The sequence below is a fragment of the Paenilisteria newyorkensis genome (assembly GCF_000766145.1).
Lineage (GTDB): Bacteria > Bacillota > Bacilli > Lactobacillales > Listeriaceae > Listeria_A > Listeria_A newyorkensis.
Genome location: NZ_JNFB01000024.1, coordinates 1 through 57,671, shown reverse-complemented (window position 1 = coordinate 57,671; position 57,671 = coordinate 1). Strand labels below are relative to the sequence as shown.

The window sequence follows — 57,671 nt, the reverse complement described above, 5'->3', positions numbered from 1 at the left end:
TTGTCGATGCTGGTGTGTTGTCTTTCTCTTTATTCTCCGTCACTTTCATTTCTGCTGTTTTTTCTGCTTGTTTTGTTGACTTGCTTTCTTCTTTTGTTTGGTTTTCTTTGTTAACTGATTTCTCTTGATTAGCTGGTGTTTCTTTTGCAGGTGGTACGGTTGTTTCTTTCGTTGGGTTTTCTGGTGTTTTTGGTGTTTCTTCTGATGGATTTTCTGGTGTTTCTTGAACTGGTACTGCTGGCGTTGGTGGTGTTACCGTTGGAATTTCTGACTGAATCATATCGCCTTCGTTCGCAAAAGCTAGTTCTGCTTGGTTTGGAATACCACCGTCTTGGATAAATGGAGCTAATTGCTCGTCTGTTACGTCTTGTTTGATGGTTGTTGTCACAGTCATTGTATACGTGTGGCCTGCCAAGTATGCAAAGCTATCGTCTTTTTTGTTCATCGTGAAGGTAATGAGGTTGTTGTCTTCTGTGATTGTTCCGTTTTCTGTTACATCGTTGCCATTTTCGTCGGTGATTTGGATGTTTTCGATGGCTAGTACGTCGTTGATTTGGTCTGTGATAATCGCTTGGTTCCAGCTTGCTGTTTGGTTACCGAATGCGGTGTGGACGTTCCAGTTGAAAGCGTCGTTGCGGTTGGTCAGGTCTAGGTGCTCTTTGCCTTCGATGTCTTTGCTGATTTCTGGGTTCACTGGTGGTGGTGTTACCGTTGGGATTTCCGATTGGATATTGTCGCCTTCGTTACCGAACGCTAGGTCTGCTTGGTTTGGAATCCCGCCGTCTTGGATGAATGGCGCTAATTGCTCATCTGTTACGCCTTCTTTGATGGTTGTTGTCACAGTCATCGTGTAGGTGTGGCCTGCCAAGTACGCAAAGCTATCGTCTTTTTTGTTCATCGTGAAGGTAATCAGGTTGTTTTCTTCTGTGATGGTGCCGTTTTCTGTTACATCGTTGCCATTTTCGTCGGTGATTTGGATGTTTTCGATGGCTAGTAAGTTGTTGATTTGGTCTGTGATAATCGCTTGGTTCCAGCTTGCTGTTTGGTTACCAAATGCGGTGTGGATGTTCCAGTCAAAGGCGTCATTGCGGTTTGCTAGCTCTAGGTGCTCTTTGCCTTCGATATCTTTGCTGATTTCTGGATTCACTGGTGGTGGCGTTACTTTTGGAATTTCTGATACGATTTTTCCGCTATTGTTGAAAGTTAATTCTGCTTGGTTTGGAATCCCGCCGTCTTGGATGAATGGCGCTAGTTGCTCGTCTGTTACGCCGTCTTTGATTTTTGTTTGGATGTTCATCGTGTACGTTTGACCCGATAGGAAGGCGTAGCTGTTGTTTTTCTTGTTGATGGTGAACGTGATTAAGTTGTTTTCTTCTGTGAGTGTGCCGTTTCCTGTCACATCGTTGCCTTGTGCGTCTGTGATTTGAATGTTTTCAATCTCTAATAAGTCGTTGATTTGATCGGTTAATACCGCTTTTGTCCATGTCGCTGTGTTGTTGCCAAACTTCGTGTCTACATTCCAGACGAATGAATCGTCGCGGTTTGTTAGTTCTAGTGATTGGCTAGCTGTCGTTGGTGCGCCTTCTAGTTGAGCCATGATGTTCCAGTCAAACGCTTGGTGCACTGCTACATTTTTGTGGATTTCTGGTACGTCGATTTTCGTATTTTTGTGCGTCAGTGTGATCATTTGGCCTGCGTTGGCTGCTGTGATTTCGAAGGCGATGGGTGTTTTATCTAGGATATAACCGCTTGGGGCTGTTACTTCAACCAGACTATATTTCCCAAGGGCAAGATCGTTGATTGTCAGCGTACCGTTGGCTACTGTCGTTACCGTCTTAATGGGTGTCCCAGCGGCGTTAAGCAAGTGATACGTAGCGCCGGCTAATGTCTTGTTGGTAGCTGCTGCATCGACTTTGCGTAGTTGTATGCTACCTGTTGGATCTGGCTCTGGAATTGGGTCTGGATCTGGTGTTTCTGTTTCTGTTTCTGGCTCTTCTGGTATTTCTACTGGTGGTGTCTCCGTTTCTGGTTCTTCTGGCGTCTCCGTTGGTGGTATTTCTGTTGCTGGTTCTGGTTGGTTATCTACTGTAATCACCATCGTCGTGGCATGGTTGTCCGCTGTAATTTGGAACGTACGTGCTGTGGCGTCTAAGATATAACCATTTGGTGCTTTTGTTTCTACCAATCGATACGTTCCTAGGGCTAAATTATCTAATCGTGCCTTACCCGAACTATCTGTTACAAGTGTACGCTCCGTATCCACTGTGCTTTCTAATCGGAACTCCGCACCCGCTAGTAGCTTGCTGTGATTGGTCGCATCGCGTTTGATGATTTCTATACTACCTTTTAGATCTGGTGTCTCTGTTGGTGGTGTTTCACCTGTTCCTGATCCGTCACCGCCAAAGTATTTGACTTCTGATTTCTTGCTTTCACTTACGTCAGTTCCTGTTAATTTCGCCTCGTTTCTATAAGCTTGACCTGTCACTGGGTTCGCCATTTTTGTTTGGTACGTCACCGATACCCTGTCGTTGATGTTCCCTAAAGCTAACTGGAAACCTTGCGAATTGCTATTTATTAACATATTCTCTATGACAGCGTCCGCTAATTTGTTAGAGGCAATCGGATTTCCTTGATTATCTGTATTTCCTTTATAGACCGCTAAAGAGTCACGTATAAACGTATGACCAGCACCAATTGTGTCTGTATACACAGCGTTTGGAATCGTTAACTTATCGTAATTGATGAGTACTGTCCAGTTGATTAGCGTTGGATCGTTCGCATCTACCTCGCCCCATTTGGCTAATACGTTGGCTGGTAATTCTGTTGGTGGCGGTCCTACTACACCATTATCTGAAATGTTGAGTCCTATTTGCACATTACCATTCTTTGTTGGAAAATTAATCGTGCTTTGTTCACCTGAAGTATTCGCAGATCTATCTACTTGCACCCAGACACGCATATCACCATGTACGTTCGTTCTTGATTCTGCATAGTCCGTGAAGGTTACTGTGATTTCATTCGTTGTCGGGTTTACTTTCGCTCTTCCTACGACATTTCCTTGTGCATCTTTTAGATCAAAGTCAAGACCAGCTTCTAGTTTTAACTCAGCAGGCATCTTCACAATCATCGTGTCGCCTGCTTTGACCGTACCATCTGGAATGGCCCAGTTGTAGTTGACCTGAATTTTTTCGCCTAAGCTAGCTGTCGTTTTATCTAAAGTTACATTGGTGATAAGGCTTGGGCCGTGATTCGTGCTAGCAGAACTAAAGTTAAACGGGATAACTGTGATAGCGATAACTGCGACCATTAACATGATTAATATCTTTTTCATTTTTTTCATAAATGGATGTCTCTCCTCTATTTTTTATTTTTCCATGGCTTGGATTAGGGACCTAAATTCCATCGATATATCTGGCGTTTCAAAGGAGCTATAATGGCTATACTGTAGTACTTTGGAGGCTTCGTATGTGGTCTTGTTTGCTTCTGTACACCTAATATACCATGATGTTATCCGCCAATTGGGCTATTCCAAAAAAAGAAAATAAGAATGGAATCATCTATTTTAGTTTTGATTATTCTGTTTATTATACAAAATATCTGATATTAGATTTATTTATAAAGAGAGATCATGTCGGTCTCTTTCTTCTATATAAACAATTCTTACCTTGATTGAGTTTCTTCCATAAAGATAAGGAATTACTGCAAAAAAGGTACGAGCTATTGGTGCTTAGCTCGTACCTTTATTCTCTACTCAAACAAATGTAAACTGTTTTTTAGTTTTCAGTAGTATCGTCCTCAGACTCTTCACTCACTACTGTTTCGTTTTCGGATACTTCTTCGTCCACAAACTCTTCCTCTTCTTCTTTCGGCACTTTCGCAACGGTTGCTACAAATTCATCATCATCTAGACGAATCAGTTTCACGCCCATCGCGCTACGGCCAGTTTGAGAAATATCGCCGACTGAGAACCTGATCAGAACGCCACCAATAGTCATCAGCATTAAGTCTTCTTCACCAGTGACGGTTTTCAGAGCGACAAGATTTCCGTTTTTCTCTGTGATATTGATGGTTTTAACGCCCATACCGCCACGATTACGAAGCGGATACTGAGCAGCTAGCGTTTGCTTCCCATAACCGTTCTCCGTCACGACAAGCACTTTCTCGTCGTCTTCTAGGATTTCCATGCCGACAACCTCATCATCTTCACGAAGGCGAATACCACGCACACCAGCCGCTGTACGACCCATGACACGAATATCAGTCTCCTCAAAGTAAATCGATTGGCCAAATTTCGTTCCAATAATGATTTTCTTACTGCCATCCGTCATTTGCACAGAAATCAACTCATCATTTTCACGAAGTTCCACGGCTCGCAAACCACTTTGACGAATCTTCGCGAATTGTGTCAACGTACTACGCTTCACGACGCCAAGTTTCGTTGTAAAGAATAGATACTGATCATCCGTAAAGTCGCGCAGATTAATCACGGCATTTACTTTTTCCTGGCTCTCGATGCCAAGCAAGTTGATAATCGGAATCCCTTTCGCAGTACGGCTATACTCAGGAATTTCATACCCTTTTGCACGGTAAACTTTCCCAGTATTCGTAAAGAATAGCAGCGTATCATGCGTACTCGTAGCTACAAGATGCTCTACGAAATCATCTTCATGCGTGCCCATTCCTTGCACACCACGGCCACCACGGCGCTGACTACGATAAGTCGAAAGCGGCAGACGCTTGATATAGCCTTTATTCGTAAGCGTAATCGCAACTTCCTCTTCTGGAATTAGATCCTCATCTTCCAAGCTTACCAAATCACCCGCCAAAATTTCCGTACGGCGTTTGTCCGCATATTTCTCTTTAATCTCTGTCAATTCTTCACGAATAATTTCTAAAATACGCTCATCATCGCCTAAAATTGCTTTCAAGTCCGTAATCAGAGCCATCAAACTGTTAAATTCATCCTCGATTTTGTCGCGTTCCAAACCTGTTAAACGTTGCAAACGCATATCCAAAATCGCTTGCGCTTGTTTATCAGAAAGGTTAAATTGTGTCATCAAGCCTTCTTTGGCAACATCCGCTGTTTTCGAAGCTCGAATTAATTTTATAACTGCATCGATATTATCAAGCGCGATCCGTAAACCTTCTAGAATATGCGCGCGAGCCTCCGCTTTACGCAGTTCGAATTCCGTACGGCGACGAATAACGATTTTTTGATGCTCTAAATAATGATATAAAATCTCTTTCAAATTCAGCACTTTCGGATGATTCGCAACAAGTGCCAACATATTAATCCCAAAAGTGGTTTGGAGAGCTGTCATTTTATACAAGTTATTAATAATAACGCTGGCACTCACATCACGACGAACCTCGATTACCATACGCATACCTGTACGGTCAGACTCATCATTGGCAGATGTAATACCATCAATTTTTTTCTCACGAGCAAGTTCAGCAATACGCTCAAGTAGACGCGCCTTATTAACTTGATACGGCAGCTCCGTAATAACGATTGTCTCTTTACCATTACTCTTCGTTTCAATCTCTACACGAGCACGAAGCGTGATAGAACCACGACCCGTTTCATAAGCACGACGAATTCCAGAACGACCCATAATCATCCCAGCAGTAGGGAAATCAGGACCAGGAATATATTCCATCAACTCACGAATCTCGATATCAGGATTGTTACTCAGCGCAAGCACACCGTCAATAACCTCACCAAGATGATGCGTTGGAATATTTGTCGCCATCCCAACCGCAATCCCAGACGAACCATTGACAAGCAAGTTAGGAAAACGAGCTGGCAAAATATTAGGCTCACGTTCCGAACCATCATAGTTATCAACATAATCAATCGTATCTTTATTAATATCACGCAAAAGCTCCATCGAAATTTTGGACATTCTAGCTTCCGTATAACGCATCGCAGCCGCCATATCCCCATCGACCGAACCAAAGTTACCGTGCCCATCAACAAGCATATTCCGATAACTAAAATCCTGCGCCATCCGAACCATCGTGAAATAAACCGCCGTATCACCATGCGGATGATACTTACCGATAACTTCACCGACAATACGCGCCGATTTCTTATAAGCCTTATCAGACGTCATACCAAGATCATTCATCGCATACAAAATCCGACGATGCACAGGTTTCAAGCCATCTCTAACATCTGGAAGAGCCCGAGCCACAATAACACTCATCGCATAATCTAGAAAAGAAGTACGCATCTCTTTATTCAAATTGATTTCCGTCACTCTTGACTCTGGTGTTTCTGACATTTTTCAAGAAACCTCCTTCAAATTACAACACATATGATATGTATTCCCCATCATTATTTCCCGGGAAATATTATTATTCTTTTATCTCTTAATCTCAAAGTTTCCCGACTTGAAACGGGAAACCTCAGCGCACCAGCAAATGCTTAATTCCTAGGCAAAAGCGAGTACCGAAACGGAGCGTACTTACGTACGTGAGTATCGGAACACAGCTTTTAACGACGGAAGTGAGCCTTTGCTGGTGCGCTGAGCGAAAGTTAGACGTCGAGATTTTTGACGTACTGCGCATTCTCTTCAATAAACTTACGACGCGGTTCCACATTATCACCCATAAGCATCTCAAACGTTTCATCCGCCGCAATCGCATCATCAATATTCACTTGAAGCAATGTACGGTGTTCAGGATTCATTGTCGTATCCCACAGTTGTTCAGGATTCATCTCACCCAAACCTTTGTAACGCTGAATACCATATTTCGTGTCCGCTTCCAATGTCGCCAAATAATCTTCCAATTGGCTGTCACTGTAAACGTACTCCTGCGTTTTCCCGTGCTTAATCTGATAAAGCGGTGGTTGCGCGATATAAATATACCCAGCATCTACCAAAGGACGCATGTAACGATAAAACAACGTCAACAACAACGTCCGAATATGCGCACCATCGACATCGGCATCGGTCATAATAATCAATTTATGATAACGTGATTTCGCAACGTCAAAATCGCCACCAAAACCAGTTCCCATCGCTGTAAAGATCGTCCGAATTTCCTCATTCGCCAAAATTTTATCTAAACGTGCTTTTTCAACGTTTAAAATTTTACCACGAATTGGAAGTATCGCTTGGAATAACCGATCACGGCCTTGCTTAGCAGAACCACCGGCAGAGTCACCCTCTACGATATAAAGTTCGCTGATAGCAGGGTTTCGCGAAGAACAATCGGCCAATTTACCTGGTAGACTAGAAATTTCAAGACCACTGGATTTACGTGCCACTTCACGTGCTCGCTTCGCTGCAAGACGCGCACGGCTCGCCACAACACCCTTGTCGACGATTTTTCTAGCGACCGTAGGGTTTTCCATTAAGAACTTATCTAAAGCCGTAGAGAACAGCTTATCTGTGATTGTACGTGCTTCAGAGTTGCCCAGCTTCGTTTTCGTTTGTCCTTCAAACTGCGGATCCGGATGCTTAATCGAAATAATCGCTGTCAGACCTTCACGAACGTCCTCACCAGACAAGTTATCATCACTGTCTTTAAATAATTTATTACGTCGCGCATAGTCATTAATAACACGCGTCAAAGCTGTTTTAAAGCCTGATTCATGCGTTCCACCTTCATACGTATGGATATTATTCGCGAATGAAATCAGATTGCTCGAAAAACCAGTATTATATTGCATCGAAACTTCCACCATAATGCCATCACGTTCGCCCTCAATGTAGATAGGCTCCTCATGAATGACCTCTTTAGAACGGTTTAAATGCTCCACATAAGACTTGATTCCGCCTTCATAATGATAATCTTGGCGCTGCTCTTGCCCTTCACGCTTATCTTCAATCGAAATTTGCAAACCACGGTTTAAGAAAGCAAGCTCTCGCGTACGCGTTCTAAGCGTGTCATACTCAAAATCCGTCGTTTCTTTAAAAATCTCTGAATCCGGCGTAAAATGAACAATCGTTCCGCGATAATCAGACGCACCGCGTTCTTCCAAGTCCATCACTACATCCCCACGTTCAAAACGTTGGTAATACTGTGTGCCGTCACGGTGAACTTGTACTTCTAGGCTCGTTGACAAGGCATTAACAACAGACGCACCAACACCATGCAAACCACCAGAAACCTTGTATCCGCCACCGCCAAACTTACCACCAGCATGCAGTACTGTGAAAATAACCTCAACTGTTGGGCGACCAATTTTTTCGTTAATCCCAGTTGGAATTCCACGACCATTATCGCGTACAGTGATGCTGTTATCCTTCTCAATCGAGATTTCGATTTCCGTACAGAATCCAGCCAGAGCCTCATCGATACTATTATCCACAATCTCCCATACCAGATGATGCAAACCACGTTGACTAGTAGAACCAATATACATACCCGGTCTTTTACGAACAGCCTCTAGGCCTTCTAAGACCTGAATCTGATCATCGCTATACTCATCCGCATTTCCTTGCACATTCGTCATATTTTCCTCAGACATCTAATATCCACCGCGCTTTCTTATCCGTTTACAAAACGATATTTTGCTATTATTTCTTCGTTACTGTACCTTTTTCCACCCAAAAAGTTGTTGCGTCGTTCAGCGTTGCATGGTCGATGCCGTCGATACTGGTCGTCGTCACAAACGTCTGCACCTTACCTTGAATCGCAGCCAACAAATGGGATTGCCTGAAATCATCCAACTCACTAAGCACATCATCCAGCAATAAAACCGGATATTCGCCCGTCTCCTCAAAAATCAAATCGATTTCCGCAAGTTTCACAGAAAGCGCTGTAGTCCGCTGCTGGCCTTGTGAGCCGAACACTTGTACATTTTGATCATTGACATAAAAGAAGAGATCATCTCGATGTGGGCCAATGAGCGTAACACCTCGATCGATTTCTCTTTGAGCGATTGATTCCATTTTCTTATATAAATTCGCTTGCCATTCCGCCGCATCTGAGCCCTCAAGCTCTACAGACGGTTTATATTCTAATTTCAAATGCTCCAACTCGCGCGAAATCTCAAAATGGATTGGAACCGCGAATTGCTCCAACCTTTCGATAAAATCCGCCCGGCGCTTCGTTAATTTCACCGCAACCTCGATAAATTGTTCGGTTAAAATTTGCCACATCGTTGGATCGTGTTTACGCTTGATTTGCGCTTGTTTTAAAAAATGATTGCGTTGTTGCAAAATACGCTGATACTGACTCAAATCATGCAAGTAAACCGGCTGTATTTGGCCAATTTCCATGTTGATAAAACGCCTTCTCACGCCCGGCGCACCTTTTACGAGTGATAGATCTTCTGGGGCAAACATGACGACATTCAAATTCCCGACATATTGGCTTAGCTTCTTCTGTTCTAAATGGTTGACCTTAGCTTTCTTGCCTTTTTGTGTCAGCGTTAGCTCGAGTGGAACCGATTGCCCATGTTTTTCGACGCGACCTTCAATTTTTGCAGATTCGGCGTCCCAGCTGATGAAATCCTTATCATTCGTCGTCCGGTGTGATTTCGCAACTGCGAGTAATAAAATTGCTTCTAAAAGATTCGTCTTACCTTGCGCGTTCTCGCCTAAAAAAACGTTGACCTTGTTATCAAATGTCAGTTCCTGTTCTTTATAGTTTCGAAACTGGCGCAATACTAGATTCTCTAAATGCATATAATCCCTTATCCTTCTTTGATCAGCCTTGTTGGATCTGGACTTTACCCTCACCAGGAACTAAGACTACATCACCGTTTCGTAACTTACGACCGCGACGATTATCTTCTTCTCCGTTAATATACACCATGTTTTCACTTAAAAAAGCTTTCGCCATGCCGCCGCTCGAGATAACATCCATCATTTGAAGCAGTTGCCCAAGTGTAATATATTCGGTATTAATTTTAATACTTTCCGCCATTTTTTTCACGTCCAATCTTAATAAGTCCTATTCCTCTATTTTACTAGAAAATCAGCCAGAATACAACGAAATTATTTATATATGCGTTTTTTAGCCAATTTTAATAAAACTAATAGGGGGATATTATTTTGGTTTATAAATAAATATGGGGCTTCTCAGCGGGTTTTTGTTCTTAAAGCACAAAACTTCGCGATTTTCTTTTTTCCATCCAGCGTCTTTAAATCCGATCGATACAAACAGATCTTTCGCAATCGTATTTTCTGGGGAAACGGCAACTTTCACTTCAATGCTCTCCGGATTTTTCACAAATACAAAATCTACGAGTTGCTCCAAAGCACGGCGTCCTAGACCTTGATGCTGATAATCTTTATCGATCGCAAAGCCCGAAATCCAGTGATTATCCTTCGATTCATCCTCGTACGTATACAAAATAAAGCCGACTAATTCCTTCTCCGAGTATATGCCATAGGGGTTATAAACCAGCTTCGAATCCTCTGGCTCACCAGCAATGCGCATTAACGAATCCGCGACAGAGTCAACAAATGGTTTCTGCTCACGAAAAACGCTTATTTCTGAGGCCTTTTCCCACATGTCCAGAGGTAGTTTTCTAATAATCATCTATCTTACTCCTTTATTTTCACTTTCTATTTCTTACTTCCCATTCTACTATAGTTCCTTCTTGATAACAGCTTTTCGCATCCACTTACCCGATTTATAGCGCCATAATCCGAGCATCGTCGCACTGACCCAAGCCGCCGGTGTTGCCCACCACAAGCCCATATAGCCTAAAAATTGTGCCAAAATAAAACCGATAGCAAGCCGCGCGACCAACTCAAAAATTCCCATCCAAAGCGGAATAATCGCGTCCCCAGTCCCACGCAATGTTTCGCGCACAACGAATAAAATCCCAACGACGACGTAAAACAGCGATACAATTTTCAGATAACCAGTTCCAATCGATAGGGCTTCAGTAGCCGAACTATCCAGAAACAGTGTCAAAAACTGATGCGCGAAAAGCTGTACTAATACAGTTAAGGCTAAACTGACGACAGTCACTACTTTTATCCCAGACCAAAAGCCTTGTTTGACGCGATCAATTTTTCCAGCTCCCATATTTTGGCCAGCGAACATCGAAGAAGCCGAGCCAAACGCAATCCCAGGTTGGTATGTCAGCGAATCAATCCGACTCGCAGCCGTGTAAGCAGCAACAACCGTCGCGCCGAAACTATTGATCAAGCCTTGAATCGCCATATTCCCAATCGAAATAAACGAACCTTGTAACGCAGAAGGAAACGCAATTCGAAAAATTTCTTTAAAAATCGCGCTATCAAAATGGATATCCTTCTTTTTCAAACGCATGTATGGAATTTTGCGATAGCTGTAAATAATGCATAAAATCGCCGAAACCAGCTGACTAAAAACCGTCGCCCAAGCCGCACCAGCAACACCCATCCCAAATTCAACGACGAAGAGAAAGCTTAACGCAATATTGAGCAACGATGAAATAATAAGAAAATACAGCGGCGTAATCGAGTTTCCGAATGCTCTCAAAATCGCCGAAACCCCGTTATAAAGCCCCATTGGCAATATTCCGATAAATAAAGTCGTCACAAAAAGGACGGAATCATCTAATATTTCTGTGGGTGTTCCTAAAAGTAGCAACAACGGTTTCGCGAGTAAGATGCCGACGATTGTTAGCACGACGGACACCGAAACAATCATAATACTCGCCGTCGCAAGCACCCGTTTCAATCGCTGAAAATCCTGAAAACCGAAATATTGCGCCACAACAACAGAAACACCGCTCATCAATCCAATCACAAGCGATAGAAAAAAGAAATTGAGCGCATTCGTCGCCCCAACAGCTGCAAGCGCATTCACACCAACAAATTTTCCGACAATCATCGCGTCTACCATGACGTAAAACTGCTGAAACAAGTTCCCAATCAACATAGGCATCGCGAAATAAAAAATAGTTTTCGTCGGATTCCCAGTAGTCATATCCTTAATCATACTCTGGCGCCTCCTTATATGTAGTCAAGCACAACACAAAACCCGCCCAATTTTCACTGAGCAGGCAACATAATCTTTAGTACGTACGAACCGGCGTAATCAATTGTAAAATTTCATTTGGATTTTCCGCATCTTTAGGTCGCAATACGAACGGACGCATCGTTCCAGAGAAAGAAATCTGAATATCCGCGCCATCAAACGCACGCAGCGCATCCATCATGTATTTCCCGTTAAATGAAATCTTCAATTCCTCACCAGTAAAGCTTTGACTGAAAACTTTTTCAGAAACATTTCCGACTTCAGGCGAGTTAGACGAAACTTCCACCTGACCGTTTTCCAAAGTCATTAATTTAATCACGTTATTACGATTTTCACGAGCAAGTAGGGACGCACGATCAATCGCTTGTAAAAAGGATTTTGCGTTAATAATTAAATCCGATTTTGTTTCCGTCGGGATAAGGCGAGAAGTATCAGGATAACTGCCTTCCAAAAGACGCGAATAGAAAAGTAAATCCTTCAGTTTGAATAAAATTTGATTATTAGCAAGCACCATTTCAATCGAATCTGTACCTTCATCCAAAATTTTATTCAATTCCGCTAAACTTTTCCCAGGAATGACAATATTATATTCCTCATCGATTTCAGTGGCCAGCGGGATTTCGCGTAATGCTAACCGGTGACTATCCGTTGCAACAGCAGTCAAGACGTTATTTTTGATCATCCAGTTTACACCAGTTAAAACAGGGCGCACCTCAATAGCCGAAACCGCAAAAACGGTTTGTCTAATAATATTTTTAAGGACAGAAATCGGGATTTGAATGCTTTTCCCAGCCGTAACTTCCGGTAATTTTGGATATTCTGCTGGATCAAGGCCAATCAAGTTAAACGACGCTTGTCCAGAACGAATGTTAGTTTGATAATTCGTAGTCACTTCAAGCTCCACGCTATCATCAGGTAAACGACGAACAATATCACTAAAATAATTCGCCTGCAAAACAATACCGCCGAAACTCTCGACTTCCACTAGAATTTCGTCGTTTTCAATTAGAGGTATAAAAGCTTCAATCGAAATATCAGAATCACTACCAGTTAATGTGACACCTTCATCATTCACCGTGATTTTAATACCCGTTAAAATCGGAATAGTAGTCCTTGAAGAAATAGCACGCGTCACTTCATTTACCGCCTGAACAAGACGATTGCGCTGAATTACAAATTTCATGAGAATTCCCCCATTTTTAGTTTCTTTTTCTAAGTATAACATTATATCAAAATATGTTTAATTAATTAATAAAAAATCGTAGTAATAGTAATAGGGCCTGTGGATTTGTGGATAAGTATATGTGAGCCTATCTCTCGCAAAGTTTTCCACATGTTGATAACTTGTTGGTAAGTATGTTCTAGTTATCCACATTATGCACAGATTTAAAAAATGGAGGATATCATGCCTCGGCTCTTTGAAAGCTTCCTTTTGCTAACTTAGAGCCCTATATATAGTCCTTTAAAATAAACTCTGTGGTTTTCGCAAGTTTTTCTCAATCTCAGCCAAATCATTTTTCAGGTTTTGGTCGATTTTTAAGAGTTGCGAGATTTTTTCGTGCGCATGAATCACGGTAGTATGATCTCGACCGCCAAACTCTTCTCCAATTTTCGGTAGGGAAGCATCGGTCAGCTCACGAGAAAGATACATCGCGATTTGTCTAGGATACGCAATACTTTTCGTCCGTTTTTTCGCTTTAAAATCTTCTAAACGAACGTGATAATATTCGCCAACAGCTTCTTGAATATCAGGAATTCGGATCACATGGGATTTCGAATTTGGAATGATATCTTTCAAGGCTTCCGCAGCAAGATTCGCATTAATATCCTTATTTACGAGAGATGAGTAGGCGACAACACGAATAAGCGCGCCCTCCAGTTCCCGAATATTGGAATCGATTTGGTTCGCAATGTAAAGCATGACTTCATTCGGAATATCCAGTCCGTCAGCCTTTGCTTTTTTGCGTAAAATCGCGATCCGAGTTTCTAAATCAGGTGGCGTAATATCCGTAATCAGACCCCATTCAAAGCGCGAACGCAAGCGATCCTCAAGTGTTGGAATCTCTTTTGGCGGGCGATCACTAGAAATAATAATCTGTTTTTGCTCATCGTAAAGCGTATTAAACGTATGGAAAAATTCCTCCTGCGTTCCTTCTTTACCAGCTAAAAACTGAATATCATCAATAAGAAGCACATCGACATTACGATATTTATTACGAAATTCTTCGGCTTTATTTTCTCGAATAGAGTTAATGAACTCATTTGTGAATTTCTCACTAGAAAGGTACATGACTTTCGCGTTTGTTTTATGCTCTAAAACATAATGACCAATCGCGTGCATTAAATGCGTTTTTCCAAGTCCAACACCACCATAAATAAAGAGCGGATTGTAGGCTTTGGCCGGCGCTTCGGCTACGGCAAGTGAGGCTGCGTGGGCAAAACGGTTGCCAGATCCAATAACAAACGTATCAAAAACATAACGCGGATTTAGCATGTGTTTGGAGTTGGCTTCGTCCAAGTCCTCGTCTAAATTACGCGGTTTTGGTGGAATATAGTTATCAAATACCTCATCTTGTTCACCATCGATAAACCGAACATCAAAATTTTCTCCCGTAATTTCTTGTAGGATATTAGCGATGAACTGTGAATAACTTTTCTCAAGCCAGTCACGAACAAAATTGTTTGGAGCCGTCACAATAAACGTACTTCCTTCAAGTGAATGCGCCGTGGTAGATTTCATCCAAGTATCATAACTTGGCTTACTCATATTTTGCTTGACGATACGCAAGGTTTCTTTCCATATGTCTTCCATTGTTTGCACTATGTTCCCCCCTTTTCATTAAACGTAAAAGTTATCCACAGATGGATGGAGCCGTGGATAAAGTTATACAGGGGTTGTTTAGAAGTTATCCACAAAGTAAAAGTTGACTGTGGATAAATAATGTTATCCCCAAATAATTTTCTATTCGACAATTGATATAATATCAGAAAAACATCACAATCGCAAGGGATTTCAAATTCTATCCACAAAGTTATGAAGATGTTGAGAAAAGATGTCCACAGGATATGAGCTTGTGCATAACTTGTGAACGAGGACGGGATAAAAAAATATCAGAAAAACAGTTATCCACAAGCAATTGTGGTTAACTATCGCAAATTGTGGATAACTTTTCAGTATATTCAAGAGTTATCCACAGAAAAAGTGGGTTTTAGAGTATTTAGCTACACTTTTAATGATTATCCACAAGAAAATAAGAAGCAGAAAATCTTTGAAAAAAGTTTCGAAAATAGCTATATATCAGTTTGGAAATATGGTATTATGGAAGATAGAGTTTTTATATTCTACTTTGTTCCGAGGTATTATTGACAAATCCGATATATTTCTGTACAATGTCTAAGACTGTCTATACGAGTAAATTTGTAATAGACCCTTACTAGGAGGTGTAATTAATGAAAAGAACATACCAACCAAGCAAGCGTAAAAGAAAAAAAGTACATGGTTTCCGTCAACGTATGAGTTCTAAAAACGGACGTAGAGTTTTAGCTAGTCGTCGTCGTAAAGGAAGAAAAGTTTTATCTGCGTAGACCACTGAAAAAGACTCAGTGGTTTTTTTTAATTTCAGGCAGAGTGAACCGTTAATCTATCAGTCACTTCCTAGTGTAGGGAGATCTGATAGGTTAACAGGGGTGCATGTGTGAAAGAGAATCTGATTAGAAGATGGAGAATTTATGAAAAAAGCATACCGAATAAAAAAAGATGATGAGTTTCAACGCGTATTTAAAAAAGGGAAGTCGTTTGCGAATCGCCAATTTGTCGTTTACATATTTAAAAGGGAAGATCTGGCGCATTTTCGAATTGGGCTTTCTGTGAGTAAAAAAATTGGAAACGCTGTCGTACGAAATCGTATTAAACGATGTATTCGGCAAACCTTTCATGAGCTGAATGAGCAAATTGATTCAGGTTATGACTATATTATCATCGCCAGGAAACCGGCGGCCAATATGGATTTTCATGAAATCAAGAAAAGTTTGATGCATGTTTTGAAATTATCAAGAGTTTTGAAGCAGCCTCAGAAAAAGTAGTTTCATGAGAAGAATACAGGCGGAGAGTGGAGGTAGCACTATTTGAAGAAGAAAATGAGTTTGAAGAAGAAAATGCTTTTTGCGGGATTAATGATGGGACTGCTAGCGGTTTTGGCAGGGTGTGGTATTTCGACTGACCCAATCACATCGGAATCATCAGGATTTTGGAGTCATTATATTGTTTATCCATTATCACAAGTAATTATCTGGTTTGCGGAACTATTCGGTGGCAACTATGCAATGGGGATTATCATGACAACCGTTGTGATTCGATTGCTGATTATGCCATTGATGATCAAGCAGCTGAAGAGCCAAAAAGCAATGACAGCGATGCAACCACAAATCAAAGAACTACAAGAAAAATACAAATCAAAAGACAACGAGACAAAACAAAAACTACAACAAGAAACGATGCGTTTATACCAAGAAAACAATGCAAATCCAATGATGGGTTGTTTGCCGTTATTGATTCAAATGCCGATTTTACTTGGATTCTACCAAGCGATTAGTCGGACAGCGGAGATTAAGACGCAAGATTTCTTGTGGATGACACTCGGCGATAAAGATCCGTATTTCATTTTGCCAATTTTAGCGGCATTGACGACGTTTATTTCTTCTAAATTGTCGATGATGGGCCAAACGCAGCAAAATAAATCGATGAACATGATTATTTACTTCATGCCGTTGATGATCCTTTTTGCGGGTATCAGTTTGCCGTCAGCACTTGCACTTTACTGGGTTGTCGGAAACATATTCACGATTTTCCAAACGATGTTAATTAATAATCCATTCAAGGCCAAACGCGAGGCTGCGGCTTTGGAAGAGGCTAAGAAGGAAGAAGAAAGACTTAAAAAGAAAGCAGCGACAATGTCTGCATCGAAAAAAGGAGGTAAGAAAAGAAAGTGAGAGATATAACTGCGCAAGGCCAAACCGTTGAAGAAGCAATTCAAAACGCGTTGAAGGACTTAGGCACAACGCGGGAAAAAGTAGACGTGGAAATCATGGACGCTGGTAAAAAAGGTATTTTCGGGATTGGTTCAAGGCTCGCGATGGTCAAGGTCATCGAGAAGCACAACCAAATCGAAACCGCCGTCCAGTACGTGATGGATGTGGCTACAAAAATGGGGGCTGAGGTCTCCGTTGATGTCTCTGAAAAAGGTAAGGAAGTCAGCATTCAAGTGTCAGGCAACAACCTAGGCTTGCTGATTGGAAAACATGGTCAAACGTTAAACGCATTGCAATATTTGACGCAACTGATCGCTAACAAAGATACGACGCAATTCAAAAATGTTGTCGTAAACATTGGCGATTACCGCGAACGTCGTGATGAAACACTGACTTTATTGGCTAAGAAAATGGCGGATAAAACAGTGAAGACGCGCCGAGTTGTTCATTTGGAGCCAATGCCTTCGTTTGAACGGAAGACAATTCATGCGATTTTAAGCGAAGATAAGCGTGTGGAAACACATTCGGAAGGTCGCGAACCGTATCGTTATATTGTTATTAAGCCCGTAAAAGGCTGAAAAAGAAGCTTCGCCGAGAAAAAATCGGTGAAGCTTCTTTTTTTCAGTGTTTCACGTGAAACATTTATAAGCGTGGATCAATGTCGCGTTCTTTTTCGACTTCGAATAACAGGTTTGCTGCGGTTTCATTGAACGGTTGATTTGTCGGTGAGATTTCTGCCCACTTTGTTGTGAGTAGTTTGGAACCGAGAGACCATTCGTTAATAGAAGTTCGCAGCTTCTTGTTGATGCTTTTTTGTTTGATAAGTTTGTTGAATTTGTGAGGAAATTGGAAGTCGTAACCGTAAATGATTGATAGATAGTCCATATTTCGAACCTTCATGTAGGGCGCGATGTGTGGGCTTAATTTTTCAGGTTTGATTACGATTCCTTCCATTTTGTTTGTTGTGGTGATAGTTGAAAAATAGTGCTCAGCGGTGGTGAGGAAGTCGGGATGTGTGAGATCTAGCAACTCGAATGTATCGTCATTTAAAAAGCTATACATTTCCGAGGTCGGCCACGCTGGGATTTGCTCTGTGCCGTCTTGATAGATTATTTTTAGTAGGGAAAAGGCTTTGTAATCAAGATCGGATGCGGCTGCGTAGATGTCTAGTTGCTGTTTATACGTGCTTAGAGCTTCTTGATGTTGCGCTAAATTGGTGTGTGTTTGCTTGATTTGATGCAATGGTTTGTAGTTTTGATAGAGTCGCGAGCTGTATTTTTCGTTTAATTGCTTTTTCGTGAGCTGGGTTTGATCGGTTTCAAAATCAGTTGTGTCATATTCGGTGATGAGTTGCGTGAGACTTTCGTCAAAAGCATGCGCTTGCAAAAAGGCTAACTCGGTTTCCAGCGCGGTTTGGATGGGTTGGAATTGTTTTTCGATGAGTTCTTTGCCGAGCGCTTGCCATGGGAGTAGTTCGCCGTCTAGGATGAGCATTTGAATTTTGTTTTGTTCCATGTAATCTGCAAATCGGTGGTGCAAGGATTGATAAATTGGTGACAAGTCAATATGAGTTATTTTGAAGCCATTTCGACTTACTGCGAAACTGTGTTTTGTATTTTTATGCAAGTAGATGTTGCAGCGTGAACCCATATATTTTGGTTGTAGGACAACGTGAGAAATGCCTTTTTCGGCAAAATAGTGTAGTCCTTTTTCTAGGGATTCTAGATTGTTTGTTGCTAGGTCTTTTGGTGCAGGGGACATGGTTCCAGAGATGAAGTTGATTTTGTTTTCGCCGATATAGTGTAATCTTCTGAGGGACTCCGTATCGAGTTCGGAAATTTGAACGGTTTGTTCGCGTTTGAAAAGGGTAGGAAGTTCGCCAGCGAGTTGTTGATTTTCAGACCGAACGGATTTGAACATTGGTTTTCGATATTTTAAGGTTACGGCTGTCAACTCGTTGCCGTGGGCGCATCCGGTATCTAGGTGTAGCTTATTTTTAATGCGAAATGCTTGTTTTGCAGCTACGTGTCCGAAAATATGGTATGGATAATTATTCACGGCTTCGTTTTCTAGGAATGCTAGCTGTTCTTGGACAGGTCTTGTGCGATCTAGATGGAAATTTCGTTGATGACGCATGGAGTTTCCATCGAGTTTACCGATATATTTATTTTGGCACGGTGAATGGGTGACGTAAAAGGATGCTGTTTCTTCGCCAATGTAGCGGTAAAATGGTTGTGCTAGATGGAAAAGTTGTTCGAATTTCGAGAAGAGTTCTGGGTCCGCGACAAGGTCTGGAATCGAGTCGAAGTAATTATCGACAATTTCTTGATTTGCGCCTTTAATTTCGCCCAAAATATATTTATGAACAAAGTTTTCATGATTTCCGAGTACAAATAGGAAGTATTGCTGATTTTCGTATAGAAATTCGGTGATTTCGCGCGTATTTTTCCCTTTATCAATCCAATCGCCGACAAGTATGATTTTATGAGGGCTGTGAGTGATTTTATTGTTCTCAATTTTGCAACCCAGTTTGTGTAGAAGTGATTTTAGTTCATTCGCACATTCGTGGACATCGCCAATCAGTGTGTAGGTCTCGTTTGTTGGTAGGATTGTGTCGAGAAATGGTGTTTTATTCAGGATGTTGACTTTATAGTCCGTGAAATTCTTAGCTCGAATCCTGTGAATGTGATGGTATTGCTCACGCGCTATATTCGGCAGAATTTCCTTTTTCAGACGCGTAATATGCTTGGAAATCAGTTTTTTGGAGCGCTCGCTGGTGTAGTAATCATCGCGATCACGATAGTCAAAAAGGATAACTTCGACATTGTAATTGTTGTTTTTAGCTGTTTCACGAACTTTTTCGCGGAAATCAGCGGTTAGTCCGGTTGTGTCTAAAACTACAAATTCGGCATTGATTGGGAATTTTGTAACCATATCTAGTTTTTTGAACAAGAGTTCGAACGTTTGGTCACTCGCTTCCAACATAATTTGGGCGTATTTATCGTAATCGTGACCGAGAATTTCTTGGCGAATTGCGTCGGATGATAAATATTGAACGTTCGCTTGGAAATTTTTATCGGCCTGGGAAAATTGAAGTTGAGGTATCAAAATTTCTTGTGCAAAAGTAGATTTTCCGCATTCTGTTGGGCCGACAAGCAGGAAAATGGTGTGTAGTTGTGTATTTAGTTCCATATTATACCTCCTTCTTTCGTAAAATGGCGCCTTGTGTTGTGTGAATACCATTTACAGCGTCGCCAATCGCGTGGAATTCAAGCGTCATCGTTTTTTCGTCAATGATTTCCGACAACCAATCTTGGAATTCCGCGGTACTCATTTCCCAATCATGATCGTCATGTCGGAAGCCTTCCAAACCGTAAAACGTATTGAATTCGCTGTTTGGTGTCGTGATAATGAATGTATCAAAATCGATATGCTGCGTCACTTTTCGGATGAGCTTTTTCGCCATGTTAGTAGGCATGTGCTCGATAACTTCAGTTAAAAGCACGTCGACTTTTTCAGCAGGAGTGTTGTCTAGGAACGTTTCCAGCGAGGAGTAGGTGATAATATTGTCGAGCTCCTTCTTCTCGGCTTTTTTGTTCGTAATGAGTAGCATCTCGGGATCGATATCAATCGCATAATAATCGAGCTTCGTTTTCTCAGCGAATGGGATAGCGTAAAAACCTTCGCCACAACCGATATCTACAATTACTTTATCAAAAGAGAGCTGATGCGCGATGAAATTCCGTCTTTGAAGGGCAGTGCCACCGAAATCAAACTGGATATCATAGCGATCGGTTGCTTCTAATTCTGATTTGAACTGATTAAATGATCTGCGTGTTGTTAAGAAATTATGCACAAAAAGATTACGAATGTAGAATGGCGGATCGGTGATTTGGACACTTTTAATGTATTTTGTCAGCAAATCGTCGGTTATATCTAAGTGTTCTTGACTGAAACCGGCGAAAAATAGGCAAAATAGGTTCGAAATATGAATCAAATCGTACAGGCTAGACTTAGTGGAAATCGTCACGGCCCAGTTTTTATCGGAAAGATGTTCAACCTCAAAAGTATAGTTTGGCATGTACTTTTGAAAGAATTCGACGTAGTGGATCCGGCGAATGTAGAACATGTTGATATGAAATTGGTGCGTGAAGCCAGGTAAATCACGTGAGTCGGGTTCCTTTAATGAGAAGAACTCGCCAAGCGCATTTAATGGGAAAATATTCGAATTATAGCGAGATAGGTTCAGATATTCAAAATTTTCATCGCGATATTTTTTATAGGATATCTCATTATCAGCATCTTTAAAATAAACGTTGTAGGTATCTGTCGCAGAGTACCAGCCGTGCGCGATGCCTTTTCGCATTTGCCGGAGCATCATGCCTGACTCGGGATTCTTCTTAATAAGGAAAGAAAAATCGGGATTGGTTGATTTTACTTGAATAATTGCCATGTTATTGCTCCTTTACTGTCGGGATGAGATGTTTCACGTGAAACATCTGTGCGCCTTTGAAATATATTATACAACATAACGTTAAGGTAAGCGCTTCTATTTGTCAATACCGTGAATTTTGTATCTGACGTGTAAAATATTACATAAATAAAGGTTTACAATTTCTTTATTTAGAGGTATATATAATAAGTATGCAATTTTCAAAAGGAGGAGAATACATGAGTAAGAAATTATTTGCGGAATTTATCGGGACTTTTGTTTTGGTATTATTCGGTACAGGTACTGCTGTTTTAGGCGGCGGAATTGAAGGAATTGGGACGCTTGGCATTGCGATGGCATTTGGTTTGTCAATCGTTGCGATGGCGTACAGCATTGGAACTATTTCTGGATGTCACGTGAATCCGGCTGTTTCCGTTGCGATGTTTTTAAACAAGAGAATTTCAGGTGGCGAGTTAGTAGGATACGTTGTGGCGCAAGTGGCTGGGGCGATTGTTGGTTCCGTTACATTGCTTTCATTCTTAAATCTTTCTGATATGTCTACTAAAAACTTAGGTCAAAATGGATTTGGAAATATCGGTGCAGGCGGCGCATTCTTGGTAGAAGCAATTTTAACTTTCGTATTTGTATTAGTTATTATCGTCGTTACTGGTAAAAAAGGAAATCCTGCTTTTGCTGGTTTAGTTATCGGTTTGACTTTAGTTTTAATTCACTTACTAGGCATTCCGTTGACAGGAACTTCTGTTAACCCGGCTCGTAGTATCGGTCCAGCTCTATTTGCTGGCGGTGAAGCTTTATCTCAATTGTGGGTGTTCATTGTAGCGCCTATCGTTGGTGGTTTAGTGGCTGCGATTGTTGGTAAATTTGCTATGGATAGTGAAAAATAAGTTGTAGTTTGAGGTATGATGGCGGTGATTTACTGTTGTCATATCTTTTTTTGTGATATAGTTGTTGTGACAATTATTTTGTGAGGTGAATTGGGTATGCGAGATTTTTATGATGGTATTACTTTTCGGATGAATGTGGTAGCGAAGAAGGCTAGTCTTGGCTTGCAGCATGGGTTGAAGCGGTATGATGTGACGCCAGAGCAGTGGTCGGTTTTGAATGTGGTGAACCATAGGGCGCCGATTTCACAACGGCATGTGGCGGAATTAGTGGAGAAGGATGCGCCGACTGTAAATCGAATCATGGATGTGCTAGTTCGGAAAAATCTGATTGTTAAAATAGTTGATGAAAAGGATCGGCGGGTTACTTTACTGTCTTTATCTATGGAGGGAAAGCAGAAAGTGCAGATGATTCGCAATGTTGTGGAAATGACCTGTGTGCAATTTTATAAGGGCATACCAGATGCGGAACTTGGTGTTTTTTTTGATATTTTAATGCGTATTGAAAATAATTTAGAGTGAGAAGGGATTTTTTGAAGGCGAAGTTGTGGACGAAGGATTATGTGATATTGTTGATTTCGAGTTTGTTTTTATATATTGGATTCCAGATTTTTATGCCGACTTTACCGGCGCAAATTATTAAATTAGGTGGTACGGAAACCCAGGCGAGTTTGGCGGTGGGCTTATTTTCGTTGGTAGCTTTGTTTATGCGGGTCATTGCGGGTGGGCTAAATGATCGTTTTGGTGCGAAAATCATGATTTTGGTCGGCTTTTTTGTATTGATTGCGGTTACGGTGAATTTTTATTGGTCAACGGTCGTGTCGGCATTGCTTGTGTTGCGGTTATTTCACGGTGTTGGTTGGGGGATTACGACGGCGCTTGGTATGTCGCTGGCACCGATTATTGCGATTATTTTGATGAACCAGTTTTCGTTTCATTTTCTGATTGGATTCTCGATTGTGTTGATGGTCTTAGTTTTTCTATTGGTGACGCGGCTGAAAATGCCAAAACAGGAGATCGTTGTGAAGCATAAGATGCAGTTGTTTGACAAGGGGGCGTTGTTGCCGGCGTTGCTGTGCATGTTGATGGCGTTTCCGCTCGGTGGGATTCAGACGTTTATGATGATTTATGGATTGGAATTACACGTGCGGATGGTCTGGATTTTCTTTGTTGGGCAGGCGATTATGGTGCTGGTGAGTCGTGTTTTTGCGGGACGATTGTATGATTTGAAGGGACATCGAGTGGTGATTCTGCCGGGAATCGTGTTGATGGGTCTTGGATTATGGTGGTTGTCACTGGCAACGGGAGCTTGGAGTTTGTTTGGATCTTCGCTATTTTTCGGGCTCGGCTACGGGATGGTGCAGCCTTCCTTGCAAGCTTTGGCGGTGGATCGCGCGGCACCTGATAAAAAGGGAATCGCGAATGGGACGTTTTTGTCAGGGATGGATGTCGGAATGGCGCTTGGTAGCTTCGGATTGAGCTTCATTGCGGCGCATTATAACTACGCGATGATGTATCGTTGGTCGATTGTTACGCTGGTTATTTTTCTGGTGGTTTACTTGATTGTTTTTCGGACGAAACGATTATTACCCGGGAAATAATGTGGCGATTGGTTTTTCGGAAAAAGTTTTTAAAAGGATGTGGGAAAGTGAGTCTCTCGGTTTTTAGCCGAATGAGGGCGCTTTCTTGATGTTTTTTAATAAAAACCCGCAGAATAAGTTAAATTTGTCTGAAAATATTCGTATTTTCTGATATAATATATCCAAGTGTTAGGAGTAAGTATTCTTTCTTGGGTTTGATTAGACTGTAAATGGGAATGAGATACATATGTGAACTCCAAAATAGGCTTTTCGCGATACTTGTAATGCTTGTCACAGTTTTTGTATTAAGACCAGATGTGAGAAATCGAAGTTGTAGGTTGGAAATACGATTGGAACAGGAGAGATGTTGTGTGGAAAGAGCGTATAATTTTTCAGCAGGACCTGCGATTTTGCCCGTACCGGTTTTAGAAAAGGTGCAGAAGGAGCTATTATCGTACAAAGGTTCAGGAATGTCAGTAATGGAATTAAGTCACCGTTCAGATTTATTTGAGGAGATCCTTGGGGACGCAGAATCGCTATTGCGTGAATTAATGCACATTCCCGAAAATTACAAAATTTTATTCTTACAAGGTGGGGCGAGTCTGCAATTCACGATGGTACCGATGAATTTGATGGCTGGCAAGAAGGCCTATTTTGTGAATACTGGCTCGTGGTCTGAAAAAGCGATGGAGGAAGCGGGTAAAATTGGCGATATTGAAGTGTTGGCGTCGTCAAAAGATAAGAATTTCAGTTATATTCCAGAGATACCGCGCGTGCCGTCCGATGCGGCTTATTTGCATATTACGACGAATAATACCATTGAAGGTACGGCGATTTTCACACCTCCTGAAACTGGTGATGTGCCGCTTGTTGCGGATATGTCTTCCAATATTTTGTCGAGTGTGTACGATGTGAGCAAATTTGGCCTGATTTATGCGGGGGCTCAGAAAAACATTGGTCCTGCGGGTCTCACGATCGTTATTGTTCGAGAGGATTTGATTGGAAACGTGGCTGGTTTGCCGGCAATGCTGGATTACGAGGTGCAAGCGAAGAATGGTTCGATGTATAATACGCCAGCGACTTTTGCAATTTATGTGTCGAAGCTGGTTTTTGAATGGATTAAGGAGCAAGGTGGCGTAGCGGGAATCGAGGCGTTTAATAGGAAGAAAGCTGGACTTTTATATGATTATTTGGACGCGTCTTCGATGTTTTCGTCTCCTGTAAACAAGGCGGATCGTTCGCTTACGAATGTGCCGTTTGTGACGGGTTCACCGGAGTTGGATGTGTTATTTATTAAAGAGGCGGAGGAACTTCATTTTGAGAATTTGAAGGGACATCGTTCGGTTGGTGGTATGCGTGCAAGTATCTACAATGCTTTTCCTTATGAGGGTGTCGAAGCGCTGACTGCTCTGATGGAAAAATTTGTAGCGACTCATAAAGGGGGAGAAATACATGTTTAATATTCAGACTTTCAATGCGATTGCTAAAGAAGGATTACGTAAGTTCGATGTGGAAAAATATTTAATTGACGGGAATCAGGCGCCGGATGGTATTTTACTGCGAAGTTATGATCTGCATGATTTCGAGTTTCCTGACAGTGTGAAAGCTGTTGCCAGAGCGGGTGCGGGAGTGAATAATATTCCTGTGGAGGCTTGCGCGGATAAGGGAATCGTGGTTTTTAATACGCCTGGTGCGAATGCAAACGCGGTGAAAGAGCTGGTATTAGCGAGTTTATTTATGGGTGCACGGCCGATTTTGGAAGGTTCGGAATGGGTGAAGACGCTTGATGGAAATGATATTGAGAAAAAAGTCGAGGCTGGGAAGAAGAAATTCGCGGGCACGGAGCTTGCTGGAAAACGGCTTGGCATCATTGGTTTAGGCGCGATTGGTGCGCTTGTGGCAAATGATGCGTCGGCGCTTGGCATGGAAGTTGTCGGCTATGATCCGTATGTTTCGGTGGACACGGCGTGGCGGATTTCGAAAGAAGTGGAACGCGCGATGACGCTGGAGGAAGTTTTGGCGACGTGTGATTATTTGACGGTGCATGTGCCGCTAAAGGATAATACGGCGGGAATGTTCAATCGGGAAACGTTGCAATTGCTGAAACCGGACGCTGTTTTGCTTAATTTTTCACGTGGGGAATTGGTGGAGGAGAAGGCGATGGTGGAGGCGCTGAATGCTGGTCAGTTACGCATGTACATCACAGATTTTGCGACGGAAGCGTTTGTGAAGCATCCGCAAGTGGAAGTCCTGCCGCATTTGGGGGCTTCGACGGAAGAGGCAGAAACCAACTGTGCTAAAATGGCGGCGAAGGAATTGGCTTACTTTTTAGAGACGGGTAGTATTAAAAATTCGGTGAACTATCCGAATGTGGACATGCCTTATAATGGACATCCGCGTTTGGGGGTATTTCACCATAATGTGCCGAACATGGTCGGACAGGTGACGACGGAACTGGCGAACGGGTCGATTAATATTTTGGATATGACGAACCGTAGTAAGGGCGATTATGCGTATACGCTGATTGATATGGAAAAAGGTGCACAGGGTAATTTATCGCTCGTTGTGGATCGTTTGAACGCGATTCCTGGTGTGATTCGAGTGCGCGCGATTGAGCCTGCTGGTGTTACGGCTTACTGAGATAAAAATGAATAGCTGCGATGGATTTTCTGTCGTGGCTATTTTTATAAAATAAGGAGGGATTTTTTGTGGTAAAGATTAGGGCTTTTAAAGGGATTAGACCGAGTGCGAAAGAGGCGATTTATGTGGCTTCGTTGCCGTATGATGTGTTGAGTACGGAGGAGGCGCGGAAATTGGGCGTTTCGAACCCGATGTCGTTTCTACATATTGATAAGGCGGAGATTGATTTGGCCGCTGATTTGTCGCCGTATGATGACTCGGTGTACGCAAAGGCTGCGTCAAATTTGGCGGAGTTTCAGGAGAAGGGCTGGCTTGTGAAGGACGGGAAGCCGGAGTTGTATTTGTATCAGTTAGTGATGAACGGGCGGCCGCAAACGGGGCTTGTGACGTGTACGGCGATTGATGATTATGTGAGTGGCGCGATTAAGAAGCATGAGTTGACGCGTGAGGAGAAGGAGCTGGATCGGATTCGCCACGTAGATGTGACGGATGCGAATACGAGTCCGATTTTCTTGACGTATCGTTCGGATGATGAAGTGAATAATGTGGTGGATGCTTGGATTGGTAGCCATGACCCTGTGTATGATTTTGAGAGCTTTCATGGCGTGCAGCACCGGATTTGGACGGTGGATGATGCGGATGTGGTAGGCGTGCTTACGAAGGCGTTTGAGGCGATTCCGGCGCTTTATATTGCGGACGGTCATCATCGCACGGAATCGGCGGTCAAAGTTGGTCTGAAGCGTCGGGAGGAGTTTCCGGATGCTGGTGCGGACGCTGAGTTTAACTTCTTTTTAGCGGTGTTATTCCCGCAAGATCAGCTAGAGATTCTGGATTATAATCGGGTGGTCGATGTGCCAATCGCGACGGATTTGTTAGATCAAGTGGCTTTAAAATTTGATGTAGAGAAGGTCGGAAAAGAGGCGTATAAACCTGCGACACCGAACACGTTTGGGATGTATTTGGATGGTTCGTGGTACGGTTTGAAAGTGAAACCTGAGTTTGCTGGTGAAGGCGTTATTGCGAGCCTTGATGTGTCTATTTTGGCGGATCAGGTACTTACGCCGTTGTTCGGTATTGAAGATATCAGACGCGATGACCGGATTAATTTTGTTGGTGGGATTCGTGGGCTAGGTGAGTTGGAGCAGCTTGTGGATGCTGGGAAATATACGATTGCGTTCTCGATGTACCCGCCGACGATGGATAATTTGCTTGATGTGGCGGATGCTGGTGAGATTATGCCGCCGAAATCGACTTGGTTTGAGCCTAAATTGTTGAGTGGATTATTTGTACATGATTTGGAAAGTAAGTAGATAGATAGCTAAAAATCACCGTTTCTGGATTAGGGAGCGGTGATTTTTAATGATGTTTCACGTGAAACATTGATTGTTTAATGTAAGATAAGCAACAAACATGAATTATTCCCGCTTTAACATATTTTTTACAAGAAAAGCTCATAATAAGTTGTTCCATCAAACCAACTATGATATACTATTCCTGAAAACGGTTACTTCATTTTGAATTCGGGAGGAATTTTGATGGAAAACAGTATGGCGAGGGAAGAAGTGCGTGTTGAAAATGGGTTTTATAAATTGTCGTGGCTGCAAAGAATTGGCTTTGGTTCTGGAGATATGGCGCAAAACCTGATTTACAACACGGTTTCGACTTATCTGTTATTTTTCTACACCAATGTGTTTGGGCTGAATCCGGGATCTGCAGCGACAATGTTTCTGGTTGTTCGGATTATTGATGCGGTTTGGGATCCTATTGTTGGAACGATTGTCGATAAGCATACGACGCGCTTTGGGAAATATCGTGGTTACTTGATTCTTGTCGGTTTGCCACTGTCTATTTTTGCGATACTCGTGTTTTGGAATGGTTTTTCAGGTAGTTTATTGTATGCTTACATTACGTATGTTGGTTTGTCGATGCTTTATACGTGGATTAATGTTCCTTATGGTGCGCTCAATGCTTCGCTGACTCGTGATAATGACGAAATCACAAAATTAACGTCTACTCGGATGTTCTTAGCCAATTTTGGTGGTTTAGCGGTTGCTTATGGCGTACCTGTTTTAGTCAAACTTTTTTCAACGGATGGTTCGTGGGACACAAAAGCATCGGCAAGTGGTTGGCTCATTACCATGACGATTTATGCGGCTGTAGGTTTTGCTATTTTAATTTTCTGTTTTACGCAAACGAAAGAACGGGTTGTCATGGAAGTGGATAAGCAAGATGAGGTGAAAGTTTCTGATTTATTAACGGAGTTCAAACGGAATAAGCCGCTTCGTGTCTTGGCGTTTTTCTTTATTACTGCTTTTGCGATGATGTCGATTGGGAATGCTGGCGGGGCTTATTATATGCAGTATGTTGTCAAAGCTTCTGATTCCGTTCAGTGGTTCAATGCGCTAGGCTCCATTCCGGCGTTCATTTTCCTACCACTTGTTCCTGCTATCAAAAAAGCGATCGGTAAAAAGCAATTATTCATGGTCTTTTTAGGCATTGCGGTTATTGGGATGCTGGCGTTATACTTTATTCCGAATCCTCAAGATCATGTGACGTTGGTGTTGATCGCGCAGTTTATTAAATCTACTGGTGTCATCGTTGCTACGGGTTATATGTGGGCGCTTGTTCCAGAGGTTATTTCATATGGAGAGCTTCAATCGGGACGCCGTATTTCAGGTATTGTAAACGCTTTAACAGGATTTTTCTTCAAATTTGGGATGGCGCTTGGAGGCGTGGTTCCAGGTTTTGTGTTAAGCATTACTGGTTACAGTGCGGGAAGTGAGGCACAGTCGGCGTTCGTACAGGAAGGTATTTTATGGCTCGTTGCCGTACTCCCAGCGATTTTGCTTGTTGTGGCGATGATTATTATTTCGAAATATGATATCACAGATGAGCGCTATCTAGAAATTAGCCGTGAAATTGAAAGTCGTAAAAATAGCTAAAAATGAGGAGGTAAAAGGATATGCAAATTGAAAATCCAGTTTTGAAAGGTTTTAATGCGGATCCTTCGATTATTCGGGTAGAGGATACGTATTATATCGCAAATTCAACATTCGAGTGGTTTCCGGGAGTGCAGATTCACGAGTCAAAAGATTTAGTCCACTGGCAACTCATAGGGCATCCACTAACGACGACAACATTGTTAGATATGAAGGGAAATAAGGATTCGGGCGGCATTTGGGCTCCAGATTTATCGTACGCCGACGGGAAATTTTGGCTCGTATATACGGATGTTAAGACAACGGAAGGCGCTTTTAAGGACGCGACGAATTATTTGACGACGGCGGAGAACATTCGCGGGCCTTGGACGGATCCTATTAAACTGAATGGTGTTGGGTTTGATGCGTCACTTTTTCACGATGATGATGGCAAAAAATACTTAGTCCAGATGGAGTGGGATCATAGGGAGTATCGCCATCCTTTTAATGGTATCAAGCTGACCGAATATTCGCCGGAATTGGGGCGTTTATTACCGGAAACGGGGCGGATTATTTACCACGGAACCGATGTGAAATTAGTCGAAGGACCGCATATTTATAAGTTGTTCGGTCAATATTATCTTTTCTGTGCGGAGGGCGGGACTGTATACACGCATCAGGAAGTCGTTGCGCGATCTAAGGAGCTGTTTGGCCCATATGAAACGCAGCCTGGCGATGTTTTTCTGACGGCATTTGATTCTCCGGGGAACTATTTGCAAAAAAATGGACATGGTGCGCTGGTTGAGACGCCGTCGGGAGAATGGTATTTTGCGCATTTGACGGGGCGCCCTTGGCATCATGAAACAGAGTCGAGCCATGATCCGAGAGGTTGGTGTACGCTAGGTCGGGAAACCGCGATTCAAAAAGTGGCGTGGGACGAGGATAAGTGGCCGCATATTGTTGGTGGTAAACAGGGAAGCCGTTTTGTCGAGGCACCAAAAGACGTTACGCCACACGTGTATCCGCTAACCTACGATGAAAAAGATGATTTTGATGAGCCGCAGTTGAATCTTAATTTCAACACGTTGCGCGTTCCTTTTGATGATAGAATGGGCTCGCTTTCAGTGAATCCGGGGCATTTGAGGCTTATCGGGAAAGGTTCTCTAACGAATGAGCATGAATTATCGCTAGTTGCGAGGCGCTGGCAGGCATTTCATTTCGAGGCAGAGACGGCGCTGAAATACGAGCCAACGACGTTTCAGCAAATGGCCGGGCTGGTAAATTACTATAATTCGCAGCACTGGTCGATGATTCACGTTACTTGGAATGAAGTGAACGGTCGGGTGATTGAGCTAAGTCAGAATAATCGGGGCCAATTGACAAGCTTTTTAAAAGAAGAGGCGATTAGCGTTCCGGAAAATGTGGACTATGTGCATTTCAAAGTTCGCGTGGAAAAAACGTATTATGTGTATGCTTATTCGTTTGATGGGAACAGCTGGCGTGATATTGACATACGATTAGATGCCAAAATTTTATCTGATGACTATGTTGTACAGTCGTATGGCGGTTTCTTCACAGGTGCTTTCGTGGGAATGGCGAATGTGGATTATTCTGGTTATGATTTGCCTGCAGATTTTGACTATTTTTCTTATAAGGAGAAATAAAAGGAACGGATCATTGCGCCTAGAAACGTGCAGTGGTCCGTTTTAACTTTTAAGATGTTGTGGTAATGTGATATACTTTTTAAAAACGGGAAGCAAGAAGGGACGTATATAGATGACGAAGAAAACTGATCAGGATGTTATGAGAGAGAACAATAAGAAATTGGTGTTAAAAACTCTATTTAATGCTGGTCAGACGTCGAGGAGTTCGATTGCTGGCGCGATTCATTTGCAGAAATCCACGGTATCTTCTATTATTCGGGAGCTGCATGAAGAAGGGCTGATCGAGGAGCTTGGTATTGGTGAGGCCTCAAATGCAGGTGGGCGTCGGCCGAATTTGATTCAATTTAATTATCGGTATGGCTATGTTTTGGCTTTCGATATGGGCGCCAGGCATTTGAGGTATTCGGTGAACTATTTGAACGGCGAGGTGATTAAAAAGGATTCGCTGCGCCTTGTTGGGAATAGTGTCAAAGATGTTTTTCAGATGATGCGCGAGGTTATTTCTGGCTTGCAGGCTTTCGATACGATGAAAGGGCTGCTGGGGATTGCGGTGTCGACACATGCGCCGGTTCACGAGAATGAGATTCGGTATAGTCCGTTTTTGGAGCTGGATTCTTTTGCGTTACTGCCTGCGTTGCAAGAAATTGTCGATGTGCCGATTCGATTTGAAAATGAGGCTAATTTAACCGCGATTTCGATTCGAGATTTCTGGTATTATGCTGGCGAGGAACCACTTCAAAATTTATTGGCGCTGAATATTCATAATGGAATTGGCGTGGGCACGATTATTAATGAGCAACTTTATTATGGCGTGCAAGGTTTGGCCGGTGAAATTGGGCGTTCTGTGATTTATAAGGATAAGCAAGTGTACCGATTAGAGGAATTATACTCGGAAAAAGCGATTATGGAGAGAATCGCGAAGCACGAAAAGAAGGCGGAGTTAACGGTGGATGAGTTTGCTGCGTTGATAGAGAGTAAGGATGCGTTTGTTTTGGAGGTCGTTGATGAGTGGATTACGGCAATCGCGCAAATGGCTTATAATCTCGTGCAGTATAGCGCGCCGGAAGCGGTATTCCTTTCTTCGCGGTCCTTATCGCAATTCCCAGATTTGTTACAGCGGATTTTCGAGGAATACAAGGCGCTCGATCCATTAGGCGAAACGCGAATTGAATTTACGCAACACGATATTTATGATTCCTCGTTACTTGGAGGTGTGGCGCTGATTTCGCGGCAGGTTTTAGGACTGGAATCGCAGGATCTTGTTTTTAAGAAGTGAGGAAACCGAAGAGGAGAAATGCTGGATGAGTAGAAAAAAGAAGCGGGCATCCTATGTAAACGGCGTATTAACAATGTCCATCGTCATTTTCTTAGTGCTAAAATTTATTTTCAAGGATACGTGGTTAGAATCGCTCAGCATCTCTTTAGGCGTTTTTTTGATACTATTTATCGTGTCGAAGTATAGATATCGAGGAAATGAGAATGGTACGGAATGAATACTGAAAAACGGCGAATCTAGAGAGCGCGATTACTTGTTCAGGCATATCGAATAGACTACAATATAAATGTATGACGGCACTACAAAATTAGGAGGGAATGATACTATGAAACACATAAAAAAAAAATTCACGCTGGAGTGCGGGCCGAAAGAGGCTTGGCAACTAGTCGTTGATCGCAGTAAGTACGAAAAATGGACAGCAGCGTTCCACGAAGGATCGACCTACACTGGTGAAATGGGACTTAATGAAACCGTTAACTTTGTTGATCCAGATGGAAATGGCCTGGTTTCAAAAGTAGTCGTTTTTGAACCAGAAAAAGAAATCAAATTCGCCTTTTTAGGTGAAATCAATGACGGGAAATACGTCGAAGTCGCTGCATTTGCAGATATGCTGGAACACTATATTTTCGAACCAGTTGGCGACCAGACTCGGATGCTTGTCGATGTTGCGATGGATGATCAGTATTATGATATGATGAATGAGATGTGGGACCGAGCAGGGATTGAGCTTGTGAGGTTGAGTAAGTAGGAGAGTTTATATAGTTTATGCGATGGTGTTGAAACTTACGGGTTTTGGCACTATTTTTTATTTTTAATGAAAATTAAACAGCAAAAAGAAGAAGAGAATAAAATGCTCTGGAGATTGAATCTTGGATAGACTACTGTTAAAATTTATTTTTTTCTTGTAAATTATTACCTTGGTAGGTATATTTAGAATATAGATTAATTGGGAAGGATGGGTGTAAAATGATTGAATGGAATACAATAATATCTGTATGCGCTACGGTTTTATCTTTGGGAAGTATAGGATGGACGATTTATTGGAGTAAAAAAACTAGGAAGGAAGACGAGGACTGGAAGGTGAAATCAGAAAGGTATAAAAAAGAAATGGACTTATATACTAAAAAATTGAATATAAAAAACCAAGAATATATAGAAAAAATGAATGAAAAAAATGAGTTGTTAGAACATGTTACATCATTTTCAAAACTATCATATGCAATTTTAATGCAGTCGATTAATTGTCTGCATATACTAAGCGTACATATAAAATCAGTAAATAAGAAAAAGATTGATATTCCTTCCGAAGAATTAGTGATTCTAATAACTACGGTGTATAAATTAAAAGAAGAAGTCCATGTTTTAAAAACATATACAGGGTATTTGAGTTCATTTTTAGCAGATAAATCACAAGGTGTTATTGTGGGGGAAAGCTATAATAATTTATATTTCTTAGTGGAGCTATTAGAAGATGTGTTACTCAAACTAAAAAAAGAAAAGTTGATTGAGGTTGGGGAATTGAGAAATATCATAAACAAGGCATTAGAATCTAGTGATGAACTGCGCAAAGCACTAGATAGACTTGAATATAATTTTCTTCAAAAGGTATCTAAGTACAATAAGGATATGAATTTATTGGAATCAGAAAGTGTAAGAGGAACAAGTCTTTTTGAGTGGTATTTCCCGCAGTATTCGTTTGAAGTAGAGGGATTTGATTTTGAAAAAGAGTTGCTAAAAAGCTTATTTGGTATATAAGGACTATAAAATTTATTGTTACTCAAAGTCACGAAAAGCTTAAAGCGACCTACGACAAAGGATATACAGATACTATGAAGGGCATATTATAATGAAAAGATAAAATATGGACAAAAAAATAAAATCACTTTTTGAAATTTAATGCTATAATGTAAATATTATACATTAGATAGGGAGGTTATTTACTAGAGGTGTAATACCGAAATAGGAAAATGATATGAAAGTGTATAAAAATGCGGAATACGGGAGGGCAAAATGGTTATAGTTCCAGAAAATAAAATTGTAGTATTTATTAGTTCAAAAATTGATTCGTCATTTAAATATAGATTAGCAAGAAAAGCTATACGAGAATCACTTGTGAACACAGGGCTATTCAATGTGTATTCATTTGAAGAGACGGGGCCTTCTACTGCAAGCGCTTTGGTTCATTACAAGGAAAATATTAAATACTGCGATGTTTGTATTTTTTTAATCGATAATGATGACGATGTTCCAGATGGTGTGGCCACGGAAATTCAAGAAGTAAATAAATATAACATCCCTTCAATATATTATTTTTGTGAGGGTGAAAAGCGTGAGATAACGGCAACTCAGAAAGCAATAATGAAACCAGGTGGCCCAAAAATAAAAGAAATTAAAACATTTGAAGATTTTATTAAAAATGGAGCAAAAGACCTTATAGATGATATATTGTTCATCTATAAACGCTATACTAGAGGAAATCTTGTACAAGTGGAAGATGAGGAGAACGAAGACGTCATACTAGACAAGTCAGTTTACAAGGCAACAACAATATTAAAAAAAGATCAGTTGGCTAATTACCATAGTAGGCAGTACTTTGCTAAAATGATTTTTGGGGATCGTGATGAAAAATCTAATAGTCTCGTTGAAAAAAATTTAGATTATTACTGTTCTTTGTTTTTGCCAGTCTTATTTGAAAATACAGCAATTGAACGCTTTAATACGGGTTTATTTTTAAAAGAGCTGAAGTATCAATTAGATGATAAATATTACGCAATTGTAAGTCTGCGATGGGAAGCAATTGAATCCTACTTTAATGAGGATGTAGAAACAAGTATTGCTAAACTAAAGGAAGCGTTTAAAAAAGCTGAAGAACTACAAATAGAAGAATGGATGATTCAGGATATTCTCATTGATTTAAGAAACCAAATTTATATATATCATGAAAAGCTGGGGCAATTTGCAGAGAAGAATGAAGGAAAAGAACTGTTGGACTTGAGAGAAGAAAAACTGTACTATCCATTAATTGATAGATATGAAAAGGATTTGCTAAGTTGGATTATAGAAGATAGTCAAAAAAATGAAATAAGATCCTTTAGATCTCAAAGATTTTTAGGTGATCTATCCGTGCATTCTAATAAAATTGCGGATATTTATTTTCAATCAATGGCAGTTGGATCGATTACTCATTTGACTAGAATATATGGGCTTATTCAAAAATTATGCTTTCATATCAGTTCTCATTATGAGAATTGGCCATCATTAATGCTGACATTGAAAAACAGCATTATACTTTTAGATAGAACTAAGATTCATCAATTAGTGCGTCATTTCGAACTATTATTAGGAAGAATGAATGACAGGGATGCGAAGGAAGTGTTTGATTACTCAAATAATCTGATACTTGATTATCAAAGGTTTCAAGGGAATCTACTAGCTATTTCTGAGGTAGGATATTATTTAAGTGATGTGGATTTTGATGATAGTTGGAACGGTATTAAAGATGAGTTGAACAAATGGGCCAAAAGTAAAGTCACGCCATACAACATAGAGTCACAAATTTTCAAAACGATTCATAAAATTAAAGAAAGGATATCTAGTGATTATATCATTGAATTTGGCCTGCTTTTAATTGGTGAAGGGAAGAATATTTATTATTCGAATGTTTTCGAAATGTGGGCAAGGGATGTAGATTATGAGAGTGTAATGGAAAAAAATAAAGATAAAGTAGTTCAGACAGTGATCGCATATTTGGAAAACAGAGATAATAAACTCCAGCAGAATGGCATCAAAGAATTATGTTGTATCCTGGGTCGAAATAAGGTTCATAATTTGGATATATTAGAGGAAAAAATCAAGGAAGCTATGCCAGATTTTTATAACCTTGAGTATTTATTAGAAACTAGGAACGATGTTGTAACAAATCAGGATGCGATATTAAGATATACAGATGAGATAAGAGAAGATAATAAGGCACAAGGGGAAAATGGTATATATTCTCATTCTGGAAACTCTCCCTATCAATTTATAAGATTTATAATCTCTCAGCAAACAGAAAGAATTCCTAAGTCAATCTTAGATGCATTATTTGTTGTTTCAACAGAGGCTGTGACGAGTACTAAGCAACTAATTGAAGTCAAAACTGAAGCAATTAAATTATTGATGTTTTTGAATTATTACGATCCAAATATTGGTGATAGAAATTCTGAGTCTATTAAATTATTAATAGAGGGAGACTACCTAATGAATGAAAATCAATCTATGGTGGCCTATTTGGATAACAATTTATTTGAATTAGCGGTGCTATTATTAAAGAGTTGTTTAGGAAATGAAGTGTGGGCGGACCTACTCAACTCCTTATCTAAGTGCTCAAGTTCTGGCGCGAAAATAACAGCTTGCAAGCTTATTCAAGTATATCTTGGAGATGATACTTCTCGTATAAACGACGATGAGAAGGCTTTGATTTTTCAATTTGTATTAGAGTGGTCGACTGCAACGGTGATAGAAGTTCGTTGGGAAGCTGTTAACATCTTGATAACATTACTGCAAGTAGAACGATTTCAAAAAATCATTACTACTCGATTAGTTCAGATTATGAGCCAAGATAATGCGCTTGTTAAAAGTCGATTGGTTCATGCCGCAAAAAAAATAGGTAAACATAGCGAAGATACTGAAGAGTATATATACCAACATGCTCTAATCGATTCTAATTACGTATTAAGAGAAATAGTTCGTGATAAGTATCCAGATAGATAATATTAAAATATTGTTTAGGTAATATGTTACTTTTGGATTTTAAAAGGCGTAAATTTTCTAAGCTAAATGATGCTCACTGGTTTATGGTAATAGCAGGAAAGATGAAATGGAAGTATAAGTAGTACTATTTTCCTCAACGGTGTCAAAACTTATAAGTTTTGACACCGTTTTCGTTTTGTGATAAAATCAGTACATCGAGCGGTGTCATAACTCGTGTTCATAAGTAAGGGGTGTTTTTCATGAATTTTACCAATATGAACCATCGGCAATTAGCAAGTAAGATCCATTCGGATTTGATCAGGTTGGAAAATAATTTGAACGGTATTCATAAATCCAAAAAGCAAGAAGAGCTAGAAAATTATAGAAAAGAGTTGTTGTTGATCGCTGGCCAACTTTCCCAGTTAACAGATGAAAGTTTTGAACGAGCGTTGAAATTACAAACAGATGGTGATTTGGCCGATGTGCGTTCGCTTGGACTATCAAAGTTCCAAGGAAGTACAACAGTGAGGGAATTAGAGGAATGATCTATGGCTATGCACGTGTATCGACAATTGGCCAAGATTACGAAACGCAGGTCGAGCTTTTAACAGCTGCGGGATGTGAAGAGATTTTTCATGAGAAAGTAACTGGATCAAAAATGGCTCGTAAGCAGCTGGATTTATTATTTTCTAAGTTGAATGAAGGAGATACTTTTGTTGTTACGAGATTAGATCGGTTTGCTCGTTCCACCGTAGAAGGATTAACCACAACAAAAAATTTATTTGAACAAGGGATCAAAGTGCATATCTTGAATTTGGGCCTTATTGAGAACACTCCAACCGGTCGCTTAATCTTGGCCAACTTTTTTGCCTTTGCAGAATTTGAGAGGGATATGATTTTGGAGCGAACGGCTGAAGGAAAGAAAAGGGCTAAGCTGAATCCTGATTTTCGGGAAGGGCGGCCGAAAAAATTTACAAAAGCGCAAATTGATTTTGCCTTGGGATTACTAAAAGAGATGTCCTATACAGAGGTGGCGAAGAATACTGGGATATCCAAAAGTACGCTGATTCGTGCAAATAGAAAAAGATCAAAGTAAACGATATAAAATGATAGGGGCGAAAGTAGTGATAAACGTTGAAAAAATGGAGAAAGTTCTGGAATCAATAGAGTTATCGAATAAAATAGACGATGTTGCTTTCAGTTCGGCTAGAACTACTATAATCGATGATATTAATGGGGGGCAGGTAGTTGCATATTTAGATAAATATTTTTCATATAAACTAGCTAGTTTATACAGGAAGGAAAATATAAAGGAATTTGCAGACTTTAAAGAATTTAGCGATGTTACAATGAAATATATCATGATGTATGAAAAAGATTCGAATAAAGTTACTCAAGATTTAAATCAATTTATTATAGATATTAAAAAGCGTAAGAAAAATAATTTTTGGGTGTATTGTATTATTAATGGTTTTGAATACACAGATAGCGAGATGATGCTTGGTAATATACGAATAAGTTCGGAGAAACTATTAAATAAAACTTTGCTTGAGGAAGGACATATTCACCCAAATACTACAGAAAACTCCATGTACGCGTCGATATTGGTTTCTTCATACACTTTAAAATTAGCGTATGAAAAGGCATATAAAATATTTGATGATTTGGAACATATTCTAACGATGTTAACCCCAGCTCCAGAGTACCATCGAATTGAAATAAATAGTGGTACAACAACTGGGAGGCATACGCAATATGATATATATTCAAAGGAAAAAGGTTCATCTACTCGATCAACGGCTAAGCCATACAGACTTGTCAGTTTTGAGGATAGTCATTTTAAAATGGAAGACAATCAGAAATGCCTTAGCTTACTGAATGTTGATAAAAAAACAGAAATGGAGAATAAAATTTTCAACGCATCTATATGGGTAGGGAAATCGATAAAGGAATACGATCTTAAGCGAAAGTTAGTAGAGTTAGTGTATGCTTTGGAATGCTTATTGCAAGTACAGTCGAGGGATTTAGTTAGCCCAGGAATAGTATTTAATTTAGGGTTGACAGCATCTTATATCGTATCAGAAGGAGAGGATAAGAAAGAGATATTTGATTTTATAAAATCAATATATGCTAAGAGAAGTGCCATAGTTCATGGACGTGATACGGAGATAGATAGATACGAAATAGAACAGCTATTAACAATCGTAAAAAAAATTATTTTTAAACTTCTTTGTGAGGAACCATACGCTAGCTTTCAAAAGGGGCAAGAATTACATGAGTGGTTCATAGAAAAAGTGGTTAAATGATATAAAAGGAGAGTGTGAACAATTTGTCCAAAAAGTATACAGATGAATTTCTAATAGAAGAACTTCAACGGATCTCCACAAAAATTGGTCGTCCACCGTCCGGTTTAGCAGAGTATCGTTATAAATATACTGCTGTTGACAGATTTGGCTCGTGGGAACATACATTACGTATGGCTGGATTGACCTTGTACGCTACTGAAGACGAAGGGCTAGAGATTCGAGCTAGGTACATACGTGAGGTAAAGGAGATATACCGCATTTGGGGAAGAGTCCCCAGATGCCGAGATTTTGAGGATATACAGACAGTCAAATATTACTTTCGCACACTATCAGGGCTCTTGGAGGCTTCCGGGATGATTAAGAAACCAAACGGCAATTGGGAGATTCCGAAAGATTTTTTAACGGATGCTGAAGCAAAGAATGATCATAAATAGCTAGTGAGATAGCGCATTCGTGCTATCTTTTCTTTTGCCAAAAATTAAAATAGAAAAGAGTGGATTGGTTTGAAAAAATGGAAGTTAAGGCTACTTATAGCCATCATTGTTGTGATTGCTGGAGCATTCACGACAGGGAAAGTAAACGGAAGCATTCCTGAAACGTGGGATGGACTGGTTACGGCCGTCACTGGGGAGAAACAAAAGGACCAGGATATATCCATCGAGGTACCTAAACATGCGGTTCGTGTGACATTAGATCATGCTGTTGATGGCGATACAGTGGCTGTAAAGCTTGAAAGTGGGCAAGTGACAACGGTTCGATTATTACTCATTGATACACCGGAGAGTGTGAAAAGAGGCGTTGCAGTGCAACCATTTGCCATAGAGGCATCAGATAGGATGAAACAAATAGTAAATGCTGCGGACCAACTTTATCTGGAGTATGACGTCGGTGATCGTACGGATCGGTATGATCGCACGTTGGCATATCTCTACGCCGATGGAAAAAACGTCAATGAAATGATGGTGCGTGAAGGCTTTGCTCGCGTAGCTTATGTGTATCCACCGAACACGAAATATTTGAATCAGCTGAAGGCGGCGGAAAAACAGGCGAAGCACGCAAAGAAAAATATCTGGAGCAAGGTAGGTTACGTGACAGATCGAGGGTTTGGAAAGTAACGATAAAAAAGAAGATGCGTGTCACCAAGCGCGGTGAGAGGCATCTTCAGTGTATGTTATGTACAGAGTTTGTACATGAAGAGTAGCACTTAAAAGGGTTGTTAAAAGTACTACCATGGTCATTATAGCATGATTTGCTGTTGGGCGGTAGAGGCAATCTTAGGTCTTTTTGTACCTTGTCGTTGCCTTCAAAACATTGTAGACTGAAATAGAAGCAAAAAAAGCCTTTGAGTCTATCAAAGGCTAGGACTATATAACGGGAGTTGAGTTATATAGGGATGAATAAACTAATTATAGCATGGATTGTAAACGCGAACAATACCATATACAATCAACAAGGAGAGGTAAAATAGATGACCCCATTTGAAAATATTATGACGTTGGAAAAACAGATGACCGCAAACGGTTACTGGTATAGGGATGTGAAAAAAGATTTACGTATGTTGGTACTAGCTATATCCAATCACGGTATGGTTTATGTCGAGGCGATGGACACAAAAAAGAGCTCGCTGATGATTCGCACACAGCAAGGGAATCCGTTATGCTACCTGGAAAGAAATAAAGTGGTGCCGAAGCCGAAACGGGGGAAAGCTGAGACATGAAAATGATTGGTATGCACCCATCTGGGCGTGCTATTGTTATCGATATGAAAGAAAATGTATATGTATATGAAACGGCGATTAGTAGTGGCCAAGAAACAACTTTGGATAAAGCGAAGTTTAGTGCGCGTTTTGAGAGTTTTACTGTAGCAGAAAAACAACAAGGAATGGACATAGGGTTGTGGAAATGGCGCGAGGTGGGTGAACAATGAAGAAGGACGGTATGAAAATTGAAATCATACAAGATGAGAGCGGATTGGCCGTACCACGGCAGTATATTGTTGTGGTAGATCACCAGATTTTTATGGAATGGCTCGATTATCCGAATAAACCAATTTTTCTTATTCCAGCGCATGTTCCAAACGTGCGTATTGATTTGGCATATATTTTCTTTTTCAAAGAGATGGCTGACAAAGCGGCCATCAAACTTGGTGGAAAAGTCGTTGAAATCAAAGAAGAATGCTATTGTCTTCCCCAAAGAGAAAAGACGCAGTGAAGTTGTACGTACCCACTTTATAGCGTCTTTTATTCGTTAGATTATAGATGAATATTTACCTTGCAACTTTTCTTCAACTCTTGGAAATCTTCTTCACGATCCTTGCATAACTTGGAAATCTCGTCTTGAAATTGTAAGCCGATAGCGTCTCCGGTCTTGCTTTCAAATGCAATGCCTAATTGGCTCTTGGAACGAGTAAGCGCTCGTCCCCAATCATCAAACATGGTCTCTTTCCCGTGTAGTATGTGCTTAGCATCTTCGACAAGCGCGTTGGCATCACGCAATAACTGGCGTTTTAAGGCTGCGAGTTGCAGTTGCCGTTCAAATTCTGTCTTTTGCGCCTTGAGAGCATCAATGGTAGCATCGGCGCCATCGATTAAAGCTTCCGCAATTTTTGCTTCTATCTCTCTTAAGGATTGATATGGATCCATTTTGTTTCCCCCAATATGCGTGTGTTATTTACTAAAATAGCTGGCAGCATTCCCAGCGGCTATTCCTAAAAGGCTTCCAACTGTGTTCTCTAAATCGTGGCCAAGATTGATATCTGTCTGTAGCATGTGTTGCCCAGCTGTTCCAATTTCATGTGCAAATTGCTGCAGGTGATACTGTCTCTCCAGTAGTTTATTGAATAGGTCATGTAGTATTTCTTCATCATGGAAACGGTACACGCCTTCTGTACGACTTACTGCGAGGTCGTGAACGATATTATCGACGTCATTTTCGTTCAATAGATCATATTCCCCACCGTAGGTTTGATTATTGGCTTTTGAGATCATTTTTTTGACAGCATCACTTTCGTAACGCCGGAAATCTTCCAGCAGCCGGATCATACGATCAATATCTGTAGCAACACTTTTAATGATATCTGCCTGAGCTTTGATCTCATCTGGAGATATCGCTAATTTTGTTGTCCCGTTGCTACTAAACTGTTTACGGAAACCTTCCGTTAAATGGGCATTAATTGGATCGCTAGCGGCACCGTTGGCAGAATAATACTGTTGGTAAAAAACAAAGGCATTTGGAGGCAATAGGCCAACTGCATCTCCTGTATGCCGGAAATCTTTAATCAATTGGAAGTAGTCGCCATTCTTTGCCTTGGCTTGTTCTTCAGGAGTCAATTTGTTAAACGATCGAGCGGCAGCAAATGTAATTGCTGGCTTTGTATGTTTCACAGCTTCATACTGTGCTAAAGCACCACCAAGGCTGTGTCCTGTAAAAGAATAGTCTTTCGTGGTATGTGAGGACAAGGTGTTTTTGACGAAATTATCATACTCCTTAAATTGGCTATCTTGTTTTGGGAGTTTGTGTTTTGGTAAATCTGTCAAGTTTGTTGACCAATCAGCCTTATCTTCAGAACCACGAGAGGTAAAGACAATATTCGTAAATTCTTTGGTTTTTCCACTACATACATCTATGTATTCTTTATAGGGAACGACGGCAGCTGCTTGGATGCCACTTTTTTTATCGATAGACCCGATGGTGATCCATTTCGATTTATCGTCGAGTGTGAGGGGTAACAAATCGCTCTCTTTAAACTCTGACAAAGGCCTGATGGGATTGATACGTAGTGACTGATTACGATAAATTTTATCTGCTAGTCCAAAATATTGTTCTTCTGTTATTTTAGCCAAAATTATTCCTCCAGTACAAATTTATGATATGATATATATGGGAAAAGGGCGGTTAGATGAAAACAAAGACAAAGATTATTATAGCAAGTATTGGGATAATTTTACTACTAACTATAACAGGAGGAGCGCTAATTGTGAAACAAGAAGTAACCAAGAAAGAAAATGCAGCATTGGAAGCCGATAAAAAGCTCATGGCAGAAGAAAAACCAAGGATTGAGAAGTACCTGGTCTATAACTACGAAAACATAAAATCTGTCACGTTAACAAAGGTGGATTATAATCCGACTGGAATACCACACATCCTAGGATATGTGAACGGAGATAAGGAATTATCATTTGATGCTGGCATTTATGATGATCATTTTGAAACGGCGCTGGATGCAACGGGAGATCGTTTTCCACATACAAAACTTCCTGGTCATGAAACATTAACCGTTACCGAAATTGAAAAGTTAGAGAAAGAACAGTAATGGGTGGAGGGATAATTCATGATTAATATTCATGCCGGTGGCTTTGGTGGTGGATCTGTGGATGATGTAGTGAGTATGGATTTTCTACATAAAGCGAGCCAATATGCGGAAAGACATGATATGCATCAGCATTTTAATTACTTGTTAGAGGAAGACGAAGCATCTTTTTTCTTGTACCCCAAATTACTGTTGCTATTTAAAGAAGTCGTGAGGAAGCAACAAGTGAATCTGTTTTTATCTTATTTAACGGAGTCAAATCGGCAACTTGTCATGACTATTTATGGACCTGATCGGGTTTACTCCAGTAAGAGGGTCTGTGAGAAGTTGGAGATGACGAATGAACAAAGAAAACAGCAGATTGCTAAAGTACGCTATGAGCTAACCAAATTCTTGGCCAAGAATAATTAATCAGAAAGAGTCAGCAGATATGCTGGCTTTTTGCGTTGTATAGGGTCATTCTAACGCATCTAAAATGTTTGTTGTTGGTAATGTACTGGCTAAATCGACACAGGAACGAGCACGAAAGATGGTTCTTTTTAGGCGCAGAACCAGCATCTCCGAGTAAATAGGACATTTCATAATTTTCAAACAACGAGATAAGAGCATCAAGTACCGAAACAAGCTGTTTCCTACTGAATTTGTATTCAAAAACAAGTGTATCTAACGATCTTAAAACCTACTGAAATTCAAGAAGACTCCTACTATAGTCGGCTCCATTCATTGCTAGGTAGTACTTACCAGCGATGCTATAGAGGCATACTAACAACGTTTTTATTATCATAATATTTCGTGATTTACGATTTACTCGGAGATGCTGGTTCTTGCCTTACTAGTCACCATAAAATAACTAGCATTCGTCTGGGAATCTCTATCATTTCTTTTGAACTAGGTAATCGTGGGGTGACTAGAAGACAAATCTATTGACTTAGGAGTCTTTATATAGTTTAATATACCCCTAAGGGTATATTTTTATTTAGAAGAAAGGAGCTATTGTATGTTTTGTTTATTCAAAAAGATACCAACGATTTCAATACGAGAATTGCAGGGAAAACTAGATAAGAACACTATTTTATTAGATGTTAGAAGCCCATTGGAATACAAACGGGGACATATAAAAAATGCGAAGAACGTCCCCCTGAATAGGATATCCCATTATGAACAGAAAAAAGAGACTACCATTTTTGTCATTTGCCAATCAGGTGTACGAAGCAAGCAGGCCTTTCGTAAGCTAACCAAAAAGGGCTACAACGTTATAAATGTTGGTGGTGGTATGAATCATTGGCACGGACCTATTAAAGGAGGAAACTGATTATGTCAAAAATTATTATTGTGGGTGGTGTTGCTGGAGGGATGTCTGCGGCAACTCGTCTGCGTCGTTTGATGGAAGATGCTGAAATCATTGTGTTAGAAAAAGGGCCTTTTGTATCTTTCGCCAATTGCGGACTACCATATTATGTTTCAGGTGAGATTAGCCAACGAGACGATTTACTTGTTCAAACACCTGAAACGTTAAAAGCTAGGTTTGGATTGGATGTACGTCCTTTTCATGAGGTAATTGCGATTCACTCAGAGAATAAGACGATAACTATTAGGCATGAAGATGAAGATTTTATAGAACAGTATGATCAATTAATTTTATCACCAGGAGCAAAACCTTTTGTACCAAACATAGAGGGATTAGAACATGCAAGAAATGTTTTTACACTAAGAAATGTGCCTGATTTAGATCAGATTATGGGACACCTAGGCGAAAAAAATCCAAAACAAGCTACTGTCATTGGTGCTGGGTTTATTGGTCTAGAAATGGCCGAGAATTTACGTAAAAAAGGGATACATGTAACGATTATTGAAAAAGCACCACATGTATTGCCCACTTTAGATGAAGAAATGGCGGCGTATGTTAGAAATGAATTAATCCGGAATGGTGTAAAAGTCATTACTTCTCAATCCGCCGTAGCTTTTAAAAATGAGGGACAGGATATCATATTAGAAGATGCTTCTATCTTAAAATCAGATATCACCATTCTATCGGTTGGCGTACAACCGGAAAATACACTTGCTCAACAAGCTGGAATTGAATTAGGTTACCGTGGTGGTATTTCAGTAGATACCCATTATCGAACTAACTTACCAGATATATATGCTGTAGGCGATGCCATTGTAGTCAAACAGCAAATTACTGGTGAAGATGCGTTCATCTCACTGGCATCACCAGCAAATCGTCAAGGTAGACAAGTTGCAGATGTTATTGCTGGCCTGGAGCGTCATAATAAGGGCAGTATTGGAACAGCTATCGTACGCGTTTTTGGTATTAGCGCAGCTTCTACTGGGCTGAGTGAACGTGCTGCGAGACAAGCTGGTTTAGATGTCAGTATTGTGCACACTTCTGGCAAGGATCACGCAAACTACTACCCTGGTGCTACTGATATCACACTAAAACTAGTTTTCAATGCCAAAAACGGGGCTATTTACGGTGCTCAAGGTGTTGGTGCCAAAGGAGTGGACAAGCGCATCGATATTTTGGCTACCGCTATAAAAGCAGGTTTAACTATTTTTGATTTACCAGAGTTAGAATTTACGTATGCACCGCCATTTGGTGCTGCCAAAGATCCTGTAAATATGATTGGCTATGCAGCTATGAATTTAGCTGAGGGATTAAGCCATAATATTCAATGGTATGAACTAGAACAAGCAATAGCATCAGGTAAAACCATACTCGATGTTCGGAATAATAGCGAGTTGGTGAATCATGGCACATTTGAAAATGCGATTCATATTCCGTTAGATGATTTGCGCCATCGCATCGATGAATTAGATATTCAAAAGGAATATATTATAACGTGCCATAGTGGCTTACGAAGCTACATTGGCGAGCGTTTATTAAAGCAAAACGGCTTTAGTATTCAAAACCTAGATGGGGCATTTGCCTTATATAATACTGTAAAACCGGAGGGGATTCTACATGTATGAGTCGATTTTTATGGCTGACTTTTATCAACGTGAAAAAAACAATCGTTTGTCTATCCTAGATGTCCGAGAAGTGGATGAATTTCAAAGCGGCCATATCCCTAGTGCGCAAAATTTACCACTGAGTAGGCTGCCAGATATCTTTGAGATACTAGATAAGACGGAAGCCTATTATGTGATTTGCCATTCGGGTGGACGTTCCGCAACAGCATGTACTTTTCTTAGTCATCAAGGATTCAATGTCACGAATGTAATTGGTGGTATGACCTCTTGGAAGGGGGATTTAATATAATGTCTACGTGTGACAAGCAGGTTTGTAATCGTTTAAAAAGAGCAGAGGGGCAACTCCGTGGTGTTCAGAAAATGATAGAAGAAGGTAAAGAATGTCAAGAGGTTATCATGCAATTAAGCGCTGTGCGAGCAAGTGTAGATCGTATTATGGGCACAATTGTTGCTGAAAACTTGAAAAATTGTTTTGAGAATCCGGAGGAAAGTATAGAAAACCAAACAAAAAAATTGGAACAGGCTATACAATTAATTGTCAAGAGATAGGATCAATAAAGGGGTGCACATTAATCTAGGTTGATGATATAGCGCCCTTTTGGGTAAATAATAATACATTAATTTTTTACTTGCTCATCTGTGTATCAGGATTACGAGTAATAAAGATTGAGTGCTTCTTTTCTGGATTTATTTGATTGGCCCATAGTTTTACTGGTGAGATATAAAACAAATAACTTATGGTGGTATCGAGCACGCAATGGAAACCTTTATAGATGACGAATAATTGCTTTGTAATTTGAATCAGATCTTACCGATATAAAACAAGGCTATGCGCTTGGAATCCTTATATGCAATTTCGTATCCGAGGATGAGGCTGAGACAAAAGGGTCTCAAAAATGAAAAATAAGCAGGAATCTTGTGTATACCATTTTTGAAAATAGCTCTATACAACGATTCCTGCTTTTCTAGTTTCATACTTTTGACACTGAATTTTAGTTTTGTCTCAGCCTCATTTCGTAATGTCCGAATTACTTGGAGATTTTGATTGTATTTATATAACTTTATGTCACTTATTTATCAATTGATAAACGGATATATTATAAAAATTTATCAATAGTTCGAATCAGCGTACTAAAAATCAAAAAATTGGGGTATCTATTAAGTACTAAATAAGACCTAAGAAGAAACAAGGCCTTGTGAAACTTAAGGAGCTACAAGTAGTCACCTTTCACTATCATTAATAGGTAAAATTTATGTTGTAGTTCACGAATAAACCTATGTCAGATAAGAAAGATAGGCAACGCGCATCATCTAAAAAGGAGGTCGCGTATGAACCATTTTTGTTTAAGTTTAATAGCTGATAAAAAAGTACATCGCCAAATTTTGTTAATTGAGAAGATCGCAAAGGCTAGGTATGCCATTACGCTGGAGGAAATTTCTGATTCCCTAAATACATCATTACGAACCTTAAAAAGAGATTTGAAAGAAATAGCTAGTATGGAAGAAAATTTAATTATTAGACATTCTGCTGCGAAGGTAGAAATAACAGACAATGAGCTAGTTTCCTTCGTTTTAGCTGAATTTGCTGAAAAATCTCCGCTTTTTATCATCATTAAAAGTATCTTTGAAGGAAAGTATCTGAGTGTGGACGAATGGAGTGATGAACTATATATTTCTACATCCACATTATATCGGCATTTAAATCATTTAAAGGAGATTTTAGCCAGTTTTAATTTAAAATTGCAGTTCTCACCTGTGTCACTAGAAGGGCGTGAAGTGGAAATTCGGTATTTCTTTCATTATTTCTTTTATAGTATGGACGATATTTCTCAAAATTTCAGACCCAACAGAAAAACAGCCGAACTATTTGAAATAAGCTTTCAATATATTATGGAACATAGTGAGCTGGAAGGGCATGTTTGTCATCGTAGTGTATTGTATTGTATTGGATTATGGTAATTACAAAACGCTTGGAGCTGCGCCAAAATATTAAAATTAGTAATACCGCACAATTACAGAAAAAGGAGTTGCCCATGACATACGAAGCCATCGAAAAATTGGCTTTCGAAGTATTAGAACTTGTGCCTTCTTCTGACGAAGAGATAACGAAGAATGAAATTCTCTTTTTAGACTTTGTTTTATTAGACAATTATGTGTATACAGAGGAATTTTCCGCTCGTGTCATCGATTACGACGATAAAAAGTTAATTAAAAGTTTATTTTCTCTCGTTAAAACATATTTTATCGACAATGAATTAGAAGAACCTACAGAATACAATGGTACCTATAGAATGGACACTTCAAAAAAAGAAGTGCATTCTATAGGTATTTTTTGTATACTCAAATAAAGCAATAACTCCGCCAGAAAGGAAGGAATCATGAGCAAAAAACTATTCTCAAACGCCGAAATCCAAAAGCTACAACAAAATCCCAATGTAAGAAACGTCTCCCCGCGTGCCATCACATACGCTGACGCTTTCAAGCGTATCTTTGTGGAACGTTATTTAGCAGGAGAATTGCCACGTGCGATATTTGAAGCCCATCATTTTGATGTCGCCATCCTAGGCATGAATCGCGTAGAACAATGTGCAAGTCGCTGGAAAAATGCCTATGAAAAAGACAGTGTTGTTGGTTTGATGGACAATCGTAAAGGCGCTCAAAAAAAGCTCGAGAAGATAGAAGGAAGGTGCTTCACAAGAAAAAATAAATTAACAACGGATATGAAATTCCAATGGATTCAAACACTGGTCTCTGATGAAAATTTCACGCGTTACGTTAGCTATTTCTGTGGCTTATTAGAGGTGTCTAGGTCAGGCTACTACCGGCATGTGCAGTGTCAAACGAATCGAACACAGCGAGAAAAGCAAGACGAAGCATCGCGTGATATCATATTGAAAGCTTTCCATCGCCGCGGTTTCAAAAAGGGAGCTAGGAGTATCAAAATGGTGTTAGAAAATGAATTTGGCATCATTTACAGCCGTAAGAAAATCCGTAGGATTATGCGGAAGTACGACATCGTTTGCCCACATCGTAAACCGAATCCTTATAAACGAATCGCGAAGGCAACCCAAGAACATCGCGTCATTTCAAATAAATTGAAACGCCAATTTAAGCAAGCTATTCCTGGGAAGGTTCTACTCACAGATATTACTTATCTACCCTATGGTGAGCGTCAAATGGCTTATTTATCAACCATTAAAGACGGCTCCACCAATGAAATCTTAGCCTATCACATATCAGATAGAATCACATTAGACATTGCGATACAGACGATTAAAAAACTTAAAAAACGGAAGCACCACTTACACAAAGAAGCCTTTATTCATTCCGATCAAGGGAGCCATTATACAAGCCCTATCTATCAAAAACTTTTAAAAAAATACCACTTAGGCCAGTCTATGTCTCGCAGAGGAAACTGCTGGGATAACGCTCCGCAGGAGTCCTTCTTTGGTCATTTCAAAGATGACATCGATTCTCGCTCCTTTGATACCCTAGCGTCTCTGAAATCAAAAATAGATTATTACATGATTTACTATAATAACTATCGCTATCAGTGGAATCTCAAAAAGATGGCTCCTGTACAATACAGAAACCATCTTTTAGCAAGTGCTTAATTCTTTTTTTTACAAGTGTCCTTGACATGGGTACCACTTTAGAAAAAGCCTTGAGTATTTTTGTCTTTTATTTACGCAATATCATATTATTGAGCAAAATATCTCCTCTTTTCCAAAAAAACTTTTTTGAAATTAATAGTTCCATTCAAAAAAATCATGGTAATATGATGGCGGGTTGGTATGAAATCATAAAAAATAGTAAGGTGGCTGCACTTAAACGACTTAAATATTTAGATGATATCATTGTAAATTTGACGATGTTCACCCTTTACCTTGAGAATGTCAAAATCTCGAAAAAAAACAGTGGAAATACAGCTAAAACACACGTCCTATTCTCTTTGGATGGAAAAACAGCGTACTTGAACTATCTGCAAATTTACGCAAGAAATATATTAGAAACGAGCCATACCAAAATAACATTCTTATCCAATCAAAGAATTGACAATGCATATATTAGGCGTTTTAAAGTCGATATTTTAGTCAAAAACTATAAAGATAACTACGAACATTTCGACTGTCCTACTTACACCTGTTCTAGACAACCCACTACCAAAGACTGGGATAAAGTTTCGCAATATATTTCTGATTTTGAAGGATAGAATCTGTAATGGCCACCTTTTCCGAACAAAATTTATATGGAGAGTAGAACCAGCATCTTCGAGTAAGTTAGGCACGCTGAAATATGCTGATAAATAGAGTGTACTATTATTTTATTAAGTGGTAAAGGAGTAACAGGATGACAAATGATACAGATACAGCAGCTGGGATGGAAGCGTATATCCGTGCTCATCCTGAAAATCGGTGGTGGAACTAGCAAAAAAATATAAGATGACAAGGTATCGTATGGATGCCATCATCAAAGCGAATGAAGTGCTTTATCACGAGCGTCTTACTTTTAGAAAACAGAAAGAGGAGAAGCTGGCGGAAGCTATTCAGGCCTAGGTGAAGAAAAATCCAGATGCAACCATGTCTCACATCTTAGAAAATGCCAGTGAGAAACCCATAGCGAAACAGACATTTCTTCGAATTATAGAGGCTTACGCTATTGAAGTCCAAGAAACGCGTAAAGTAGATGAGCGGGTTATCCAACAAATGAGCGCGCATATGGAAAAGTATCCTTATAAGACGCAGCAAGAGATAGCCGACGATTTTCATCTATCGGTGTCGTATGTTGGGCGATTGATCCGAAAACATAGCCTTCCATATCAGCGGAAGCGAAAGAAGAAGGGGTTATTGGAGGCAAGGGAATTAGCGCTATGTCTCGCGAAGCATACAGAGTGGACACATCAGGAAATAGCAGCGCATTTGCAGGTGTCCCGAGAGACGGTCATGAAATATATTAAACAGTATCATCTTCTGTACCTGCCTTTGTGGTGGCACATCCAGATTTATCTATTTTAAAAGTGGCCAAGCATTTTGGCGTATCGGAAGCTACTATGAAAAAGAGGATGGAAAAACACCATATTCCTTACCGAAAACCGAGAAAGAATGGGTATCGCTTCCTTTGAAGTAACCGTTTATACCAATGGGCGGTTACTTCTTTTGTGTGGATCTGTAGCGTCGTTGGTTAGAGCAGACGGCTCATAACCGCCCGGTCTCAGGTTCGAGTCCTGCCAGATCTATTGTGACCGCTAGTGTGTACAAGAAGCTCAAGCGTAGAGAAATTCAAATCATTATAGTCGGAATATTGCGAAGTATAAGATTTGCTCGGAGATGCTGGTTCTACCCCTGCTACAGAGACCCCGCTTACTAAAAAAGGCCGATTTAATTTTTCAATAAAATAAGCAAGCGGAGCCATCGATATCCTCGCTCTCCGCTTGCTTATTTTTACACTTTCCTCGCTTCAATAATTTCGCCTAATTGACTGAAATCTCGCTTTGTTGGCGGTACATGCCAAACTAATACCTTTGTTTTGGAGGGTAATTCGACATGTGAGTCGCTAATAATTAAGTCATATTGCGGCATATGTTCTTTTGGATCGAGCTCTTCACAAAAAATGAGATATTCCTCCGAGTAATGTTGGCGAATCTGTCCTTTCAGATATTCTTCCCACAAAAAACCACTTTTTGAAATAACTTTCACATGTAAGCGCCGCGTGAACAATTCATTCATAAGAGAAACATTAAATAAATCGTGTAAATAGGTTGAAATCACTTTTTTATTATCACGAACGAAAAGGTAGTCGGGATGGCGCTCATATTTTTGAAGTTTTTGCATAATCATCTCCATTGTAATCACGTCAGGATAGAATTTTTTAGAGAAATGGTCCACATCTAAAATAAGATTTGTCTTTTTCACAAATGTGAAGCGAGTTAAATAGTCTAGGATAGCTAACTTTATTGTATCGTATTCCTGTATGCGACCATCTAGCAAAGTGAGAATGTCCTCAGCTAAGGCGAAGCGCTGTTTTCTGAATTTTTTATGATAATCAATGCGAAATTTTATTCGATCAAGACTGATATCCGTGAACGAGCATAAGAAACTAATATTTAGAATAGTATACCGTTCGATTAAGCTCATAGGTTCGTCTAAAAAAGCATCTAAATCATTAAAATCAATGTTTTCAGCATGATAGTATTTATAAATATCATCAATGGTGCTTTTTTCGACAGGGCTTAGTTCTGCTGCATAACCTTGTTTTATTCTCGTTAAACAAACGCATATGGCGATTGCATACTCCATTCGTGAACTGATTGAAAAAAAGACGCCCATATGTGCTTCAAATTTTTGAATAAAGCTATTGATTTGCTCAAAGCTAATTTCCTCACTGATCCAGCCGGAATAAGGATGACTTCTGATAAAGAGATGGGAAAAATAAAAGCGAATGTTAATCTCATTTCCTTCAATTTGTAGAGGCTTATTCTTTAATATAAGCCTACTGCGAGCCAAGAAAGTATCAATCTCTTTTAGCTTCAAATAAAACGAAGCAGGGCTAATAAAGTTTTTTTCCGCCCATTCCGGTATAGTCAATTTATCATTATGAAAGATGGATACAGAGAGTACAAATAAATCACTATGAGTAATCATATAAGCTTGCAAAAAATCAAAATTGATATCAGGAGCTGTTTTTAAAAATAGACGCTTATCTTCTTCATAGATGTGAGCCATTTCCATAGGACAGGTAGAATTGAATAGTTTTACATCAGCTTTTAACGTATTTAATGAGCACTCCACAGCTGCAGTTAATTCTTTTTTACTCAGTGGTTTTTCTGCAAAAAATAGTATGTTGAGCATTTTTAACTTCCGATAATCAGATGCTGTAATAATATCTTTCATTATAAAGCCCCTCCATTCCTTACCTCTATACATTCATGATAAAATAAGCACAAAAAAAGTGCAAATGATAAAATACTTAACGCGCTACAAAAAATAGGAGTTCAAAAGTTTGCAACACTTCTGTATTTAAAAATCCATAAATTTAGAAAACAAAGGTAATATCTCATGTTACGATCGGTATTATAATTATAAAAAAAGACTATAATCAAAAAGAAAGTGAGAATAACGAATGAATAAACAAGTAGCTGAGATGAACTATTTATATAATGCGAGCGTTGTAGAAAAGGAATTTAGCACAGAAAGGCTTCTACAGTGTTTAAAAGAGGAGCATATGTATCCTATCGAAGGAATGATCAAACAGTACGAAAGATATGAGCACATGATAAAGGAATCGGAAAGCATAGAAGAGGTTTTTTTTATTTTATCTGGGTGTATTATTGCTTCTAAAGGAAAAATGCGAACTCCCTACCTTTATGGAAGTCAAGATATTATTGGCTTAGAGAATCTAACAATGGAAAGCCAATCTTCTTATTCGTTCGAAGTAATTTCAGATAAGGTCAAGGTAATGAAATATAAAAAAGAGGATGTTATAAAGAAGCTATTTAACACACAAGAAGGCTATTTATATCACTATGTATATATGCAAGATCGTTTCAAACAAATAGTAAGAAGAGAACAGTTATTACGATTAAACGCTGAAGAGAGGGTGGGGTCAGCCCTTATTATATTATCCGAAAGATATGGTGAGAGGATAGTATCATCCACTATTTTCAGATTTCCGAAATCCATCAATAAAGGATTGCTTGCAAGGTATACAAATCTAAACCCCAATACAATTACCAACGTTCTTCAAAAGTTACACCAAGAAAATATATTATCGAGAAATCAAAAAGGACTTTATGTGGATATTTCTATATTGAAGGCGAAAATAGCCCATATGTTTTGATAATAACACATTGTCTTAGGAAGATACTACTGCCTTTTGTAAAACGCTTTTCCTTACCAAACACACAAGCACTTATCAAAGAAAATGAAAAAATGTTTCATTTTTTTAGAAAAATGAAACTATTGTCCGATTAGCTGGTAAAGTATAAGTAGGCAAAGGAAAACCAATCATACCACATAGTTGAAGGAGGACAAAACATATGAAACAGAAATTAGAGATGATGAGCCTTTTGTATAATCAACGCTATATAGAAAAGCAGTTTAGTGAAGAAAAATTCCAATTTTTTTTAGAGGAAGATACGATTTTTCCAGTGGAAGGGAGACGTAAGAAATATCGAAAAGGCGATATGTTATTAGTGGAGGATGATGAAGTAGATGATATCCTTTTCATTGAGTCGGGGTACTTGATGGCCATGAAGGATGAGGAAAATATCATCGACTTCTTGGGACCACAGGATATTATTGGATTGAGCAATTTGTTACTAGGCAGTCCATCTGACTATGTTTACCAAGTCATTTCCAAGGAGTTGACTGCCCTAACATACGCGAAGGCAGATGTGATTGATAAAGTGATGAATACGCAAGAAGGATACTTTTATCATTATGTACACATGCAAAACCAAGTCGCACGGATGATGGAAAAAGAAGAATTATTACGACTTCCCTCCGAAGAACGCATCAGCCGCGCTATTTTGAAACTCGGAGAAAAATTCGGGCAATCGACGCAAGGTGACCCAGATACCATCTGTTTCCCCACCCAAATCAGTAAAGGCATGCTCGCGCAATACACCAACCTTAACCCCAACACGGTCACGAACATCCTCCAAAAACTGCAAGCAGAAGAGATACTCATTTCGACAAAACGAATGATATATTTTGATACCTATAAATTACAAGAAAAATTGGATGTTCAATAAATAGTAACAAATAGGGGGAAGCCATTCTAGAAATGTGGAAAATGCGGTTGAGAAACCCTGTTACTATTAATTTTGTACCAAGCAGTGACCTAGAAAAGAAAGAGGAGTGATTGTATTCGTCCATGAATAATCGCAACAGACGCACTATTTCTCTAAAGAATTGACAAAGAAAATGAATTTGTTATAGAAAGACAGATGCAGCACAAAATCCTGCTAAAATAAAGGTAAGCCAACAAATAAAAAAAAGAAAGAAGGAATGAAAAATGAAAATGAAAAAATTAATGAGTGTGGTTGCTTTAACATCGATTATCGGAACAAGTGTGGTAACGCCATTTAATGTCTTGGCAACACCTGCCGCAGCATCGGAACAAGCAAACAGCAACAATGTAACTAACCCAAACCTATTCAAAATTTCTACGGAGATGACGAAGCTAGCGGATGGAAAGTATAAATTAAACTGGAATTCCGTAGCAACTACAAACGCATGGACATGGAATGAAGCAAGTAATGTATTTAGTAAAGTGGAAACCAGTAAGAACATTGTTAGTTTGGCTGTAGAGAAAGATACAGCCATTACGCTGAAAAACGACTTGAAAAACTTTGCTTATGTCTCTTCAAACCCAGCAATCGGACAACCTGTTGCCACAGAAATTGGAAAAGAGTACACTGTCTCTACAGATTTTGACATAGTACAAGGCTCAACACTTGCTTCTATTCAAATTTATAATGAAAGCCCTGTGGCAAACCTAGTAAATACTAATAAGAAAGCAAACACCGGAACAATGAGTGTCACATTTAAAGCGACCCAAAAAACTACTTTTATTGGTTTCGGAGCATATGGAGAAAAAGGGACAATAAATGAGGTTAGGTATTCGAATATCAGTATGGTAAAATCCGATGCACAAGTGGCCAAAGACGATGTCGCTACACAAAACACAGCGCGTGAAGCCGTCAACAACTTGTTTGAAAACAAAAACCCACAAGGCAATATTACATCGGCTGTTACAGAAGACAGCATTGCGAATGCCCAAAATCTAGTGGATCAAGTAGTAGATGTAACGAAAAAGGCAGAGCTACAAGCCGATTTAGACAAAGCCAAAGCACAACTAGCAGATAAAGTCGCGAAGGCACAGGCAGAAAAAGAAGCGGAAGAGAAAGCGCGTGAAGCCGTCAACAACTTGTTTGAAAACAAAGACCCAAATGGCACGATCACAACAGGCATCACACAAGCAGACATCACGAATGCGCAAACTCTCATCAATCAAGTAACGGATACGGATAAAAAAGCAGGCCTACAAGCCGATTTAGAGAAGGCAAAAACACAACTAGCGGACAAAGAAGCGCAAGCACAAGTCGAAAAAGAAGCGCAAGATAAAGCGCGTGAAGCCGTCAACAACTTGTTTGAAAACAAAGACCCAAATGGCACGATCACAACAGGCATCACGCAAGCAGACATCACGAATGCGCAAACCCTCATCGATCAAGTAACGGATGCGGATAAAAAAGAAGCCCTACAAGCCGATTTAGAGAAGGCAAAAACACAACTAGCAGAAAAAGAAGCACAAGCACAAGCCGAAAAAGAAGCGCAAGATAAAGCGCGTGAAGCAGTCAACAACTTGTTTGAAAACAAAGACCCAAATGGCACAATCACAACAGGCATCACGCAAGCAGACATCACGAATGCGCAAACCCTCATCAATCAAGTAACCGATGCGGATAAAAAAGCAGGCCTACAAGCCGATTTAGAGAAGGCAAAAACACAACTAGCAGAAAAAGAAGCACAAGCACAAGCTGAAAAAGAAGCGCAAGATAAAGCGCGTGAAGCAGTCAACAACTTGTTTGAAAACAAAGACCCAAATGGCACGATCACAACAGGCATCACGCAAGCAGACATCACGACAGCCCAAAATCTTATCAACCAAGTAATGGATGCGAATAAAAAAGTAGTCCTACAAGCCGATTTGGATAAAGCAAAAGCACAACTAGCGGATAAAGAAGCCCAAGCGCAAGCCGAAAAAGAAGCGCAAGATAAAGCCCGCGAAGCAGTCAACAACCTATTCGAAAACAACAACCCGAAAGGTGATATTCTAACGGGAATCACGCAAGAAGACATCGCCATTGCCCAAAACCTCATCAACCAAGTGACAGATGCGGATAAAAAAGCAGCCTTACAAGCCGATTTAGAGAAAGCGAAACAACAACTAGCGGAGCGCTTAGCAACTAC

General features: G+C 40.0%; 53 protein-coding genes (1 of these 53 running past the window's edge). 39 read left to right on the top strand and 14 right to left on the bottom strand.

Annotated features, from left to right (window positions below; all coding sequences use genetic code 11):
• The 9 genes from EP58_RS17000 to dnaA all read right to left on the bottom strand — a co-directional run.
• Positions 1-3,340, bottom strand: the 5' portion of a protein-coding gene (locus tag EP58_RS17000; protein ID WP_052171420.1) for an isopeptide-forming domain-containing fimbrial protein. 110 nt of this gene lie to the left of the window's left edge; 3,340 of the gene's 3,450 nt are visible here — the first part of the coding sequence; its start codon is at positions 3,338-3,340; its stop codon lies off the left edge, out of view.
• A 433-nt stretch (positions 3,341-3,773) separates the two neighbouring features.
• Positions 3,774-6,287, bottom strand: coding sequence for a DNA gyrase subunit A (gene gyrA, locus EP58_RS09610; RefSeq protein ID WP_036092942.1), 2,514 nt, complete (start codon positions 6,285-6,287; stop codon positions 3,774-3,776).
• 254 nt (positions 6,288-6,541) lie between these two features.
• Entirely contained in the window at positions 6,542-8,482 is a 1,941-nt protein-coding gene (gyrB, locus tag EP58_RS09605; protein WP_052171419.1) for a DNA topoisomerase (ATP-hydrolyzing) subunit B, read from the bottom strand.
• A 49-nt stretch (positions 8,483-8,531) separates the two neighbouring features.
• Entirely contained in the window at positions 8,532-9,644 is a 1,113-nt protein-coding gene (gene recF, locus EP58_RS09600; RefSeq protein ID WP_036092941.1) for a DNA replication/repair protein RecF, read from the bottom strand.
• Positions 9,645-9,666: 22 nt separating this feature from the next.
• Positions 9,667-9,885, bottom strand: a complete 219-nt coding sequence (gene yaaA, locus EP58_RS09595) for a S4 domain-containing protein YaaA (RefSeq protein WP_036078868.1) — start codon at positions 9,883-9,885, stop codon at positions 9,667-9,669.
• A gap of 123 nt (positions 9,886-10,008) precedes the next feature.
• On the bottom strand, positions 10,009-10,503 hold the full coding sequence (locus EP58_RS09590) for a GNAT family N-acetyltransferase (protein ID WP_036092939.1): 495 nt from the start codon (positions 10,501-10,503) through the stop codon (positions 10,009-10,011).
• 48 nt (positions 10,504-10,551) lie between these two features.
• The gene (locus EP58_RS09585; protein WP_036092937.1) at positions 10,552-11,898 is read right to left on the bottom strand and encodes an MATE family efflux transporter; all 1,347 of its coding nucleotides are present in this window, start codon (positions 11,896-11,898) and stop codon (positions 10,552-10,554) included.
• Positions 11,899-11,974: 76 nt separating this feature from the next.
• Positions 11,975-13,120 (bottom strand): DNA polymerase III subunit beta, encoded by a 1,146-nt coding sequence (gene dnaN, locus EP58_RS09580; RefSeq protein WP_036092935.1) that lies wholly within the window; start codon positions 13,118-13,120, stop codon positions 11,975-11,977.
• A 279-nt stretch (positions 13,121-13,399) separates the two neighbouring features.
• Positions 13,400-14,758, bottom strand: coding sequence for a chromosomal replication initiator protein DnaA (gene dnaA, locus EP58_RS09575; protein ID WP_036078823.1), 1,359 nt, complete (start codon positions 14,756-14,758; stop codon positions 13,400-13,402).
• A 629-nt stretch (positions 14,759-15,387) separates the two neighbouring features.
• Here dnaA and rpmH point away from each other — a divergent pair.
• The 4 genes from rpmH (at position 15,388) to jag (ending at position 17,543) form a co-directional block, all read left to right on the top strand.
• A complete protein-coding gene (gene rpmH, locus EP58_RS09565) occupies positions 15,388-15,522 on the top strand; it encodes a 50S ribosomal protein L34 (RefSeq protein WP_036084822.1) in 135 nt (44 codons plus the stop codon).
• A gap of 144 nt (positions 15,523-15,666) precedes the next feature.
• On the top strand, positions 15,667-16,020 hold the full coding sequence (rnpA, locus tag EP58_RS09560) for a ribonuclease P protein component (protein ID WP_036092932.1): 354 nt from the start codon (positions 15,667-15,669) through the stop codon (positions 16,018-16,020).
• A 42-nt stretch (positions 16,021-16,062) separates the two neighbouring features.
• On the top strand, positions 16,063-16,926 hold the full coding sequence (yidC, locus tag EP58_RS09555; protein WP_036092930.1) for a membrane protein insertase YidC: 864 nt from the start codon (positions 16,063-16,065) through the stop codon (positions 16,924-16,926).
• On the top strand, positions 16,923-17,543 hold the full coding sequence (jag, locus tag EP58_RS09550; protein ID WP_036092929.1) for an RNA-binding cell elongation regulator Jag/EloR: 621 nt from the start codon (positions 16,923-16,925) through the stop codon (positions 17,541-17,543). Before yidC ends, jag begins: the two co-directional genes overlap by 4 nt.
• A gap of 64 nt (positions 17,544-17,607) precedes the next feature.
• On the opposite strand, the gene EP58_RS09545 is transcribed toward jag, so the two are convergent.
• Both EP58_RS09545 and EP58_RS09540 read right to left on the bottom strand, forming a co-directional pair.
• Positions 17,608-20,157: a metallophosphoesterase gene (locus tag EP58_RS09545; RefSeq protein ID WP_036092927.1), complete on the bottom strand. Its 2,550-nt coding sequence runs from the start codon at positions 20,155-20,157 to the stop codon at positions 17,608-17,610.
• Between the two features lies 1 nt (position 20,158).
• Positions 20,159-21,418 carry a class I SAM-dependent methyltransferase gene (locus EP58_RS09540; RefSeq protein WP_036092925.1) on the bottom strand — a complete coding sequence of 420 codons (1,260 nt, stop codon included), beginning with the start codon at positions 21,416-21,418 and terminating at the stop codon, positions 20,159-20,161.
• A gap of 218 nt (positions 21,419-21,636) precedes the next feature.
• Between EP58_RS09540 and EP58_RS09535 the strand changes: the two genes are divergently transcribed.
• The 21 genes from EP58_RS09535 to EP58_RS09435 all read left to right on the top strand — a co-directional run bounded on the left by EP58_RS09535 (position 21,637) and on the right by EP58_RS09435 (position 41,624).
• The gene (locus tag EP58_RS09535; RefSeq protein ID WP_036092923.1) at positions 21,637-22,302 is read left to right on the top strand and encodes an aquaporin; all 666 of its coding nucleotides are present in this window, start codon (positions 21,637-21,639) and stop codon (positions 22,300-22,302) included.
• A 96-nt stretch (positions 22,303-22,398) separates the two neighbouring features.
• Positions 22,399-22,821 carry a MarR family winged helix-turn-helix transcriptional regulator gene (locus EP58_RS09530; protein WP_036092921.1) on the top strand — a complete coding sequence of 141 codons (423 nt, stop codon included), beginning with the start codon at positions 22,399-22,401 and terminating at the stop codon, positions 22,819-22,821.
• Positions 22,822-22,832: 11 nt separating this feature from the next.
• Positions 22,833-23,900 carry an MFS transporter gene (locus EP58_RS09525; RefSeq protein WP_052171418.1) on the top strand — a complete coding sequence of 356 codons (1,068 nt, stop codon included), beginning with the start codon at positions 22,833-22,835 and terminating at the stop codon, positions 23,898-23,900.
• A 350-nt stretch (positions 23,901-24,250) separates the two neighbouring features.
• Positions 24,251-25,339 (top strand): 3-phosphoserine/phosphohydroxythreonine transaminase, encoded by a 1,089-nt coding sequence (serC, locus tag EP58_RS09520; RefSeq protein ID WP_036092920.1) that lies wholly within the window; start codon positions 24,251-24,253, stop codon positions 25,337-25,339.
• The gene (locus EP58_RS09515; RefSeq protein WP_036092918.1) at positions 25,332-26,519 is read left to right on the top strand and encodes a phosphoglycerate dehydrogenase; all 1,188 of its coding nucleotides are present in this window, start codon (positions 25,332-25,334) and stop codon (positions 26,517-26,519) included. The genes serC and EP58_RS09515 overlap by 8 nt, the downstream gene beginning before the upstream one ends.
• Before the next feature lie 68 nt (positions 26,520-26,587).
• Positions 26,588-27,829 carry a DUF1015 domain-containing protein gene (locus tag EP58_RS09510; protein WP_036092915.1) on the top strand — a complete coding sequence of 414 codons (1,242 nt, stop codon included), beginning with the start codon at positions 26,588-26,590 and terminating at the stop codon, positions 27,827-27,829.
• A 225-nt stretch (positions 27,830-28,054) separates the two neighbouring features.
• The gene (locus EP58_RS09505; RefSeq protein ID WP_171002426.1) at positions 28,055-29,461 is read left to right on the top strand and encodes an MFS transporter; all 1,407 of its coding nucleotides are present in this window, start codon (positions 28,055-28,057) and stop codon (positions 29,459-29,461) included.
• A gap of 20 nt (positions 29,462-29,481) precedes the next feature.
• Positions 29,482-31,101 carry a glycoside hydrolase family 43 protein gene (locus EP58_RS09500; RefSeq protein ID WP_036092913.1) on the top strand — a complete coding sequence of 540 codons (1,620 nt, stop codon included), beginning with the start codon at positions 29,482-29,484 and terminating at the stop codon, positions 31,099-31,101.
• A gap of 112 nt (positions 31,102-31,213) precedes the next feature.
• Complete coding sequence (locus EP58_RS09495) at positions 31,214-32,377, top strand: ROK family transcriptional regulator (RefSeq protein WP_036092912.1); 1,164 nt, start codon at positions 31,214-31,216, stop codon at positions 32,375-32,377.
• 25 nt (positions 32,378-32,402) lie between these two features.
• The gene (locus tag EP58_RS09490; RefSeq protein ID WP_036092911.1) at positions 32,403-32,594 is read left to right on the top strand and encodes a hypothetical protein; all 192 of its coding nucleotides are present in this window, start codon (positions 32,403-32,405) and stop codon (positions 32,592-32,594) included.
• A 108-nt stretch (positions 32,595-32,702) separates the two neighbouring features.
• A complete protein-coding gene (locus tag EP58_RS09485; protein WP_036092909.1) occupies positions 32,703-33,125 on the top strand; it encodes an SRPBCC family protein in 423 nt (140 codons plus the stop codon).
• Between the two features lie 218 nt (positions 33,126-33,343).
• Entirely contained in the window at positions 33,344-34,132 is a 789-nt protein-coding gene (locus EP58_RS09480; RefSeq protein ID WP_036092908.1) for a hypothetical protein, read from the top strand.
• 255 nt (positions 34,133-34,387) lie between these two features.
• Positions 34,388-37,129: a hypothetical protein gene (locus tag EP58_RS09475; RefSeq protein WP_036092907.1), complete on the top strand. Its 2,742-nt coding sequence runs from the start codon at positions 34,388-34,390 to the stop codon at positions 37,127-37,129.
• Between the two features lie 239 nt (positions 37,130-37,368).
• A complete protein-coding gene (locus tag EP58_RS09470) occupies positions 37,369-37,653 on the top strand; it encodes a hypothetical protein (RefSeq protein ID WP_036092906.1) in 285 nt (94 codons plus the stop codon).
• The gene (locus tag EP58_RS09465) at positions 37,650-38,204 is read left to right on the top strand and encodes a recombinase family protein (protein WP_036092901.1); all 555 of its coding nucleotides are present in this window, start codon (positions 37,650-37,652) and stop codon (positions 38,202-38,204) included. The genes EP58_RS09470 and EP58_RS09465 overlap by 4 nt, the downstream gene beginning before the upstream one ends.
• Before the next feature lie 28 nt (positions 38,205-38,232).
• A complete protein-coding gene (locus EP58_RS09460) occupies positions 38,233-39,414 on the top strand; it encodes a HEPN domain-containing protein (RefSeq protein ID WP_141087945.1) in 1,182 nt (393 codons plus the stop codon).
• A gap of 23 nt (positions 39,415-39,437) precedes the next feature.
• The gene (locus tag EP58_RS09455; RefSeq protein ID WP_036092895.1) at positions 39,438-39,848 is read left to right on the top strand and encodes a homing endonuclease associated repeat-containing protein; all 411 of its coding nucleotides are present in this window, start codon (positions 39,438-39,440) and stop codon (positions 39,846-39,848) included.
• 69 nt (positions 39,849-39,917) lie between these two features.
• Positions 39,918-40,529: a thermonuclease family protein gene (locus EP58_RS09450; protein ID WP_036092891.1), complete on the top strand. Its 612-nt coding sequence runs from the start codon at positions 39,918-39,920 to the stop codon at positions 40,527-40,529.
• A gap of 353 nt (positions 40,530-40,882) precedes the next feature.
• Positions 40,883-41,131: a hypothetical protein gene (locus tag EP58_RS09445; RefSeq protein WP_036092889.1), complete on the top strand. Its 249-nt coding sequence runs from the start codon at positions 40,883-40,885 to the stop codon at positions 41,129-41,131.
• Positions 41,128-41,340: a hypothetical protein gene (locus tag EP58_RS09440; RefSeq protein WP_036092887.1), complete on the top strand. Its 213-nt coding sequence runs from the start codon at positions 41,128-41,130 to the stop codon at positions 41,338-41,340. The genes EP58_RS09445 and EP58_RS09440 overlap by 4 nt, the downstream gene beginning before the upstream one ends.
• On the top strand, positions 41,337-41,624 hold the full coding sequence (locus EP58_RS09435; RefSeq protein WP_036092884.1) for a hypothetical protein: 288 nt from the start codon (positions 41,337-41,339) through the stop codon (positions 41,622-41,624). The genes EP58_RS09440 and EP58_RS09435 overlap by 4 nt, the downstream gene beginning before the upstream one ends.
• A gap of 41 nt (positions 41,625-41,665) precedes the next feature.
• Here EP58_RS09435 and EP58_RS09430 read toward each other — a convergent pair whose 3' ends face one another.
• Positions 41,666-42,055, bottom strand: coding sequence for a hypothetical protein (locus EP58_RS09430; protein WP_036092882.1), 390 nt, complete (start codon positions 42,053-42,055; stop codon positions 41,666-41,668).
• Positions 42,056-42,079: 24 nt separating this feature from the next.
• Positions 42,080-43,255: a Tle-like phospholipase domain-containing protein gene (locus tag EP58_RS09425; RefSeq protein ID WP_052164795.1), complete on the bottom strand. Its 1,176-nt coding sequence runs from the start codon at positions 43,253-43,255 to the stop codon at positions 42,080-42,082.
• Positions 43,256-43,389: 134 nt separating this feature from the next.
• Here EP58_RS09425 and EP58_RS09420 point away from each other — a divergent pair, with 134 nt between their 5' ends.
• The 11 genes from EP58_RS09420 to EP58_RS09370 all read left to right on the top strand — a co-directional run bounded on the left by EP58_RS09420 (position 43,390) and on the right by EP58_RS09370 (position 51,710).
• Positions 43,390-43,725, top strand: coding sequence for a DUF1433 domain-containing protein (locus tag EP58_RS09420; RefSeq protein ID WP_159106220.1), 336 nt, complete (start codon positions 43,390-43,392; stop codon positions 43,723-43,725).
• 18 nt (positions 43,726-43,743) lie between these two features.
• Complete coding sequence (locus EP58_RS09415) at positions 43,744-44,133, top strand: hypothetical protein (protein WP_036092877.1); 390 nt, start codon at positions 43,744-43,746, stop codon at positions 44,131-44,133.
• 586 nt (positions 44,134-44,719) lie between these two features.
• On the top strand, positions 44,720-45,034 hold the full coding sequence (locus tag EP58_RS09410; RefSeq protein WP_036092875.1) for a rhodanese-like domain-containing protein: 315 nt from the start codon (positions 44,720-44,722) through the stop codon (positions 45,032-45,034).
• A 2-nt stretch (positions 45,035-45,036) separates the two neighbouring features.
• Positions 45,037-46,695, top strand: a complete 1,659-nt coding sequence (locus tag EP58_RS09405) for an FAD-dependent oxidoreductase (protein ID WP_036092870.1) — start codon at positions 45,037-45,039, stop codon at positions 46,693-46,695.
• Positions 46,688-46,984, top strand: a complete 297-nt coding sequence (locus tag EP58_RS09400) for a rhodanese-like domain-containing protein (RefSeq protein ID WP_036092866.1) — start codon at positions 46,688-46,690, stop codon at positions 46,982-46,984. Before EP58_RS09405 ends, EP58_RS09400 begins: the two co-directional genes overlap by 8 nt.
• Positions 46,984-47,244 (top strand): metal-sensitive transcriptional regulator, encoded by a 261-nt coding sequence (locus EP58_RS09395; RefSeq protein ID WP_036092865.1) that lies wholly within the window; start codon positions 46,984-46,986, stop codon positions 47,242-47,244. The genes EP58_RS09400 and EP58_RS09395 overlap by 1 nt, the downstream gene beginning before the upstream one ends.
• A gap of 780 nt (positions 47,245-48,024) precedes the next feature.
• On the top strand, positions 48,025-48,654 hold the full coding sequence (locus EP58_RS09390) for an AcpB/EbpR/MafR family transcriptional regulator (RefSeq protein WP_036092862.1): 630 nt from the start codon (positions 48,025-48,027) through the stop codon (positions 48,652-48,654).
• Positions 48,648-49,043, top strand: coding sequence for a hypothetical protein (locus EP58_RS09385; RefSeq protein WP_141087946.1), 396 nt, complete (start codon positions 48,648-48,650; stop codon positions 49,041-49,043). The genes EP58_RS09390 and EP58_RS09385 overlap by 7 nt, the downstream gene beginning before the upstream one ends.
• A 30-nt stretch (positions 49,044-49,073) precedes the next feature.
• Entirely contained in the window at positions 49,074-50,309 is a 1,236-nt protein-coding gene (locus EP58_RS09380; protein WP_036092858.1) for an IS3 family transposase, read from the top strand.
• Between the two features lie 26 nt (positions 50,310-50,335).
• Positions 50,336-50,908: a hypothetical protein gene (locus EP58_RS09375; RefSeq protein ID WP_036092855.1), complete on the top strand. Its 573-nt coding sequence runs from the start codon at positions 50,336-50,338 to the stop codon at positions 50,906-50,908.
• Positions 50,909-51,251: 343 nt separating this feature from the next.
• Positions 51,252-51,710 (top strand): helix-turn-helix domain-containing protein, encoded by a 459-nt coding sequence (locus tag EP58_RS09370; protein WP_036092853.1) that lies wholly within the window; start codon positions 51,252-51,254, stop codon positions 51,708-51,710.
• Between the two features lie 426 nt (positions 51,711-52,136).
• On the opposite strand, the gene EP58_RS09360 is transcribed toward EP58_RS09370, so the two are convergent.
• A complete protein-coding gene (locus EP58_RS09360) occupies positions 52,137-53,585 on the bottom strand; it encodes an AcpB/EbpR/MafR family transcriptional regulator (RefSeq protein ID WP_036092850.1) in 1,449 nt (482 codons plus the stop codon).
• A 229-nt stretch (positions 53,586-53,814) separates the two neighbouring features.
• Here EP58_RS09360 and EP58_RS09355 point away from each other — a divergent pair, with 229 nt between their 5' ends.
• The 3 genes from EP58_RS09355 to EP58_RS09345 all read left to right on the top strand — a co-directional run.
• Positions 53,815-54,531, top strand: coding sequence for a Crp/Fnr family transcriptional regulator (locus EP58_RS09355; RefSeq protein ID WP_036092844.1), 717 nt, complete (start codon positions 53,815-53,817; stop codon positions 54,529-54,531).
• 199 nt (positions 54,532-54,730) lie between these two features.
• Positions 54,731-55,447 (top strand): Crp/Fnr family transcriptional regulator, encoded by a 717-nt coding sequence (locus EP58_RS09350; RefSeq protein WP_036092841.1) that lies wholly within the window; start codon positions 54,731-54,733, stop codon positions 55,445-55,447.
• A 263-nt stretch (positions 55,448-55,710) separates the two neighbouring features.
• A partial coding sequence (locus tag EP58_RS09345) for a toxin Cry1Ac domain D-VI-related protein (RefSeq protein WP_036092838.1) occupies positions 55,711-57,671 on the top strand: 1,961 nt, incomplete at its 3' end.

Excerpts from the sequence above, each read along its gene's own strand:
- gyrA (WP_036092942.1), bottom strand. The coding sequence starts at position 6,287 with ATGTCAGAAACACCAGAGTCAAGAGTGACGGAAATCAATTTGAATAAA.
- gyrB (WP_052171419.1), bottom strand. The coding sequence starts at position 8,482 with ATGTCTGAGGAAAATATGACGAATGTGCAAGGAAATGCGGATGAGTAT.
- recF (WP_036092941.1), bottom strand. The coding sequence starts at position 9,644 with ATGCATTTAGAGAATCTAGTATTGCGCCAGTTTCGAAACTATAAAGAA.
- yaaA (WP_036078868.1), bottom strand. The coding sequence starts at position 9,885 with ATGGCGGAAAGTATTAAAATTAATACCGAATATATTACACTTGGGCAA.
- EP58_RS09590 (WP_036092939.1), bottom strand. The coding sequence starts at position 10,503 with ATGATTATTAGAAAACTACCTCTGGACATGTGGGAAAAGGCCTCAGAA.
- EP58_RS09585 (WP_036092937.1), bottom strand. The coding sequence starts at position 11,898 with ATGATTAAGGATATGACTACTGGGAATCCGACGAAAACTATTTTTTAT.
- dnaN (WP_036092935.1), bottom strand. The coding sequence starts at position 13,120 with ATGAAATTTGTAATTCAGCGCAATCGTCTTGTTCAGGCGGTAAATGAA.
- rpmH (WP_036084822.1), top strand. The coding sequence starts at position 15,388 with ATGAAAAGAACATACCAACCAAGCAAGCGTAAAAGAAAAAAAGTACAT.
- rnpA (WP_036092932.1), top strand. The coding sequence starts at position 15,667 with ATGAAAAAAGCATACCGAATAAAAAAAGATGATGAGTTTCAACGCGTA.
- EP58_RS09545 (WP_036092927.1), bottom strand. The coding sequence starts at position 20,157 with ATGGAACTAAATACACAACTACACACCATTTTCCTGCTTGTCGGCCCA.
- EP58_RS09540 (WP_036092925.1), bottom strand. The coding sequence starts at position 21,418 with ATGGCAATTATTCAAGTAAAATCAACCAATCCCGATTTTTCTTTCCTT.
- EP58_RS09535 (WP_036092923.1), top strand. The coding sequence starts at position 21,637 with ATGAGTAAGAAATTATTTGCGGAATTTATCGGGACTTTTGTTTTGGTA.
- EP58_RS09530 (WP_036092921.1), top strand. The coding sequence starts at position 22,399 with ATGCGAGATTTTTATGATGGTATTACTTTTCGGATGAATGTGGTAGCG.
- EP58_RS09515 (WP_036092918.1), top strand. The coding sequence starts at position 25,332 with ATGTTTAATATTCAGACTTTCAATGCGATTGCTAAAGAAGGATTACGT.
- EP58_RS09505 (WP_171002426.1), top strand. The coding sequence starts at position 28,055 with ATGGAAAACAGTATGGCGAGGGAAGAAGTGCGTGTTGAAAATGGGTTT.
- EP58_RS09500 (WP_036092913.1), top strand. The coding sequence starts at position 29,482 with ATGCAAATTGAAAATCCAGTTTTGAAAGGTTTTAATGCGGATCCTTCG.
- EP58_RS09495 (WP_036092912.1), top strand. The coding sequence starts at position 31,214 with ATGACGAAGAAAACTGATCAGGATGTTATGAGAGAGAACAATAAGAAA.
- EP58_RS09490 (WP_036092911.1), top strand. The coding sequence starts at position 32,403 with ATGAGTAGAAAAAAGAAGCGGGCATCCTATGTAAACGGCGTATTAACA.
- EP58_RS09485 (WP_036092909.1), top strand. The coding sequence starts at position 32,703 with ATGAAACACATAAAAAAAAAATTCACGCTGGAGTGCGGGCCGAAAGAG.
- EP58_RS09480 (WP_036092908.1), top strand. The coding sequence starts at position 33,344 with ATGATTGAATGGAATACAATAATATCTGTATGCGCTACGGTTTTATCT.
- EP58_RS09475 (WP_036092907.1), top strand. The coding sequence starts at position 34,388 with ATGGTTATAGTTCCAGAAAATAAAATTGTAGTATTTATTAGTTCAAAA.
- EP58_RS09470 (WP_036092906.1), top strand. The coding sequence starts at position 37,369 with ATGAATTTTACCAATATGAACCATCGGCAATTAGCAAGTAAGATCCAT.
- EP58_RS09465 (WP_036092901.1), top strand. The coding sequence starts at position 37,650 with ATGATCTATGGCTATGCACGTGTATCGACAATTGGCCAAGATTACGAA.
- EP58_RS09445 (WP_036092889.1), top strand. The coding sequence starts at position 40,883 with ATGACCCCATTTGAAAATATTATGACGTTGGAAAAACAGATGACCGCA.
- EP58_RS09440 (WP_036092887.1), top strand. The coding sequence starts at position 41,128 with ATGAAAATGATTGGTATGCACCCATCTGGGCGTGCTATTGTTATCGAT.
- EP58_RS09435 (WP_036092884.1), top strand. The coding sequence starts at position 41,337 with ATGAAGAAGGACGGTATGAAAATTGAAATCATACAAGATGAGAGCGGA.
- EP58_RS09430 (WP_036092882.1), bottom strand. The coding sequence starts at position 42,055 with ATGGATCCATATCAATCCTTAAGAGAGATAGAAGCAAAAATTGCGGAA.
- EP58_RS09415 (WP_036092877.1), top strand. The coding sequence starts at position 43,744 with ATGATTAATATTCATGCCGGTGGCTTTGGTGGTGGATCTGTGGATGAT.
- EP58_RS09410 (WP_036092875.1), top strand. The coding sequence starts at position 44,720 with ATGTTTTGTTTATTCAAAAAGATACCAACGATTTCAATACGAGAATTG.
- EP58_RS09405 (WP_036092870.1), top strand. The coding sequence starts at position 45,037 with ATGTCAAAAATTATTATTGTGGGTGGTGTTGCTGGAGGGATGTCTGCG.
- EP58_RS09400 (WP_036092866.1), top strand. The coding sequence starts at position 46,688 with ATGTATGAGTCGATTTTTATGGCTGACTTTTATCAACGTGAAAAAAAC.
- EP58_RS09395 (WP_036092865.1), top strand. The coding sequence starts at position 46,984 with ATGTCTACGTGTGACAAGCAGGTTTGTAATCGTTTAAAAAGAGCAGAG.
- EP58_RS09390 (WP_036092862.1), top strand. The coding sequence starts at position 48,025 with ATGAACCATTTTTGTTTAAGTTTAATAGCTGATAAAAAAGTACATCGC.
- EP58_RS09385 (WP_141087946.1), top strand. The coding sequence starts at position 48,648 with ATGGTAATTACAAAACGCTTGGAGCTGCGCCAAAATATTAAAATTAGT.
- EP58_RS09380 (WP_036092858.1), top strand. The coding sequence starts at position 49,074 with ATGAGCAAAAAACTATTCTCAAACGCCGAAATCCAAAAGCTACAACAA.
- EP58_RS09375 (WP_036092855.1), top strand. The coding sequence starts at position 50,336 with ATGGGTACCACTTTAGAAAAAGCCTTGAGTATTTTTGTCTTTTATTTA.
- EP58_RS09360 (WP_036092850.1), bottom strand. The coding sequence starts at position 53,585 with ATGAAAGATATTATTACAGCATCTGATTATCGGAAGTTAAAAATGCTC.
- EP58_RS09355 (WP_036092844.1), top strand. The coding sequence starts at position 53,815 with ATGAATAAACAAGTAGCTGAGATGAACTATTTATATAATGCGAGCGTT.
- EP58_RS09350 (WP_036092841.1), top strand. The coding sequence starts at position 54,731 with ATGAAACAGAAATTAGAGATGATGAGCCTTTTGTATAATCAACGCTAT.